General features: G+C 51.8%; 45 protein-coding genes and 1 tRNA gene. 20 read left to right on the top strand and 26 right to left on the bottom strand.

The genetic code is table 11. The features are described from left to right. The 6 genes from P0Y67_RS14105 to P0Y67_RS14080 form a co-directional block, all read left to right on the top strand. A partial coding sequence (locus P0Y67_RS14105; RefSeq protein WP_342392368.1) for a DUF4331 domain-containing protein occupies nucleotides 1-854 on the top strand: 854 nt, incomplete at its 5' end. An 11-nt stretch (nucleotides 855-865) separates the two neighbouring features. After that, nucleotides 866-1,372 (top strand): Ig-like domain-containing protein, encoded by a 507-nt coding sequence (locus P0Y67_RS14100; protein ID WP_342392367.1) that lies wholly within the window; start codon nucleotides 866-868, stop codon nucleotides 1,370-1,372. Nucleotides 1,373-1,459: 87 nt separating this feature from the next. Further along, nucleotides 1,460-2,512 carry a tetratricopeptide repeat protein gene (locus P0Y67_RS14095; RefSeq protein WP_342392366.1) on the top strand — a complete coding sequence of 351 codons (1,053 nt, stop codon included), beginning with the start codon at nucleotides 1,460-1,462 and terminating at the stop codon, nucleotides 2,510-2,512. Nucleotides 2,513-2,533: 21 nt separating this feature from the next. Then, complete coding sequence (locus P0Y67_RS14090) at nucleotides 2,534-3,646, top strand: HupE/UreJ family protein (RefSeq protein WP_342392365.1); 1,113 nt, start codon at nucleotides 2,534-2,536, stop codon at nucleotides 3,644-3,646. A gap of 124 nt (nucleotides 3,647-3,770) precedes the next feature. Continuing rightward, on the top strand, nucleotides 3,771-4,304 hold the full coding sequence (locus P0Y67_RS14085; protein WP_342392364.1) for a sigma-70 family RNA polymerase sigma factor: 534 nt from the start codon (nucleotides 3,771-3,773) through the stop codon (nucleotides 4,302-4,304). After that, nucleotides 4,301-5,008, top strand: coding sequence for an anti-sigma factor (locus P0Y67_RS14080; RefSeq protein ID WP_342392363.1), 708 nt, complete (start codon nucleotides 4,301-4,303; stop codon nucleotides 5,006-5,008). Before P0Y67_RS14085 ends, P0Y67_RS14080 begins: the two co-directional genes overlap by 4 nt. A gap of 129 nt (nucleotides 5,009-5,137) precedes the next feature. Here P0Y67_RS14080 and P0Y67_RS14075 read toward each other — a convergent pair whose 3' ends face one another. Next, nucleotides 5,138-5,716, bottom strand: a complete 579-nt coding sequence (locus P0Y67_RS14075) for a TetR/AcrR family transcriptional regulator (protein ID WP_342392362.1) — start codon at nucleotides 5,714-5,716, stop codon at nucleotides 5,138-5,140. A gap of 137 nt (nucleotides 5,717-5,853) precedes the next feature. Here P0Y67_RS14075 and P0Y67_RS14070 point away from each other — a divergent pair, with 137 nt between their 5' ends. Further along, nucleotides 5,854-7,050, top strand: a complete 1,197-nt coding sequence (locus P0Y67_RS14070; protein ID WP_342392361.1) for an MFS transporter — start codon at nucleotides 5,854-5,856, stop codon at nucleotides 7,048-7,050. A gap of 65 nt (nucleotides 7,051-7,115) precedes the next feature. Here P0Y67_RS14070 and P0Y67_RS14065 read toward each other — a convergent pair whose 3' ends face one another. The 5 genes from P0Y67_RS14065 to P0Y67_RS14045 form a co-directional block, all read right to left on the bottom strand. Next, on the bottom strand, nucleotides 7,116-7,838 hold the full coding sequence (locus P0Y67_RS14065) for a glutamine amidotransferase-related protein (protein ID WP_342392360.1): 723 nt from the start codon (nucleotides 7,836-7,838) through the stop codon (nucleotides 7,116-7,118). A gap of 31 nt (nucleotides 7,839-7,869) precedes the next feature. Beyond that, entirely contained in the window at nucleotides 7,870-9,240 is a 1,371-nt protein-coding gene (locus tag P0Y67_RS14060; protein ID WP_342392359.1) for a glutamine synthetase family protein, read from the bottom strand. Nucleotides 9,241-9,418: 178 nt separating this feature from the next. Continuing rightward, nucleotides 9,419-9,853: a DUF2214 family protein gene (locus P0Y67_RS14055; RefSeq protein WP_342392358.1), complete on the bottom strand. Its 435-nt coding sequence runs from the start codon at nucleotides 9,851-9,853 to the stop codon at nucleotides 9,419-9,421. A gap of 44 nt (nucleotides 9,854-9,897) precedes the next feature. Then, nucleotides 9,898-10,833 carry an alpha/beta hydrolase gene (locus tag P0Y67_RS14050; RefSeq protein WP_342392357.1) on the bottom strand — a complete coding sequence of 312 codons (936 nt, stop codon included), beginning with the start codon at nucleotides 10,831-10,833 and terminating at the stop codon, nucleotides 9,898-9,900. Between the two features lie 46 nt (nucleotides 10,834-10,879). Next, the gene (locus P0Y67_RS14045) at nucleotides 10,880-11,980 is read right to left on the bottom strand and encodes a GGDEF domain-containing protein (protein WP_342392356.1); all 1,101 of its coding nucleotides are present in this window, start codon (nucleotides 11,978-11,980) and stop codon (nucleotides 10,880-10,882) included. Between the two features lie 418 nt (nucleotides 11,981-12,398). On the opposite strand from P0Y67_RS14045, the gene P0Y67_RS14040 reads away from it, so the two are divergent. Then, entirely contained in the window at nucleotides 12,399-13,082 is a 684-nt protein-coding gene (locus P0Y67_RS14040) for an RT0821/Lpp0805 family surface protein (RefSeq protein ID WP_342392355.1), read from the top strand. A 55-nt stretch (nucleotides 13,083-13,137) separates the two neighbouring features. Here P0Y67_RS14040 and P0Y67_RS14035 read toward each other — a convergent pair whose 3' ends face one another. The 4 genes from P0Y67_RS14035 to P0Y67_RS14020 form a co-directional block, all read right to left on the bottom strand. Beyond that, complete coding sequence (locus P0Y67_RS14035) at nucleotides 13,138-13,599, bottom strand: DUF1772 domain-containing protein (RefSeq protein WP_342392354.1); 462 nt, start codon at nucleotides 13,597-13,599, stop codon at nucleotides 13,138-13,140. Between the two features lie 8 nt (nucleotides 13,600-13,607). Beyond that, nucleotides 13,608-15,947, bottom strand: coding sequence for a membrane-bound PQQ-dependent dehydrogenase, glucose/quinate/shikimate family (locus P0Y67_RS14030; protein ID WP_342392353.1), 2,340 nt, complete (start codon nucleotides 15,945-15,947; stop codon nucleotides 13,608-13,610). Nucleotides 15,948-16,129: 182 nt separating this feature from the next. Beyond that, on the bottom strand, nucleotides 16,130-16,711 hold the full coding sequence (locus P0Y67_RS14025; RefSeq protein ID WP_342392352.1) for a GNAT family N-acetyltransferase: 582 nt from the start codon (nucleotides 16,709-16,711) through the stop codon (nucleotides 16,130-16,132). Between the two features lie 43 nt (nucleotides 16,712-16,754). Continuing rightward, on the bottom strand, nucleotides 16,755-17,273 hold the full coding sequence (locus P0Y67_RS14020; protein WP_342392351.1) for a GNAT family N-acetyltransferase: 519 nt from the start codon (nucleotides 17,271-17,273) through the stop codon (nucleotides 16,755-16,757). Nucleotides 17,274-17,651: 378 nt separating this feature from the next. Between P0Y67_RS14020 and P0Y67_RS14015 the strand changes: the two genes are divergently transcribed. Both P0Y67_RS14015 and P0Y67_RS14010 read left to right on the top strand, forming a co-directional pair. Then, nucleotides 17,652-19,088, top strand: coding sequence for a diguanylate cyclase domain-containing protein (locus tag P0Y67_RS14015; protein ID WP_342392350.1), 1,437 nt, complete (start codon nucleotides 17,652-17,654; stop codon nucleotides 19,086-19,088). Nucleotides 19,089-19,323: 235 nt separating this feature from the next. Beyond that, nucleotides 19,324-20,913 carry an EAL domain-containing protein gene (locus P0Y67_RS14010; RefSeq protein WP_342392349.1) on the top strand — a complete coding sequence of 530 codons (1,590 nt, stop codon included), beginning with the start codon at nucleotides 19,324-19,326 and terminating at the stop codon, nucleotides 20,911-20,913. A 51-nt stretch (nucleotides 20,914-20,964) separates the two neighbouring features. On the opposite strand, the gene P0Y67_RS14005 is transcribed toward P0Y67_RS14010, so the two are convergent. The 4 genes from P0Y67_RS14005 to slyA form a co-directional block, all read right to left on the bottom strand. Further along, nucleotides 20,965-22,581 carry a methyl-accepting chemotaxis protein gene (locus P0Y67_RS14005; protein ID WP_342392348.1) on the bottom strand — a complete coding sequence of 539 codons (1,617 nt, stop codon included), beginning with the start codon at nucleotides 22,579-22,581 and terminating at the stop codon, nucleotides 20,965-20,967. 260 nt (nucleotides 22,582-22,841) lie between these two features. Then, nucleotides 22,842-23,882, bottom strand: a complete 1,041-nt coding sequence (locus P0Y67_RS14000; RefSeq protein ID WP_027252474.1) for a DUF2955 domain-containing protein — start codon at nucleotides 23,880-23,882, stop codon at nucleotides 22,842-22,844. 12 nt (nucleotides 23,883-23,894) lie between these two features. Then, entirely contained in the window at nucleotides 23,895-24,953 is a 1,059-nt protein-coding gene (locus P0Y67_RS13995) for an HlyD family secretion protein (RefSeq protein ID WP_161442920.1), read from the bottom strand. Between the two features lie 6 nt (nucleotides 24,954-24,959). Further along, a complete protein-coding gene (slyA, locus tag P0Y67_RS13990; RefSeq protein ID WP_342392347.1) occupies nucleotides 24,960-25,442 on the bottom strand; it encodes a transcriptional regulator SlyA in 483 nt (160 codons plus the stop codon). A 362-nt stretch (nucleotides 25,443-25,804) separates the two neighbouring features. On the opposite strand from slyA, the gene P0Y67_RS13985 reads away from it, so the two are divergent. Next, the gene (locus P0Y67_RS13985) at nucleotides 25,805-27,160 is read left to right on the top strand and encodes an MBL fold metallo-hydrolase (RefSeq protein WP_342392346.1); all 1,356 of its coding nucleotides are present in this window, start codon (nucleotides 25,805-25,807) and stop codon (nucleotides 27,158-27,160) included. Nucleotides 27,161-27,279: 119 nt separating this feature from the next. Here the strand turns inward: P0Y67_RS13985 and P0Y67_RS13980 are convergent, their stop codons facing one another. From P0Y67_RS13980 to hutH, 3 genes are all read right to left on the bottom strand, one after another. Further along, nucleotides 27,280-28,677: a hypothetical protein gene (locus tag P0Y67_RS13980; RefSeq protein WP_342392345.1), complete on the bottom strand. Its 1,398-nt coding sequence runs from the start codon at nucleotides 28,675-28,677 to the stop codon at nucleotides 27,280-27,282. 737 nt (nucleotides 28,678-29,414) lie between these two features. Further along, nucleotides 29,415-31,427 carry a urocanate hydratase gene (locus P0Y67_RS13975; protein WP_342392344.1) on the bottom strand — a complete coding sequence of 671 codons (2,013 nt, stop codon included), beginning with the start codon at nucleotides 31,425-31,427 and terminating at the stop codon, nucleotides 29,415-29,417. A 15-nt stretch (nucleotides 31,428-31,442) separates the two neighbouring features. Then, complete coding sequence (hutH, locus tag P0Y67_RS13970) at nucleotides 31,443-32,933, bottom strand: histidine ammonia-lyase (RefSeq protein ID WP_342392343.1); 1,491 nt, start codon at nucleotides 32,931-32,933, stop codon at nucleotides 31,443-31,445. A gap of 154 nt (nucleotides 32,934-33,087) precedes the next feature. On the opposite strand from hutH, the gene P0Y67_RS13965 reads away from it, so the two are divergent. Beyond that, a complete protein-coding gene (locus P0Y67_RS13965; protein ID WP_342392342.1) occupies nucleotides 33,088-34,035 on the top strand; it encodes a LysR family transcriptional regulator in 948 nt (315 codons plus the stop codon). 124 nt (nucleotides 34,036-34,159) lie between these two features. Here the strand turns inward: P0Y67_RS13965 and P0Y67_RS13960 are convergent. Further along, nucleotides 34,160-34,250, bottom strand: a tRNA-Ser gene (locus P0Y67_RS13960). Nucleotides 34,251-34,368: 118 nt separating this feature from the next. Then, complete coding sequence (locus tag P0Y67_RS13955; protein ID WP_342392371.1) at nucleotides 34,369-35,247, bottom strand: DMT family transporter; 879 nt, start codon at nucleotides 35,245-35,247, stop codon at nucleotides 34,369-34,371. A 127-nt stretch (nucleotides 35,248-35,374) separates the two neighbouring features. Here P0Y67_RS13955 and P0Y67_RS13950 point away from each other — a divergent pair, with 127 nt between their 5' ends. Together P0Y67_RS13950 and P0Y67_RS13945 are read left to right on the top strand one after the other, a co-directional pair. Then, nucleotides 35,375-36,838 carry an aminotransferase-like domain-containing protein gene (locus P0Y67_RS13950; RefSeq protein WP_342392341.1) on the top strand — a complete coding sequence of 488 codons (1,464 nt, stop codon included), beginning with the start codon at nucleotides 35,375-35,377 and terminating at the stop codon, nucleotides 36,836-36,838. Between the two features lie 47 nt (nucleotides 36,839-36,885). Further along, the gene (locus P0Y67_RS13945; protein ID WP_342392340.1) at nucleotides 36,886-38,016 is read left to right on the top strand and encodes a PQQ-dependent sugar dehydrogenase; all 1,131 of its coding nucleotides are present in this window, start codon (nucleotides 36,886-36,888) and stop codon (nucleotides 38,014-38,016) included. Between the two features lie 57 nt (nucleotides 38,017-38,073). Here P0Y67_RS13945 and htpX read toward each other — a convergent pair whose 3' ends face one another. Then, nucleotides 38,074-38,952: a protease HtpX gene (htpX, locus tag P0Y67_RS13940; RefSeq protein ID WP_342392339.1), complete on the bottom strand. Its 879-nt coding sequence runs from the start codon at nucleotides 38,950-38,952 to the stop codon at nucleotides 38,074-38,076. A gap of 277 nt (nucleotides 38,953-39,229) precedes the next feature. On the opposite strand from htpX, the gene P0Y67_RS13935 reads away from it, so the two are divergent. After that, nucleotides 39,230-39,385, top strand: coding sequence for a hypothetical protein (locus P0Y67_RS13935; RefSeq protein ID WP_046219260.1), 156 nt, complete (start codon nucleotides 39,230-39,232; stop codon nucleotides 39,383-39,385). A gap of 147 nt (nucleotides 39,386-39,532) precedes the next feature. Then, nucleotides 39,533-40,195 carry a hypothetical protein gene (locus tag P0Y67_RS13930; protein WP_342392338.1) on the top strand — a complete coding sequence of 221 codons (663 nt, stop codon included), beginning with the start codon at nucleotides 39,533-39,535 and terminating at the stop codon, nucleotides 40,193-40,195. A gap of 68 nt (nucleotides 40,196-40,263) precedes the next feature. On the opposite strand, the gene bioD is transcribed toward P0Y67_RS13930, so the two are convergent. From bioD to bioB, 4 genes are read right to left on the bottom strand one after another with little or no spacing between them, the layout of a single operon-like run. After that, nucleotides 40,264-40,941, bottom strand: a complete 678-nt coding sequence (bioD, locus tag P0Y67_RS13925) for a dethiobiotin synthase (protein ID WP_342392337.1) — start codon at nucleotides 40,939-40,941, stop codon at nucleotides 40,264-40,266. Then, a complete protein-coding gene (gene bioC, locus P0Y67_RS13920; RefSeq protein ID WP_342392336.1) occupies nucleotides 40,934-41,761 on the bottom strand; it encodes a malonyl-ACP O-methyltransferase BioC in 828 nt (275 codons plus the stop codon). Before bioC ends, bioD begins: the two co-directional genes overlap by 8 nt. Then, nucleotides 41,730-42,929: an 8-amino-7-oxononanoate synthase gene (gene bioF / locus P0Y67_RS13915; protein ID WP_342392335.1), complete on the bottom strand. Its 1,200-nt coding sequence runs from the start codon at nucleotides 42,927-42,929 to the stop codon at nucleotides 41,730-41,732. Before bioF ends, bioC begins: the two co-directional genes overlap by 32 nt. Then, nucleotides 42,916-43,968: a biotin synthase BioB gene (gene bioB / locus P0Y67_RS13910; RefSeq protein ID WP_342392334.1), complete on the bottom strand. Its 1,053-nt coding sequence runs from the start codon at nucleotides 43,966-43,968 to the stop codon at nucleotides 42,916-42,918. Before bioB ends, bioF begins: the two co-directional genes overlap by 14 nt. 191 nt (nucleotides 43,969-44,159) lie before the next feature. Between bioB and bioA the strand changes: the two genes are divergently transcribed. Then, nucleotides 44,160-45,419: an adenosylmethionine--8-amino-7-oxononanoate transaminase gene (gene bioA / locus P0Y67_RS13905; protein ID WP_342392370.1), complete on the top strand. Its 1,260-nt coding sequence runs from the start codon at nucleotides 44,160-44,162 to the stop codon at nucleotides 45,417-45,419. A 127-nt stretch (nucleotides 45,420-45,546) separates the two neighbouring features. Further along, nucleotides 45,547-46,116 (top strand): LON peptidase substrate-binding domain-containing protein, encoded by a 570-nt coding sequence (locus P0Y67_RS13900; protein ID WP_342392369.1) that lies wholly within the window; start codon nucleotides 45,547-45,549, stop codon nucleotides 46,114-46,116. A gap of 9 nt (nucleotides 46,117-46,125) precedes the next feature. On the opposite strand, the gene P0Y67_RS13895 is transcribed toward P0Y67_RS13900, so the two are convergent. Beyond that, nucleotides 46,126-46,491 carry a thiol-disulfide oxidoreductase DCC family protein gene (locus P0Y67_RS13895; protein WP_342392333.1) on the bottom strand — a complete coding sequence of 122 codons (366 nt, stop codon included), beginning with the start codon at nucleotides 46,489-46,491 and terminating at the stop codon, nucleotides 46,126-46,128. 120 nt (nucleotides 46,492-46,611) lie between these two features. Then, a complete protein-coding gene (mlc, locus tag P0Y67_RS13890) occupies nucleotides 46,612-47,829 on the bottom strand; it encodes a sugar metabolism global transcriptional regulator Mlc (protein WP_342392332.1) in 1,218 nt (405 codons plus the stop codon). Nucleotides 47,830-48,109: 280 nt separating this feature from the next. Here mlc and queE point away from each other — a divergent pair, with 280 nt between their 5' ends. Together queE and P0Y67_RS13880 are read left to right on the top strand one after the other, a co-directional pair. Continuing rightward, on the top strand, nucleotides 48,110-48,778 hold the full coding sequence (gene queE, locus P0Y67_RS13885; RefSeq protein ID WP_342392331.1) for a 7-carboxy-7-deazaguanine synthase QueE: 669 nt from the start codon (nucleotides 48,110-48,112) through the stop codon (nucleotides 48,776-48,778). A 207-nt stretch (nucleotides 48,779-48,985) separates the two neighbouring features. Next, nucleotides 48,986-51,522 (top strand): hydrogenase expression protein HypA (locus P0Y67_RS13880; RefSeq protein ID WP_342392330.1); only part of this gene is annotated, 2,537 nt, incomplete at its 3' end.

The raw sequence follows: 51,522 nt of genomic DNA, 5'->3' as shown, positions 1-51,522 counted from the left end.
GTCGAGTTGACGGCGGCTTTCCTGGCGGGATCACCCAGTCAGCCGACAATGACGATCTGAGGCTCAAAAATGTCACCGAACTGGCGATTGAAGTCCCCAAAGCCTGCATTACCGGAGATGGCAACGGCACCATAGGCACCTGGACCACCGCCAGTTTGCCACAGGCCAGAATTCTGAACCCAAATGCCACCTTCACCCGGCCGGAAGTCAACGGCGGCGCGCTGACACAGGTATCAAGACTGGGCAACCCGCTGGTCAATGAGCTGGTTATCGGTCTGAAAGACAAAGATACCTTCTCTGCCGCCAAACCGGCCGATGACGCGCAGTTTGCCACTTATGTGACACACCCGAGCCTGCCGGAACTGCTGAACATTCTGTTTAAAGACGCCGTCAACTCGACTCTGGGCGCCAACTTAGCCACACTGGCCCCCACCCACTTTCCCCGTACCGATCTGGTCACAGCATTCCTGACCGGCTTTCCCGGGGTAAACCAGCTAAAAACCGTCACACCTTCAGAAATGTTACGCCTCAACACGGCCATTCCTGCCAAACCTGTGGCCCAGCAATCGTCTTTCGGTGTTGCGGGTGACGATCTGGCGGGTTTTCCTAACGGCCGCAGACCCGGAGATGACGTGGTAGATATTGCACTGCGTGTTGTCATGGGCCGTTTGTGTTACCCCATCCCGGTTAACGGAACGGATACAGATCTTGGCCTGTGCCAACCCGCAGATGCCAATGTCGGTAACGTCCCCTTTACTGATGGCGCACCGGTCAATGCCACCATGATGGATGACAGTTTCCCCTATCTGGCACCGCCTCTCTCCGGTTCTGGTACTGACATGGTTTCTGAGTAAGGAGCAGCACTATGACTAGGTCCATTCACATTTCTTTGCTGCTGTCCGCGCTGATACTGGCGGGCTGTAACGGCAGTTCAGATTCCGGCCAGAATTCGTCCGGAGGAACAAATGCGGCACCGGTGGCAATGACGCTGAGCCTGACAACACAAACCGATACCCCGGTCACCGGCTCGCTGAAGGCCACAGACAAAGAGGGTGACGCCCTTAGCTTTGCGCTCGGCAATGCACCGGCCCTGGGTTCAGTCGTCATCACACCCGATGGCACCGTCACCTACACCCCGGCCAGCGGGGTCACAGGTAATGACCAGTTTAGCTACACGGTCAGCGACGGAAACAACGAGCCTGTCAGTGCCCAGGTCTCCGTCACTATTGAGGTTCTTCAGGTCAGTTTTGCCTCGTTCAGCCGAGAGGTCTTCAACGCCCCGGCAAACAGTACGCCGAAAAGCCTGCGCGGACGGGCTGTCAACAATGACGTCAGCAGTGCCAGTTTTTATGACGACCTGCTGATGGAATAACGCGTACCTGCTGTGGCCTGCTTCAGAGGCCACATTTGTGCTGTGTTCGATCGGCCAGGGATGGCCACTTTTTAAGGAAATTGTCCCATGAATACACACTCTTTCCCCGCACTGGTGATCAGCATTGCCGTATTTTGCAGTGTCTCGGTGCTTGCAAAACCTTACCTGCCTGACAATCAGGATGCCGCTTTGCTGGTGGTGCCGGAGCTGGCCGTCAAGTCAGCGACGCTGGAAGACATTCGCACATTAATTGACGAGGCGCTGCGTCCGTCCGGCACTATTGATGGTTTCAGCCTGGCCGATGCCCTGATACAACCGCACCTGACGGCGGCCTCCGCTCCGGAAGCGCTCTACCTCTGGGCCAGAATTCAGCAGCACCAGCATGATTTCAGAGGGGCAGAGCGGACGTTAAGGCGTTTACTGGAACAGCAGCCCGATGATGCCAGTGCAATATTGCTGCTGGCCAGCGTGCAGACCATCCAGGGTAAATTCGGCCAAGCCAGACAATCGTGCCTGCAGCTTATTAGCCGCTCTTCGATGCTCGTAGCGGCTGCCTGCGCACTGGACAACAGTTTCCAGCAAGCCAAAACCCGGGAGAAGCGCGTCCAGAGCTATAGTGAGCTTCAGTCAATCGCCACGCGTTATCCGCCGCAACAGCAGGAAGACTCTGTCTGGCTCATGCAGATCCTGGCCGGTATGGCACTGGCGCTTGACCGTCCGGAAGCAGCACTGGCGCATCTCAACCTGCCTGCCGACAGTCAGCGCCCCATCAGCTACCTGAGTTTATGGGCGGATGCCCAACTGGCTCTGGATAACCCTCAGACTGTACTCACCACCCTGGCAGACATTGCCTCCCGTTCAGGGGCAACTGATGACAACCTGCTGCTGAAACTGGCCCTCGCAGAACAGATGACAGGAACATTTCAGCACTGGCAGGTTCGCTGTCTGAACCGGATCACCCTGCGCGAGCAACGCCAGGATGCCAGCCATGCCGGATTACTGGCGAGCTATTACCTGCTACTCGGTGATCGCCCTGACAGGGCGCTGTTCTGGGCAAAAATCAACTGGCAGCAAAACCGGCTGTTATCAGACAGGCAATTGCTGTTACGCGCAGAACAGGCTTTTAATCAGCAGGCATAACGCTATCAAGGAAGGGCTACCATGCGAACTCTCGTTATCATTTTTGCACTGCTTGCGGCAGCATTCTCTGCACAAGCACACCAGCTAAGCACAGCGTATCTGACCCTGGAGCAAGATAACAACGCCACGCTCAGCGGAAACTGGCAACTGCAACTGTCTGATCTGTACCCTTTGATGGCCGATAAGGGGATCGTTCTGGACGCCAATCAGGACGGCAACCTGACCTGGCGTGAAATCACAAACCAGCAGGCTGCAATACAAGCACAGTTACTGAGCCAACTGACCTTCGAGCAGGGCGGACGTCCTTGCAATATAACAGTCGCTGGCAACATGATGCTGGAATCACACGCCAACCTGCCCTACCTGTGGCTGCCGCTAGCGGTTAATTGTCCGTCGGCTGCCGGACTGAGCATTTCCTATCAGGCGATGTTCGGCATCAATACCGGCCATAAGCTGATCGTGAATATTTCTCAGCCTGAGCACAGCATCAACAGAATACTCGATACCAGCAACCGCTCACTGGCGGTCAACATGCAAGCCTCTGCCATGGGCGAAACGGCCCGTGAATATCTGTATCAGGGAATAGTCCATATCCTGATCGGTACCGACCACATCCTGTTTCTGCTGGCCTTACTCCTGACCTGCGTGCTGTATCGCGATAAACAGCAGTGGAAAGGTATCGACAGCCCTAGGTCTATACTGCTCAGCACCACCTGGATTATCACGGCCTTTACCCTCGCGCACTCTATCACGCTGACAGCCACCGCCCTCAACTGGCTGCCGTCGAGTCGCTGGGTGGAGTTCATTATTGCTCTGTCTGTGCTTTTTGCCGCGCTGAACAATATCTTCCCGCTGATCACTAAACTGGGCTGGGTGACCTTCGGGTTTGGTTTACTGCACGGAATGGGATTCGCCTCTGTGCTGGGCGAGCTGGGGCTGCCATCAAGCCATACTTTGCTGGCGGTCGTGGCGTTCAATCTAGGGGTCGAACTCGGACAGTTATCGATACTGCTGCTTGCTTTACCTGTGTTGATGCTTGTCAGACATCAATGGCGCTATCAGCGCTGGTTTATGCCCTTAGGGTCAGCCTGTATCGCCCTGGTGGCATTGCAATGGTCCATCGAACGCTTTTGATTTTGTGGTGTATATACCAAACAGACATTGTCACACTGGCGAATGTCATGACGGCTGCTAACGTTGAAACAAGCTGATAAATCAGTTTCTTAACGTATTTCTTCATCACAGTACAAGGACAGACATGGATCAGGACGATCATCTTAAACTCATCAGCGCCACGGCACTGGGCGACAGGCAGGCCTTTGCCAGGCTGTATCAGCAAACCAGCGGAAAATTGCTGGCTGTGTGCCTGAAAATGCTGGGTAACCGGGCGCTGGCCGAAGAAGCGATACAGGATGCTTACGTGAAAATCTGGCATAACGCGGCCGATTATCAGCACCATAAAGGCAGTGTCCTGACCTGGATGATCAGCATCGCCAGATACCGGGCTCTCGACATACTGCGCTACCAAAAAGTCAGGAAAGAAGACGCTTTAACGGCTGAACCTGCGCCACTGGAAGAAAACGATGACAGGTTTGCCGATCTGGATGCCGGGCATAAATTAAGCCAGTGCATTGATGAGCTGCCCCAGGAGCACCAACAGGCGATTCATCTGGCTTACTTTAACGGGCTGAGTCATCAGGAAGTGGTGCACTATCTGGATAAGCCGCTGGGAACCATCAAGAGCTGGATTCGCCGCGGGTTACAACAACTACAAAGGTGTCTGACGCCATGAACTATAACAACCAGACATTGATCGATATGCTGGCCGCTGAGTACGTACTGGGCACATTGCGCGGTCCGGCCCGGCAACGCTTTCAGACCCTGATGATGCAATCAACCCGTATTCGGGAAGCAACCTGGCAGTGGGAACAACATCTCAACGAGATCAACCAGCAGATTGCCCCTGTCGAGCCCAATGATGCAGTCTGGCAAACGATCAGCCAGCGACTCGGTTTCGATGAAAAACCAGCCAAAGAAACCAGCCGCCATGTGATCAAAAGCGGACTGTCCCGTTTGTGGCCTGTGCTGACGGGTGTGGCCACAGCGGCTTCGCTCTTGCTTGCCGTTCTGCTCTGGCGGGAAAGCCAGATCCCCCTGGCACCCGGACCTGTCCAGCATGTGGCTGTTGTTAAAGGCGAAGATGCCTCGTCATACTGGCTGATAGAAGTGCACCCGCGCGATATCACTGTCCGGGCCGGATCGTCGTTCCAGGGACTTGCCGACAAAGATTACGAGCTGTGGGCGGTGGCCGCCAATGAGCCGAACCCGGTTTCTCTTGGCCTGTTGCCGAAACAAGGCGAACTGGTGCTGGCGAAAAACACCCGCTTTGATCAGCTGGACATCCAGATGCTGGCGGTCAGTGAAGAACCTCTGGGCGGCTCGCCGTCAGGGCTGCCAACCAGGGTGCTTTATACCGCCGAATTGGACCGGCTCTAGATTAACGACATAAGTGACAGCGTCACTCAGTGATCTGCTGCGCAATATCTGTTGCAAGGTTTGCAGACCCTAAGCCATGTATCCCGCTTTTGAGCCGATGAAAAGCGGGATCAGGCAACAGACACTCCTTTAGCGCCTCAAGCCGTCTAGCATGAGGTCCAGCGATTGTGCCGCTTCATGCAATGCCATCACACTGTCTTCACTGCCTGCGATATAACGCGCTGTGTCCAGCAATGCCCCGTTGATCAGCCTGGCAAGCATAACCGGTGAGGTGTCGGGGATGGTGTTGTCCTCGATTAATTGCGACAGTAACCCGGCGATCGCTTCAATGCAGCTCATGCGGACAGCCTGGATCTGATCGCTATCAAGCACCGATGACGCGTCCCTGATCATAATCCGTTGAATATCCGGCTCAGTCGCCATCTTCAGGTAGGCATGACAGCGCCCTGAAAAAGCGCTCCAGCTGTCCGGAGCGCTGGCTGAGATCGCCTGCAGTCTGCTATCCATCTCCTGATCCAGCTGCTGGTACACGGCAAGAAACAGGCCTTTCTTACTGCCGAAGTGATGATACAACGCACCACGGGTTAACCCCGCTCGGCCAGTCAGCTCATCCATTACAGTGTCGGCAAAGCCAACGGTACCGAATAGCGCACGGGCATGCTGCAGCAAGGCAAGCCTTGTCTGTTCCATCGTGATTGCTCTGTTCATGCCAGTCATTGTCCCTAAAATATGAAAACAAGTTCATTTATAGTTGACATACACCGCGTATGTCAATTAGTTTCTTATGCATCCCATTCGTCATAAGCACGCATGGGCATATTCTTAATGACTGACTGGAGATATTCATGGCGAACCCATACAAGGAACTGTTTCACGCCCCGGGGACATTGGCTTTTTCCCTGACGGGACTGATTGCCCGCCTGCCCATTTCAATGGCGGGCATCGGGATAATCACTATGATTTCCCAGATCCATGGTTCTTATTGGCTGGCTGGTGCGGTTGCCGCTACCTTCACACTCTCAACGGCCTTGATTGCTCCTCAGATTTCCCGCCTGACAGACCGCTATGGTCAGGGCCGCATCTTGCCCTTTGCGACGGCAATCAGTGTGCTGGGTATGCTGCTGCTTTTAGCCTGTGTTCATCTGGCTGCACCTGACTGGACACTGTTTCTGTTTGCGGCGTTGGGCGGGTTTATGCCCAGCATGCCCGCCATGGTCAGAGCGCGCTGGACACACATCTACAAAGGCCAGCCTGCCCTGCACACGGCTTACTCACTGGAGTCTGTGCTGGATGAAGTCTGTTTCATCGTTGGCCCTCCTATCGCCGTCGGTCTCAGCGTGGCTGTGTCGCCCATCGCCGGGCCGTTCGCGGCAGCGCTAATGCTGGCGGTTGGCATAGCATTATTCAGTTTGCAGAAAAGAACCGAACCCCCGGTATCAGAGCAAACTGAACATCAGCAGGGATCTGCACTTGAGCCTCTCACCATGAAAATGCTGCTGCTGACTCTGATCGCTTTGGGCACCATAGTCGGTACGGTGGATGTGCTCAGTGTCGCGTTTGCCAAACAACAAGGCGTGCCTGTGGCGGCCAGTTTTGTCCTGTCGGCCTATGCCGCGGGCTCCTGTATTTCTGGTCTGGTGTTTGGCGCACTGCGTCTGAACCTCGCTCTGCCAAAACAGTTGTTACTGGCTTCCATCGCCACTGCGACAGCCACACTCCCGCTGCTGGTGGTGTACGATGTGCTGACGCTATCCGTCTCCGTTTTCGTCGCGGGCATTTTCTTCGCACCTACCATGATTGTGACTATGGGCCTTGTGGAAAAGATTGTGCCTGAGTCAAAGCTGACAGAAGGGTTTACCTGGATGATCACAGGGCTGGGGATAGGCATTGCCGCCGGTGCAGCATTAACTGGCTGGGTGATTGATGAAATGGGGATTCGCGCCGGGTTCGCCGTCACTATTGTGGCGGGCGGCGGGGTGCTGCTGGCAAGCGTGTATTGCTACCGTTTACTGCAACAACGTATGGCACTGCAAACGGCCTGATCTGCGACATATTCAGCGATATACAGCAGGTTCATGCTCTGAGCCTGCTGTTTTTTCCTCTGACTTTATGTCCGGCGTTTGGCCAGGGCAGTATCAAGAAAACTGACAATCCAGGACACCACCAGTTTGTCATCCACCGGTTGCGATAACGAGTCGATGCCTTTTTCATAGGCTTCTGCGGCGTAAAGCTGCTGCCGGGCTGTCATCAGATCTTTCACATAAGCTTTCGTGAACTCAGGATGTCCCTGTATGCCCAGAAAGCAGGTCTTTATCTGGATCATGGCAAATGGACAAAAATCACTGCCTGCCAGCACTCGGGCCTCGGGAGGCAACAGACTGATCTGGTCCTGATGGCTGACCACAAGAGAGACTGTTGGCCCGGCGCCTTTCATCCAGCCGGCTTTTTTCTTCACCGCATGGCTGTTGACACCGATGCCCCTGCCTCTGCCGGATGTCACCACTTCGCCACCCAGCGCCTTTGCCATCAGTTGATGACCAAAACAGATACCCACAAAAGGCTTGTTCTCTTCATACAGCCTTTCAATGAACGCCATTAAATGTCCGATCCAGACAAAGCCGTCATTGGCGCCGAATTGACTGCCAGAGGTCATATAAGCATCGCACTCATCAACATCTTTGGGGTATTCACCGTCAATCACACGGTAGAAAACCAGGGTGATTTGTTTTGAATAATCATGAAACAGAGTGGAAAACATGTCCCGATAGTTACCGTGAGCGGCCTGAAGCTCAGGCGCCACATCGTCACACAAGAGCACGCCTAATCGCATTGTTGTCTCTCCCTGTCAGTACCGTCGCGAATTAAATGATTTCGAAATACCGGGCAAGTTCCCAGTCTGTGACCTGCTTTCTGAATTCGCGCTCTTCCCACTCGCGTGTCGCGGCAAAATGCTCAACAAACGCCTCTCCCAGCAGGGAACGGGCCGCGTCGGAGGCCCTGAAACGCTGCGCGGCTTCCCACAAAGTGGCTGGCAGCGCCAGTGCGGCAGGTTGTGGCTGATCATAGGCATTGCCTGCCACCGCTTCCAATGGCTGCCATTGATTCATGATGCCGTACAGGCCTGACGCTACAGCCGCCGCCAGTGCCAGGTAGGGGTTGGCATCTGCTGCGCCCAGCCGGTATTCGATACGCTGGGATGTCTCATTCCCCGGTATCACCCGCAGCGCCGTAGTGCGGTTTTCAATGCCCCATGTCGCGTGCGTCGGCGCCCAGAAACCGGGCACCATACGGGTATAACTGTTGATCGTTGGGGCAATCATGCACAAAAACTCGGGCATCAAACGTTGCTGGCCCGCCAGAAACTGCCGTTGGATTGTGCTCATGCCATGTGTTTGGCTGGCATCAAAGAAAGCGGATTGACCGTTTTTATGCTGGAGGGAAACATGAATGTGACCGCTTTGGCCGGGATAGTACATTGACCATTTCGCCATGAAGGTCGCCAGCAAATCCCGACGCTGCGCCAGCACTTTCATGTAGGTTTTAAACAGCGTGGCTTTGTCTGCTGCCGCTTCTGCCTGATCAACGGCAATCGCCGCTTCAATCACACCCGGTCCGGTTTCGGAATGAATACCCTCAATGGGGAAATCCATAATCTGGCCCATCGCCAGAATGTCGTGATACAGCTCGCTGTAGACCGAGTTGCGGATCATGGAATAGCCAAACCAGTCCGGTGTGACAGTTTGCAGATTGCGGAAGCCTTTTTCCCGCGCCGAATGCGGTGTTTCGCGAAATAAAAAGAATTCATATTCCAGCGCGGCCTGAACCTCAAATCCCAGTGCCTCCGCTTTTGCCAGCACTCGTCGTAACACCCCGCGTGGGCACACAGCTTCAGCCGTACCGGTAAATTCAGCAATAAAGAGCAGCATGCCCTCTTCGTCCAGCACATCACGACAAGTATGCGGCAAGATACGCACGGGGGCATCCGGATACCCGGTATGCCAGCCCGTATACCGGGTATTGTCATAGAGCTGATCGTTCGCATCCCAGCCCAGCACCACGTCGCAAAAAGAAAACCCCTTCTCCAGCGATGCAAAAAACTTGGTTTTGGACATATATTTGCCGCGCATGATGCCGTCATTATCAAACAAACCGACCTTGACATGGGTCAGGCCACGCTCTTCGACAATTGCTTTTGCATCGGCCACGGATTTCACTGCTCGCGCTTCCATCATCAGTCTCACCCCCTTTGCTCAACCCGCAGAGCAGCGCCGTACAACAGCTACGGTTCGGCTCTTACATTAAGCTTAGATGCGATTTTGCAACATACTGAGTTTCAGGCAGTTTTGAGAGGGAAATCTGAATCAATCCCGGCGCCTCGCGCGCTGTCGTCAGGCAGTATCCCGCAAGGCATCAGCCAAGCCCGGCACCTCGTGCCATCAGTACCGCCAGCAAGGGAATCACAAGCAGCAGTAATAACTCCAGGCGGATAAGAATAACAATGACAGGCGGCACCGGAATGGTTTCGCGGGTTGTGCGTCTGTGCCGGTAAAAGAAAACGGTCGGAAACACCGACAAGGCGGCCACTATCAGAAACAAGGTCACTTTGGCATGAAAGACCGGATTCGCAGTATAAAAATCGGCAGGTTTGCCCACCAGAAACCACAGTGCCAGCCCGGCCAAAAGCACAACCACCGCTGAAATGCCATAGACAGCATCCAGCCTTGCCAGACGATGCATTTCCTCGGCTGTCAGACGGCGTTTGATCAGCATATGCTCGACCACCAGCACGGAGAAGAGTGCAAAAATGCCGATAAAGTGGAAATAGCGAATCACGATTTCGAACATACTGGGTCCTTATTGTGGCAAAGTGCGAAAAGTAAGCTATGCATTTATGTTATTAAAAAGTCAGCGATTTTCTGATAGGTAGCGCCACACTGGCTCGGCACTAACGATTCAAGATTAAGGTACGCGTGGATCATGTCATCAAGATGAAAATGTTCGGTATCGATTCCCAGCGCAGACAGTTGCTGTACATAAGCCACGCCTTCATCCCGTAACGGGCAGAATTCAGCCGTGATCATCAGCGTTCGGGGCAGTTGCGCGCTCTTAGCCATAAACAAAGGCGAAGCGGCCTGCCTGTCCTCGCCATGCTGAAAATACTGATCAAAATACCACTGCATTTTATCCTGCTGGAGAAACAGCCCTTTGCCGTTTGTGGTGACCGAAGGCTGGCTCATGGTGTAATCCAGGCTGGGATAAATAAGCACCTGATTGTCTATGCTAACGTCGGGATGACCCTGATAGTCAGCACTCAGCGTGGCCGCCATCGCGCCGCCCCCGGAATCGCCAACCAGTGTCAGAGCCGGTAAATACGCGAACTGATGCTGCTCAAGCAAAGGCCAGATTTGCTCAATAACAATGCTGGCATCCGATAATCCGTTGGGATAGGGCCACTCAGGCGCCAAACGGTAATCAACCGACACCACAATGTGTTGCGTGGTTTTGGATAGCTTCCGGCAGATAGGATCGTACACAGCCACACTGCCTGCCATGTGGCCGCCGCCGTGCAGAAAAACAATGACAGGCAACGGCCTGTCAGGTGCGGGATGATAAATACGGACAGGAACAGCCTGTGTGTGCTCAGCGACGCAGGTGTCGAGCACTCTGGCTATGTGGGGCGAGTCAGTCACACAAGTCGCCGTCAGGCTCGACAGGCCGTCCCGTATGGCATCAACAGTGGCAACGTAGCCAGATTGCATCAGTTGCGCCAGCCCCTGATGGTAGGCATCCAGCCAGATTTTCAATCCATTATCCAGTTTAACCATGACTTAGCTGACTGACTCCTTGCCGTTCAGATTGAAGAGCGGTTCATTAACTTAAGGTATCCAGATACACAGGTGCCGGACCGCAAAACACATATTTCGCTCTGCCAGTTGCTTTGGCCTGACAAAGCGCCCGATCCGCTCTGGCTATCATGGCATCAATCATCTGTGCAGGTTTGACAAACTGCGACAGCGCGTTTTCATCAACCTGCCGGGTTTTCAGATGACAGATACCTACACTGGCCGTCAGTTTTTCATCAACCAGCGCAAGATTATCCAACCCGCTCATTAGGCGATCACACACCACTTCAATACCCGCTCTGTCGGTATCGACCAGCCAAATAACAAATTCCTCACCGTCATACCTGGCCACAAGATCGTAGCTTCTCAGATTAGCAGTGATCACTTTTGCAAATTCAATCAATACCTTGTCACCCAGCAAATGGCCGTAGGTATCGTTTAACCCTTTAAAAGAATCAATATCAATCAAGATCAACGCAGCTTCCTGCTGGTGCTTGCTGCGGCGAAAATAGTTAACAGAGCGCGACAATTTTTCAATGAAGGCACGCCGGTTCATCAGCTTGGTCAGCGGATCGGTCGAGGCCATTTCTTTGAGTTTTACATTCAGTTCCCGTAATTGGTTTTCCTGCATTCGCCTTACCAGCTCGACTTCTATCCAGCTCGCCATCAGCTGCAGCGCATCAATATCCATTGCTTTGAATGCGCGGGGATAAGGGGCCGGGCTGGAAAAATTCAGCGTTCCCCAGGTCACTCCGCCCACATGGATAGGAATAGCAACATAGGATTCAAGCCCAAAGTGCCGGTAGGCTGGATGACTTCCCAATATATCGCTGTTACCGACATGCTCAACGGCAACGACGCCGTTCGATTCGCAAGTAACAGCGCAGTACGTCATACCAAATTCAAACTCATTGCCTGGCATAAGCGGCATGTATTCCGGGCAGATACAATGACGTATGGTGTAAGTATCACCTTCCACCTGCGCCAGAATGCCGATGTCCAGATTGAATCGCTCCAGTCCCAGCTGAATAAGCGCATTAATCTGGAAATCAAAGCCTTTATCGTACGACTGGGTAATTTCATGTAAGCGGCGAATCACATTTTCGCTTTCAGAATATTCAGTGTGCATACATTCCCTTGCTCTGTTCGCGGCATCAGACCCAGTGGCTATGGCTGATAACTAATAGCGGATAACAAATGACTAATAACTGATGGCGAAACCGCACTCAGTCAGACCAACATACCTTCGGTATAAAACAGACGGCCTGCGTAAAGACAGATAAGCAACTAATTACTCATAAAACATTAAGACACAAATGTTGAGCATTTTCTATCAGCCGCACCAGGGTTCATTGTCACTGATATCGTCAAGAATAGCCTTTGCTGACCATTCTGCCTGAAGATGTATCGATTTTTAGACCCAGGGCATGGAATCCACAAGCCTATGAATACGCTGCCTATACTGAGGGAATAAGGGAGTATAGACACAACAGGCAGGAGGCATTTGGTTACTCAATATACAGCCCTTAGATACGGAGTATTCGACAATGCATCAAACAGTCTCTTTTATGTTGTCAGGCTCATCCCTACTGCTGTCCTCTCTGATTTTAGTGACGTCCGGCGCTCACGCCGCCGATACTTCATTTTCAGCCGGCAAGAAACTGGCGCTGCTCAGCGGTCAGCAACCCATCTACTCACCACAGGTAAACATCGAAAAGCGCACAGGGCGTATCACCAGAGAAGAATTAAAAAATGGCGTGATGGACAGCCGTCACTATGTCGACATTGACGACTACCTGGCCAGACAGAGCAAGAGCAATGCTGCAGTCCCCCCGGATCGTCATTATGTGGTTAACAGCATTCGGGTCACCCGACCTTACGGCAGCTGGTATGCTGGCTACGGACAATATCGAACGAATCAGGAAGCCATCAACTGGCTGGGATTCACCGCCATTCACTTCGAGCTGCTAAACCAGCTCAATGAACACCAGCAACGGCGTCATGAACAAGCGCAGATAACGGCCACCACATCGCCGGTGGGCCGCACTGTACAATGGCAGGATGGCACCGCTTCTGGCTCGGTAAAAGCAATGCGGGAAGGCACAACCACCAGCGGCCGCTATTGCAGGGAGTTTCAGCAAATGGTCACAGTGAACGAGACAACAGAAACCGCTGTCGGCACCGCCTGCAAACTGCCGGACGGCACATGGGAAGTGGTCTCTACCGGCTAGCTAACTGCCATTTTTGATGCGGCACCGGTCGGAGCTGGATAAACAGCCGACGCCGCTACTCCAGCATCAGAGCCGCATAATAGACCAGACAGGCCAGAATACTCATGGCAGATCTGATCGCATGCAACCTCCCCCAGTGCTCTAGCAGCATGTAGGTTGAGCTGGACTGTTTTTTAAGCGCCGGCGACTGAAGCTGTTTATTCAGCGGCATGATCATCAGGTACGTAAAAGGGATCACCGCAGCGATCAGCGCTCCGCCCAGTAACCACAACATTGAACTGCCCAGAGCCGCCGTCGTCACCGCAGACAATGCCGAGCATAAAGCAAGACTGAGCTGCATTCTGGCGGCCCGGCGATAGCTGCGAGTAAATTCAGTCGCCGCCAGTTCCGCACCGCATTCCAGTCTGGCGGGATGCTCGACAAGACTGATATAGCAAGCCGCACCGCAAAACAGACTGGCACTGAATGCCGCCAGAGCACCGAAAAGTTCCGCGCCAGTCACCACCAAAGACATCATGGCTTGCGCTATTTTTTCAGCTTAAAGGCAACAATATAGTCCCCAAGCGTTGTGCCGATTGAACCATGTCCTCCGGCCACAATCACCACCATCTGCTCGCCCTGGCTATTGAGGTAAGTCATAGGTGTGGCTTGCCCACCGGCAGGCAGGCGGGCTTTCCATATTTCTTCACCGTCGCTGAGATCATAAGCACGCAGATAGTTATCAACTGCGGCCGCCATAAAGACAACGCCGCCTTTGGTAATGATCGGCCCGCCTATGCCGGGGACGCCCATTTCGATGGGCAGCGGCAAGGGGGTCAAATCGCGAATTGTCCCGTTTCTGTGCTTGTAGACAACGTTGCCCTGGCTCAGATCAGCACCGGCCACATAGCCCCAGGGCGGTTGCTGACAAGGCACGCCCAGCGGTGACAGGAAAGGTTTGAGGCTCACGGCGTAATCGGCGCCTTGGTTGGCATTCACGCCATGTTCACCCACGTTAACCTCACCCAGTGACGCACTGCTGTCTTTCTTGATCAAGGTGGAAGTAAAAGCCAGATAAAGCGGCATACCGAACATCACCTGCCGCTCCGGATCCACGGCTATCCCACCCCAGTTAAAGACACCGAAATTACCGGGAAAGACAATAGTGCCCTGCTCAGATGGCGGGGTATAGCGGCCTTCATAACGCAGCTGGCGAAACTGAATACGGCAGTAGAGCTGATCAATCAGCGTTGCGCCCCACATGTCTTTCTCTTCCAGCGGCGGCGGATTAAAGTTCAGCGCCGACTCAGGCTGGGTCGGAGAGGCAAAATCGCCATCAATCGTTCCCTGAGGCGCTGCCACTTCGGTGATCGGATGGATTGGCTCGCCGGTCTGCCGGTTCAGTACATAGACATCGCCCTGTTTCGTCGGAACAACCAGGCCGGGCACCAGACCGCTGTCGGTCTGAATATCTAACAGGCTGGGTTGGGCGGGGGTATCCATATCCCACAGATCATGATGCACAAACTGCTGTACCCAGGCGGGCTGGCCATTATCCAGGCGCAATGCCACGACCGAAGAGGCGTACTTCTCTTCCTCTGGGGTGCGGTACATACCCAGCTGATCCGGGGTGCGGTTGCCCATGGGGATATAAATCAAGCCCAGCGCTTCGTCTGCACTGGCGACAGACCAACTGTTTGGTGAGCTGGTGGCATAGAGTTTGTCTTTGGCAATCGGCTGAGTATCGGTTGGATTGGCCGAATCCCAGTTCCACTTCAAGGCCCCGGTTTTGACATCGTAGGCACGGATAACACCGGATGGCGAGTTGATGTCATAGTTATCATTGACTGAACCGGCCACGACCACGACCCCTTTCGCCACCACAGGCGGAGAGGTGGAGTAATAATAGCCGGATTTGGGGAAGGGCATATTGTGCAGTAAGTCCAGCACTCCGTCTTCAGCGAAGTTTTTACAGCGTGCGCCGGTGGCCGGATCCAGCGCTATCAGCCTGGCATTTGAGGTCGGTAAAAAGATCTGCGCATCGCAGTCAATACTGGCTAATGTTTCCGCCGCACCGGAACCGGGCTGCGACATCATGGCCGGTTCACCCGCCTGAGGCGCGAGATAAGACACCCCGCGGCAAGTCTGGTGCTGGCGCTGATTGTCCTCACCGACTTTCGCGTTATACACCCAACGCTGCTGGCCGCTGTCGGCATCCAGTGCCACCAGCCAGTTATGGGGAGTACATAAATACAAGGTATTGCCGATTTTCAGCGGCGTGGCCTCATAAGTAAACTCGCCGATATCCCCTTTTCTTTTCACATCACCGGTTTGGTACTGCCAGGCTTGCTCTAACTTACCTACATTCTGCGGGGTAATAGTCTCCAGCGGCGAGTAACGCTGTCCCAGATTGCTGCGGCCGTAGCTGTACCAATCCCCTTCAGGCACCTGTCCCAGTTTTGGTGTCTGAACAATCGTGGACGTGTTGAGCTGGCCTTCCAGCGTGTGGGGATCGTTAAACATGCTGCCCAGCGTCACCAGTGCGACTAACCACCAGTACGCGGTCAGACGACTGATTCTGGTACGCCCCATCAGACGGAAAGAAAACAGCAGCGGTATACCTAATACCAGCAGTAATCCCATCCTGCTGGCCAATGGCCACCAGTCATAACCGGACTCCCACAGTGACCAGATCAGCGATGCCAGCAAAAACAAACCGTACAGGATCTGCGCATTGCCCCGTTTGGTTCTGACTTTCGCAGCAACCAACAAAAACACTACGCCCGCAATGGCAAAGTACCAGCTGCCGCCCAGGGAGATCAGCCACAGGCCGCCCCCAAAAAGCACCAGCCCGATGAGGAGATACAGAAATGCGATGAATCCCATGCGCCTCTTCCTTCTTAGTGTTATTCGGCAAATTCGGACGGTGAGCAAACGGGTTACTGACACGCTGACCGTACCTAAAAAAGCGTAGACTATGTGGAAAAGAAGTACTGAAATTCAATCAGATGTGACTAAGAAAATAGCGTTCAATGTTGTCATGCAAAAGCGGTAGCATTCACAGACCATCACTCTTTATTCAACAGCAACCACTCTTGCCGGGTGATTCGGTACAGGCAATGCTCCGCCAGTGAGTGATCACGCGGCAATTTGGGATGCATAAAATTTTGCTGGCAATCAGACATGCCCAGCTTCTGCATCACACGCCGGGAAGGCTGGTTGGCTAACGTGGTAAACGCATAAACAGCAGGTGCCTGCAGCTCGTCAAACGCATAACGCAAGGCACCTTGTGCCGCTTCTGGTGCAAACCCTTTTCCCCAGTGATCAGCAGCCAGTCGCCAGCCAATCTCAATAAACGGGGTGTTAGGGATATCAAGGTCCTGATAATGCAAACCGGTAAGGCCAATAAACTGGCCGGTGTCCTTTCTTTCTACTGCCCAAAAGCCCCAGCCATTATCCTTAATCAATGATGTGGCTTTGTGTGCAAGCTGAACGCTTTCATCTTCACTCAGGGTTGCAGGAAAATACCGCATCACGTGCGGGTCTGCACACATGGCGGCAAACGGCGCGTGGTCTTCCTCTTGCCATTGCCTGATGATGAGCCTTTCTGTCTGAAGCTGACAAACATCTCTCTTTAGTATTTCAATCATTGGTTATCTGCCTGTGTTTTGTGTGGCGATCACAGCCATGTGATCACTTCGGTGAATTCGCGTTCAGCAATTTAGCCATATAAATTTCATCAACATACTTGCCATCCACCCGCATGGCGTCTCGCTTGATCCCTTCTTCGTCAAACCCGGCAGCCTTGTAAAGATGACGTGCGGGGGCATTATGTGCCATCACCGTCAGCTCCATACGGTGAAAATCATGATGACATGCCCACGTTTCTAAAGACGCCATCAGTTGCCGGCCGACACCCTTACCCTGAGCACTTTTTTGAATGCCAATGGCGCAGTAAAGCGAATGCCTGATGCGGTTCATTTTACCGCCCACCCCGACGATAAAGCCGATCACTTCGCCAGCCTCGTTTTCGGCAACGAACATGGTTTGTTGATTGGAATCCACGAATTCCGACAACTGCTTTCTTTGCTGCTCTGCCGTCAGCTGTCGCTCTCCGGGTTCAAACAGCATGAAAGCTGTCTCTGTATCCAGTAAATGGAACAGTGCCACTAATCCTTCGGCATCATGCAACGTAGCCTTTCTGATGATCATGCTTACCCCAGTTATCTATCTTTCGACGGCCTACTTCAACTGTCTTCATTCCGCCGTTTTGCATGCGCCCGCTATCTTACTACCGCACCAGATAAACATAAATGCACAGAAACTGATCGCACTTAAAATATTCATTATTGAAATACACCATTTCAAAACATGGCAATTTCACAGAAGGAGATGATCTATATGGATTTATTTATCAATTGATAAAATAAGAAAATATAACTTTGTGCAGAAGATTAAATTTTTGTCATTTCGACCTGCTTAATTTTTTTCCTGAATTAGACTTGTGGGAGCTTGGTCAAAAATCAAACAAATCGTTACATTCATTTTCTCTAAAACAGTGGTATGGATTGCAGTTCTAAGGGAGGAGCAATGAGAAATCAGTTTCTCAAGCTTTTTGTATTGTTGGCTGGATTTGCACCGGTAATCGCGAGCGCTTCCCATCAGGATCCATTGAAACAACCCTTAGCAGATCGCGAACTATGGGCTGCTGAGCTGACTTCACAGAACGTGTCCTATTGCTTCAATCCGGCCTGGCGTCCATATGATTACCATGAGCACGAGCAGCACAAAGGCATTTTTGCTGATTATCTGCACCTTATTGAGCGTTATCTGGGCGTCACTTTCCATCCCTATTTAACGAGCAGTTGGAGTGAGTCCTTAACCGCCCTGCAACTCGGCCACTGTGATTTTATTCCGGCTATCAGCCAGACCCCGGAGCGGGAAAAGTACCTGTCGTTTACCTCACCTTACTATCAGATTCACAACGTGCTGGTCGCCAAGGCGGATAAACCCATGCTGACCTCGTTGGCTGAACTGACCGGACAATCCATTGCCGGGCCAAAGCACACCGCTGTGATGGTCAGATTACAAGAGACCCACCCGGAGATTCAGCAAGTCTATGCCGCCACGCCTTTGCAGGCCATGCAACTGTTAGATACCGGGGAAGTGTACGCCTTTGTCGCCCCGTTAGATTCGCTGATAGATGAACTGAAAGAGGATGTCTTTCGCAAAAAGATCATTGCCAAGCTCGACTTTTCCCTGCCTATTGCTGTCGGGGTCAGGCTGGATAAGCCCGAGTTGCTCGCATTAATGAACATGGCAGTGCAATCTATTACCCCGGAAGAACATAGTGAGATTTCCCGAAAATGGACACAATTCACTATTACAGAGCCTCATCATTTCACAGATATTTATCGCTGGTCTGCCGTTTCAGTGGTGATTATTCTGGTGCTTGGCTACTGGATAACCCGGTTACGCGGCGAGCTAAAACAACGCAGCCAGACTGAAGCAAGGCTGAGACACATGGCCAATCATGATGCGCTGACCAATCTGCCCACCCTTCGCTACGCTCAGGAAAAAATCGACAGTGCCATCCTGCGTTGCCAGCGCAACAATACCAACATGGCATTAATGTTTGTCGATCTGGACGGGTTTAAAGATGTGAATGACACCTTCGGCCATGATGCCGGAGACAAACTGCTGAAAGCCGTGTCTATCAGGCTGGTGAACTCGCTGAGAGATACCGATACTGTGGCCAGAATCGGTGGCGATGAATTCATACTGATACTGGAAAATATCGCGACGACAGATACAGCCACAATGCTGGCAGACAAAATACTCGCCATGTTCAGCCGTCCTTTCATGCTGGCAGAAAACCCGCTCCATCTCGGCGTCAGCATAGGCGTGTCAATGTATCCGTCACACGGCACGACCCGAGAATCGCTGCTGAAACATGCTGATCAGGCCATGTACTGTGCGAAGAAAAACGGCAAAAATCAGTGTCAGTTTGCATTGGCGCAACAGTAGATAACCGCTGAAAAAGTCTGACCGTCCTTCGCTGTATCCGAAAGGATCAACAGTGGAAGCACCGCATTCGTTGATGTATATCAACTAACCGATACAGTTAAAATGTGATCAATATTTAAAAGATAATCAGAATGCTGTAACATTCGCGCTGCCGTATTAATGAAAGCCATAATAAGTGCAAAAAGCATAACAATCACAGAGTAACCATGTTTACTTCTTCTTTATAAGTATTCAAATGCCTTTAACCTGTAAAAACTGGTTCCTTATTCGTTTTGCCACTCGGTATAGACATTTTCTGCTGGCAGTTTTACTGGGGCTCAGCGTCTTAGCCTTCGGCTTGGGCGGCATCTACCTGCATGGCAGGGGTAATCTGGAAAACCTTGTCGAAGAAAAAGCCACCATTGCGAGTGCACTTTTCCAGAACACCATTGATGAGGCCCATACTGCCATTAATAAGGCCATTCCATTGCTCGGCGCCGCCTGTACCCCTGCAACCGCCGAAGAGTTAAAGCGCATTTCCGTGCTCAGCCCTAACATTCGCACCATTAATTTAGTCAAGGATGATTACATTTACTGCTCATCCCTGTTCAACAGGACATTAAATAAGAATGCTGACACCCACATTTCAGTCAACAATCGACTGTTTCTGGCCACGCATAATTATTTCAACCCAAATGAAAAAATTCTTTTTCTCAGGTCAAACGTCGGCGATAGGTATGCAATCGCAAGTATCGATGTCCATTACATAACAAAAACACTCAAGACTATCGGACAGAAAATTCCGTTAACAATAACGTTAAATAACCAGCAGAAAGTGACCTACAACACTTTTTACTCTGCGACAAAAGACGGCACATTAATCGCCCTGAATTCCCGGGATGATGAGTTCACCATTTCATCTCGGATAAGCCAGCAAATGTATCTGGATTACATGCTGTCGCATTTGTACATTTCAATGTATCTGTGCGTCATTATTGCCATTGTCATCGGCATCAATGGCTATCGCCAGTTCAAACGCCCGCGCTCACTGCAAGAGGAGTTACGGCGGGCGGTAGAAGAGAATGAGTTTCTGCCTTACCTGCAACCTATAGTGAACCATCAAGGCAGGATTTGCGGCGCGGAAATATTAATGCGTTGGCACCACCCGAATCAGGGTTTCATCATGCCAGACTTATTTATCCCTCTGGCAGAAGACACCGGCCTGATTAATATCATGACGACTCAGGTGCTGAGCAGCGTGAAATCTTATTTACTTCAGAATCATCAATATCTGCCCGACGGCTTTCACCTGGCCATTAATATCAGCCCAAGCCAGTGTAATGATCTGCTTTTCTATAAAGACTGCCTGAGTTTCATGTCCGCCTTTCCGGAAGGAAAGGTAAAACTGGTCGCTGAACTGACAGAACGAGAGTTTATTAAAGACACAGGAAATGCCGCCATCCTGTTTGAGAAGCTGCATAATCTGGGGGTGCAGATTGCGCTGGATGATTTCGGCACCGGTCATTCATCGCTGGCCTATATCAACCAGTTCAACATCGACATCATCAAAATTGATAAGAGCTTTACCCGCCTGATTGGTTCGGTAGACATGCCGAGCCATATCGTAGATAACGTGGTTGATCTGGCCAAAAGACTGAACATAGATGTGGTTGCAGAAGGGGTGGAAAACGCGACACAGGAAGCCTACCTCAAGCAGCACAACATTCAGTTCTTCCAGGGCTATCTTTACGATAAACCCCTTCCGCCGGCGGTTTTCATAGAGAAGATGCAGCAGCAAAGCGACATCCAGGCACGCTTACAAGCTGATCCTTCACTGAATGGCTAACGAATCAAGCAGGGAGCAAACTCCCTGCTGTTTATTAGCATCCGGTCAACGCTACACCTTGAAATAGGCCAGGTGCTGGTTAAGTAATTCAGACACTTGCGCCATTGCCTGACTTTCCTGAGCAAGATTCATGGACGATTCTTTCATCACGTTAGCAGACAGATGAATGCTGCTGACATTTTCATTCATCTCATTGGCGACTATGCCTTGTTGTTCTGCCGCAGCCGCTATCAGCACCACTCTGTCGGTGGTCTGATTCAGATCAGACACCATATTTTCGAAGGTGCTCCGGGTTTCCAGCGCAACATCAACACAGCTTGCCGCCTGAAAATGACTCGATTGCATGGTTTTACTTGATTGCTCAGCAATACTGGTCAGTCTGTCGATACTGGCCTTAACCTCTGAGGTAGACTGCTGAGTGCGGCTGGCAAGATTCCTGACTTCATCGGCAACCACTGCAAATCCGCGTCCCATCTCACCGGCTCTGGCCGCTTCAATGGCGGCATTCAATGCCAGTAGATTGGTCTGCTCCGAAACATCCTGAATCACGTTCACCACAGCATGTATATCTTTTACCCCTTGTAACAGCTCATTGACGAAGCTGTCTGCATGGGTGATGTTTTCGGCCACCGACTGGATATTATCGCTGGTGGCTTTCATACTGACACTGCTTTGCTGAGCCTGTTCAGCAACGTGAACTGTGGCCTCAGAAGTACTTTCTGCATTCTGGGCGACATCGTTAATGGTGGCCGACATTTCATTCATCGCCGCCGACAGTTGCTCAAGCTGTACGTGCTGAGATTCGACGCTGGTTGCCGTTTCCTCACTGGCACTGGCAATCCGGCCTGCCATTTCACGCGATTGCTCCGCTGACTGACTGGCCACTTTGAGTGCCGCCTGCAGTTTATCCAGCATGCGGTCGACTTCGCGCCCCATTTCACCAATTTCATCCTGACGCTTTTTATTCAGCCTGACTTTCAGATCGCCGTCTGCGATAACATGAATTTTTTCGACCAGCGCAGTGAGCGGTGTGACAATATCGTGTGCCAGCAGATACCCGATCAATGCCAGAATGATCACCGCGACGGCCGCAAAAACCGATGCCTTCGCCAGATTGCTGTAGAAAACATCGTCGATATCCGACACCAGTACGCCCGAGCCGACTATCCAGTCCCACTCAGGAAAATACATTACATAGGATATTTTTTCGTGCAGCCGGCCATCCGGCGCCCGCCAGGTATAATCCAGAAATCCCTGGCCTGTTGCAGAGGCGATATTCGCCATTTCACGCCAGTGATACCTGCCAGAGCCATCGCGGATCGTAGAGGCATCAGCCCCGTTCAATTCCGGCTTTAACGGGTGAATAATGACTTGTTGCCTTGGGTTGGTAATCCAGAAATAGTTATCACCATCATACCTGAGCTGTTCAATGGCCTTCAGTGCCATACTTTTCGCCCGCTCTGCGCCTAAATCCGGTGTCTGAGCGGCAAAAAACGCAATGATACCTTGTGCGGTTTCAACCTGCGCACGCAGCTTATCCTCACGCTCACTGAATGAAGCGCTGCGCTGCTGCGCCAGATTATAAATACAGACAGATACAATAATCCCGGCGGCTATTACCACCAGTAGCTGCAGCTTTATTTTTATTGATATATTTCCAAGTTTCACGTGATGTCCCTGCCAAAATAAGCAACAAAGCACGTATTTTGCAGCAGGGAATCCGGGGAAGAGTTATCTGAAATCAAAGAAAGTTGAAACTCTATGCCTGGCAGGCATTAAACGTAATGATATGTGACACACATCATATACAAATCACTCAATCTCCTGTCACTGGCTAAGCAGAAGTCTGTCGAAGAACGTAAAGAAGACGACAGACACAATGACCTCTGTGCCTGCCGGTATCGACCTCAAGGCTGCGCAAGCCCCGGCTACTGAGCCGGGCTGAAACGGGTCGCCTCAAAGCTGTTCAGTAGACGGTGGATCAGGTATGTCACCAGTAAGGTGGCAACTATCGCGAAGAAGATACTGCTGACACGGTAAAGTGCACTGAACACCAGATCATTCCCCGGGGTCAGGTATTGCCCGTACAAAATGCCCAGGGTGGTCAGTCCGCCAAAGCCGGCGCCTGAGCCGCTGGATTCCTTGACATGCATATAGCTGAACAACATAGCGCCTATCCACAGCAATGGAATGATCAATACCAGCATCCCGGACCAGTCATACAATAACAACTGCCCTGCCATACCAAAGGCGACCCCCATGATAGTGCCCATCGCCCGTTTACGGGCATAACCCAAAGCACCGTTCCAGTGCATCGGAAAAAGCAGTAACAAGGTGGTTGCCTGCGCTGACATCGAATCATTGAGATCAAAGATCTGAAAAACCAGAAATGACAGTGTGGCAATACTGGCGCCCATCAGTGCTTCATGGCGCATCCGGTGAGAACCTTTAGGTTCACTGGGACGCGCAGGTGGCTGACGAGGTTCGGCGTCGGGGATCAAAAACGTCATCAGATAAGCAATCACCACCGACAGCACATTGGCCAGCAGGTTGCTGAAGATCAGATCATTCAAATCTGAACTCGGGTAACTGGCAAAGTGCAGCATAATGCTCAGGCTGAGCACGCTGTTCGCCCCGAACAGGAAGAGTGTCCCTTTGGACATACAGGCAAATTTGTACAGAAAAAGCACGAAAGCAATCATGGTCATCATGCCTGGATGTCCGCCAAAGAATCCGCCTAAGATCCCCACTTCCAGTCCGCACACTATCGCCGCAGCCAGCAACTGACGCGCGGCGTGCGCACTCATCACAGGCACCATACCCAGCAACAACATAGGAGTGACAGTAAAAAAGACCCCGTAGTTCCAACCGAAGATTTTACTGATCGTGAAGCCGAGTGTGGCACCGGTTGCGATTCGCAGGCACTGGCGGAAATCGTTTTCCGACATCGGATGATCCCATAACTTCATGGCACCTCCCGCTTAATAAATGTAATGAAGAGTGCTCAGGAATTTAATCTGAGCGTGAGCCATCCAGGCGAACAGGCCGCTGTCCGGAACCAGCTGTACCGTGGCACGAGCACCGGCGGGTAACTGTTGCGGCGATTCCCCTTCAATGTTCAGATGAAGGCGCATTCGCTGGGCATCCCGCACCCATCGGTTAGACTCTGTCGGCGTGGCAAGACGGCCATTCGCATCAAACTGGCCGGCACTGACACCCGCATCCAAACTGCTGATGCGTGCGCTAAAGACCTGACCGGGCTGACTGTCGAAAGCAACCAGCGCCTGACTGTCGTTACTGAAATGTCGCAGGCTCTTTTCCCGGAAGTCGGCAATGATATCGACATCCGTTGATACCAGCGCCACCAGCGGATTACCGGCTGCCGCGTAAGCGCCTTGCTCCAGCTGGAGGTTGGTAATGACGCCATCACGCTTGGCTTCTACACGGGTATAAGACAGATTCAGTTCTGCCTGCTGCAGCTGATTTTTCGCCACACGAATGCTCAGATTTTTATCGCTGATTTCGCCCCGGCTGACTTCCAGCTCTTTTAAGCGCGCTTTCGAGGCAGACAAATTCGCTTTGGCTGCGATAGCAGCACTCTGGGCATCATCGCGCAGCTGTTGTGAGGTCCCGTTGCGATGAAACAGTGTGCTCAGTCGCTGCGCTTCGCGCGTTTTCTGTTGCAAAATGGCTTCATTCGCCGCGACTTCTGCCTTTGCGGCCAGAATAGAGGCATCCAGCTGGCTGTTATTCTGGATCACTTTTTCCAGATTCAGACGCGCTTGTTCGACAGCCAGCTTATAAGGGGCCGGATCGATAACAAACAGCACATCGCCCTGATGGACAGCCTGATTATTATGCACATGTATTTCGGTGATCGGGCCGCTCACTCTGGGAGCGACTTTGGTAACAACCCGGGTCGCCATCGCTTGTGGGGTCAAAGGCATGGCCAAGTCGGCCATCAAAAAATAAGCAAATACCAACACAAATGCGAAACAGGCGTATTTAATCCAGCGGGCAAATTTTTGATCAGGTGTCATAGAGGTTTATTTCTCCTTGGGATCGTTATTGTGTTCTTTATTCAGAGAATCCAGCGCATTGTGGGCAATCTGCTCCAGAATTAAGCCCAGCTTCTGTAATTCCTGATCGTTAATATGGGACAGCAGTTGTTTACGCACCTGCATGATGCGCGCTTCCATTTGGGTGAGCAGTTGCCGCCCTTCTTCCGTCAGGCTGACAATCCGGGCACGCTTATCGCTGTCGCAGCAACGCCGTGTGATCAGCGATTGCTCTTCAAGCTGCTTCAAGGTGCGCATCAACGAGGCCAGTTCGATTTCCAGCGCTTCAGCCAATGTTTTCTGACTAACGTTATCGCCCAGCCGCTGCAGTTTCCACAACGCTGTCCAGCGCGGATGAGTGAGGCCCAAAGGGGCCAGTTCACGGTCTGCCACCATCTTCCATAAACGGGAAACACGGCTGAGCTGCTCAGCTAACGGCAGATCGCGAAGAATGTTGATATCTTGAATCATGGTGCTTCACCAAATTACTTAGCCTGCTAAGCAATATAATATAGTTAGCAGGCTAAGTAAATAGTCTGTGAGTTCAATCACACATTTTCTGTACGAGCATTTAGACGCAGCGTAAATAGCCGACGCGAAGGCGGGATAATCTCACCAAGCAGCAAGCTAACCATCAGCAATGGTCTGGCTTCAGCCTCAAACTGCCTTGAATAAGGCGCCCGGAGTACCTAATCTAACCAATAACAGTGGCCGTTTGACGAAGAGCAACACCATCGCACAAAGCCCAATCCCATCCACATGCTTCCTTGCCAATAAAGCCATAGTCGAATGTTTTCAATCGCTCAACCAGATGAAAACGAGGGAAAGATCTGATGAAAATTACTTTTCTTGGTGGTACTGAAACGGTGACGGGATCCAAGTTTCTGTTGGAGGCAGGGCGGACCAGTGTGCTGATCGATTGTGGTCTGTTCCAGGGCTATAAGTGGTTGCGGGAGCGCAATTGGCAGACATTGCCAATGGACATAGAAAAGCTCGACGCGGTTCTGTTAACCCATGCTCATCTCGACCACTCTGGCTATCTTCCTGTGCTGTACAAACACGACTTCCGCGGACCGGTATTTACGCATCACGCGACCAAAGATCTGTGCCGGATTCTGCTGGCAGACAGCGGCCATATCCACGAGGAGGACGCCAGATATTACAGCAACCACAAATTGGGAAAACATGAACATCCTGAACCGCTCTACGACAGACAAACCGCTGAAGACTGTATGGCGCTCTTTCAGTCGGTGGATTTTGACGAACCGGTCGACGTCGGGGATATCCGTTTTTATCTGCAACCGGCGGGACATATTCTCGGCGCTGCCAGCATTATTGTCGAAGCAGAAGGAAAGCGCGTGGGTTTCTCCGGCGATGTCGGGCGTTATCACGATGTGCTGATGATGCCTCCCCGCCCGCTGCCTGCGCTTGACCTGCTCTTGATGGAGTCCACTTACGGTAATCGCCTGCATGATCCAAAAGACCCTTTTGAAGAACTGGCTGAGGTCGTGAACCAGACGGCGATGCAGGGAGGCGTATTACTGATTCCTGCATTCGCTGTGGGACGGGCGCAGGCTTTGCAACATATGCTGGCCACTTTGATGCAAAAAGAAAAAATCCCCCGAATTCCCGTCTATCTTGATAGCCCGATGGCCATCAAAGTATCGGATATTTTTTGCCAGTACAGTAAACAGCACCGGCTCAGTCCCGACGAATGTCATCGAATGTGCAATGACATCATCTATATCCGTACCGTGGATGAGTCGAAGGCAATAGAAAAGCAAGCCTTCCCTCACATCATTATTGCCGGTAGCGGGATGGCAACCGGGGGGCGTATTCTGCACCACTTTAAACGTCTGCTCAGCAGTCCCAAAACTACTGTCCTATTTACCGGTTATCAGGTGGGTGGTACCCGGGGCGCAAAAATGCTGGCAGGCGTTGAGACGGTGAAAATTCACGGCGAATGGATACCGCTGCATGCCTCGGTGAAAATGATTTCCAGCCTGTCCGGTCACGCGGATTACCTAGAGCTTACCCAATGGTTACAGCAGTCGGCACTGGCGGAAAAAACACCCATTCAGCTTATTCACGGCGATCCTGAAGCCCTCGAAGGGCTGCGCGTGCATTTACAGGAACAGACAAAATTTACCGTCGATGTGGCGGGTTACTGGAGCATTTTTCGCCTGTAGCTGCCGGGTGAATTCGATGGATGAGAAAGCGAAGGCCATAACAAACAAAGGATTTGTCTGAAAACAAAAACGCCAGAATGCGTCAGAGCGCAGACTGGCGTTGTGTGGTGAACTAGCGATTACAGCAAGCGGTTGAATTCAACATCATATCTTTCATTTAGACTATCCGTAATATCGAGCGTCAACGTCTTCCCATCTTCTGATACGGTCACAGAATGAATCATGGATGGAACTCCATTGTCATGCAGAAGAGATGGACCTGAACCGTCAAAAATCAGGTCTAGATTGAGTACACCATTTTCAAAAGTGTACTCGCCAAATTCGGAACCAATATCTCCTTTCTCGCCAGACTCTACCTCACCATCAACGAGCTGAACCAAGACAAACTTATTATCGTTACGGAAGTTAAAAATAACATGACCGCCATTGTCTTCCTTCAACTCCCAACTGCCGACAATGCCATTGCCAGGCGTCGCTAAGCGGGGGAAGGTTTCATTATTGGTCGCATCATCACCTTCTTCAGGATCTGGGTCCGTCCAGGTCAGTGCGAGCGACGCGTCAGTCACCACGAAATTGGTAATGACATCGCCGCTGTCCAGGCCGCCATCAAATGCATCGCCCGTTTCACCCACCCCACTAAAGTTTTCCCAGTAGAGTTTCTTCCCTTTGAAATCAGTGCCTGACAGCTTGACAGTACCATACTGGAAGCCCTGCCAAACACCGTCACCTTCCTCCTCATATTCAGCCACCAGATAATAGCCATTCGGGAAAATGTTCACCAAACCTGTATACCCTTCGCCACCATCATCTAAATTAAACATCCCTTTCAGATCAGCAGTCGCTGAACTCAGGCTTTCTTCAAAGTGGGCTTTTGCTTCAGCCTCATCTGGCAGGTCGCTGGCAGATTTACCTGCCTGAGACAGAAGCGCTGTGACATTGGATTCATTAGCAAAATCAGCGGGCGCAACATTGAAGTTAATTTGAGATGCGGTGTTTTTCACTGTTTCGTCAATGGCAATACCATTCGAAGGGTCACCGTCTGTATCCAGGGTCATCAGCAGGCGGACAATGTTCACCACAGCGTTATCATTGATATCCTCTGTGCCTGCCAGATCCAATGGTGTAATCACATTCCCGGCATCCACAGAGGTAAAGCTGTGACCACCCATTTTAAAGATCACTTTTTCACCCGGCTTATAGCTGAATTCGCCATTTGCATTGGTGGTACCGCTTTGTGTGGCGGTGACATAGTCCATACCTTGTACCGCAGCGTCAATCAAGCGACCGGTTGATACATCACCGGATTGCGTTTGATCGCCACCGGAAGAATTGTTGTTGGCTGTATCGTTACTAGAGCTGCCACCGCCACAAGCACTGATCGCGAAACCCAGTGCTGCCACAATCGACAAATTTAATAGTTTTCTTTTCATTATTGCTGTCCCTCTGCATATGTGTTTTTTTGCTTTTATAGTATTTTGATTTCCCGAATCCAAATACAGGCATGAAAACTGAGACACTCAACGATTCGCTATTATTAATATATTAAACATTCATTTCAAAAGCATTAATCACCACAAACTCAATTATTAATGAAAGATTTAACCAACCATGTCAGCAGCAAAGAAAATTAATATACATATCAATAGTGAAACGAAACATTTCACTATTGATATGTTAAAAATAAATCTGGTAATTCTGATGACAAAAAATGTAAAAGAACGCTAATTAAGGATTGTTATCAACACAATGAAATTGACAAACCCCTGACATAAAACAGAAAAATTGAACTACTCACCAATACTTGCTATTAATTGATATTATTGTGATTAGTATCACACAAATCAATGATGCCAAATTGAGATAAACAAGCATCAGTGGAATACCAAATACAAAATAACTGGCCATATTTATTCACAAAACAAATACAAGTATGAATTTATATTGCCCTAACATAAGAATCTAAATTTACCCATCGGTTACGCACATTCGTAAATACACATTTCATTTCGCGAAATCCGTGCTCGAAAACAGGTTACCGGTTAACAAAAATGCTTTCGATTAAATAGAAGTGAAAAATTATCGCTGTAAAAGCAAAACTTCGAATGAATAGTTAAATTTAAGGCCTGATATATGTCGGAAGACGGAGCCAGAACAAGGTAGGGAGGGATGATTAAATCTCGTAACACGACTCTGAACCCAAAAGAAAAAGCCTCGTCATAACGAGGCTTTCAGAAAACAATGATTGGCAGGTTACTCAGAATGTCAGATTGTTGATAATGTCATCGTCAACCTGGTTTGCTAACGTCACTTTTAGCTTAGGTGTTCTTGCCATTTCGCGTTGGATGGCGAAGTTCGCTTCTTTGTTACGCGCCCAGCTGCGACGTGCAATGCCGTTGTTAACATCGAACAGCAACATAGACTTCAGCCTGCGCTCGGCACTTTCACTGCCGTCAAGCAACATGCCGAAACCGCCATTGATCACTTCCCCCCAGCCGACACCGCCACCGTTATGGATAGAGACCCAGGTTGCGCCGCGGAAGCCATCGCCGATCACGTTGTGAATGGCCATATCAGCTGTAAAGCGGCTGCCATCATAGATGTTCGACGTTTCACGGAATGGTGAATCCGTACCGCTGACGTCGTGGTGGTCGCGGCCCAGTACGACAGGACCGATTTCACCGCGATGGATCGCATCGTTAAACGCTTTGGCAATTTCCATACGACCTTGTGAATCAGCGTACAGAATGCGCGCTTGTGAACCGACCACCAGCTTGTTTTGCTTGGCATCTTTGATCCAAGTGATGTTGTCTTGCATCTGCTGCTGAATTTCTTCTGGCGACTCGGCCATAATCTTGCTCAGCACCTCAGCGGCAATCGCATCGGTTCTGTCCAGATCTTCCGGCTTACCTGAAGTACAGACCCAACGGAACGGGCCAAAACCATAGTCAAAACACATAGGACCCAGAATGTCCTGTACGTATGACGGGTATTTAAAGTCGATGCCGTTTTCAGCCATCACATCGCCACCCGCACGCGACGCTTCAAGCAGGAAAGCATTGCCGTAGTCAAAGAAGTAAGTGCCGCGGGCTGTGTGTTTGTTGACCGCATCCGCATGACGCTTCAGTGTGTCTTGTACTTTTACCTTGAACAGCTCTGGCTCTTCACGGATAAGACGGTTCGATTCGTCATAGCTGATGTCAACCGGGTAGTAACCGCCTGACCAAGGGTTGTGCAGGGAGGTTTGATCCGATCCCAGGTGGATAAAAATGTCCTTCTCGTAGAAGGTTTCCCACACATCCACCACGTTGCCGATAAAGGCAATCGAAACCACTTCGTCGTTGGCTTGCGCTTCACGCACACGCGCAACGAGTGCATCCATATTATCGACCAGCTCATCCACCCAGCCTTGTTCGTGACGTTTAATCGCCGCTTTCGGATTCACTTCAGCACATACCGTAATACAGTCAGCGATATTACCGGCTTTGGGTTGTGCACCGCTCATGCCGCCAAGACCCGCAGTCAGGAAGATCTTCCCTTTCGGGCTTTGACCTTTTTCAAGCACTTTGCGGAAGGCGTTCATCACAGTAATGGTGGTGCCGTGTACTATGCCCTGCGGGCCGATATACATGAACGAACCCGCAGTCATCTGGCCGTATTGCGTCACGCCTAATGCGTTGAACTTTTCCCAGTCATCCGGCTTAGAGTAGTTCGGGATCATCATACCGTTGGTCACCACAACGCGCGGCGCCTCTTCCGACGACGGGAACAGACCCATAGGATGACCAGAGTACAAATGGAGCGTCTGGTCGCTTTCCATCTCACTTAGGTATTTCATGGTCAGCAGGTATTGGGCCCAGTTCTGGAATACCGCACCGTTACCACCGTAAGTGATGAGCTCTTCAGGGTGCTGCGCCACAGCCGGATCCAGGTTGTTGTCGATCATCAGCATGATGGCGGCTGCCTGCTCGCATTTCGCCGGATAGTCTGAAATAGAGCGCGATTTCAGATCGTAGTTCGGCTTGAAGCGGTACATGTAAATGCGGCCAAAATCTTTCAGTTCCTGAGCAAACTCAGCAGCCAGTTCCTGATGCCATTCATTCGGGAAGTAACGCAAGGCATTGCGAATGGCTAATTGCTTTTCTTCCGGCGTCAGGATGTCTTTGCGTTTGGGCGCACGGTTAACACCGGCCGGATACGGTTTAGCCTCCGGCAGTACGCTAGGGATCCCTTGTCGAATTTGTTCTTGAAAATTGAATACAGTATCCATCCTTACAGGCTCCCTTCAGTTCACTTTAAACGCTTGTGTTTTCACCAATGCGATCATGGCGTCGATGTCTGGCTTCAGCAGGCGGTCTTCTTCCAGCTTGGCCACTTTCTCACGAATAATTCGGTAGTTTTCTTCAATCACATCTGAACAGCGGTTCGGACGTCTGAATTCAATCGCTTGTGCCGCATACATCAGTTCGATAGCGATGATCTTTTCCAGGTTACCTAAAATCTGATTCAGCTTTCTGCCCGAGATACTGCCCATAGACACGTGATCTTCCTGACCCATAGAGGTCGGCACGCTGTCAGCAGACGGTGGAAAACAGAGTGATTTATTTTCAGTCACCAGAGCAGCGGTCACGTATTGCGGGATCATCATGCCCGAGTTCAGGCCACCGGATGCCGTCAACAGACGCGGCAAACCGTGCAAGCCTTCAAGCAGCAGGTAGCAGCGACGGTCTGCAATATTACCCAGTTCCGCAGCAGCAATAGAGGCATAATCCAGCACCATGGCCAGCGGTTGCCCATGGAAACTACCGCCGGAAATGGCTTCTTCGGAGCTGATAACAATCGGGTTATCAGTCACTGAGTTCATTTCAATTTCAGCCAGTTCTTTCAGGTGATTGTAGGCATTGCGCGAAGCACCATGCACCTGCGGAATACAGCGCAGGGAATAAGGGTCTTGCACGCGAACACAATCAGCATGCGAGGCCATGTTTTGGGAGTCTTTGAAGAAACGTCTCATGCGGGCGGCGACTTCAATGTTGCCGGCAAAGGCACGCGTCAGGTGCAGCTCTTCTCTGAATGGTGAACCACTGCCCTGCATCCCTTCAATACTCATCGCACCGGCAAGATCTGCCAAATCAAGCAGATAACGCATTTTCGTGAGTGCGGTAATGGCATGAGACAGAATAAACTGTGTGCCGTTGATCAGCGCCAGACCTTCTTTTGCATGCAGCTCAAGCGGCGCTAAGCCGTTTTCACGCAGCGCTTGTGCGGCTGGCACTGTGTTGTCGCCCTGCCAGAATTCACCTTCGCCAATGAGGGGTAAAAACAGGTGAGAAAGCGGTGCCAGGTCACCCGATGCGCCAACAGAGCCTTGCTCCGGCACAACAGGGATCAGATCGTGTTCGAGAAACGCCAGCATACGCTGAACAACTTCCAGGCGGATACCTGAGTAGCCCTGACTTAAGGCATGTATCTTGGTGATCAACATCAGTTTTGAGATGGATTTCGCAATCGGCTCACCCACACCGACCGCATGGGTGATCAGGAGGTTTTTTTGTAACAGATGCGTTTCTTCCGGTGAAATTTGGGTATCACACAGCGGGCCGAATCCGGTATTAATGCCGTACACCGCCTTGTCGGAAGCGGCAATGATGTCCACATTACGACGGCTTGCATTGATTTTGTCGAGCGCTTCTTCACAGAGTTCCGCTTTGATACTGCCATCCGCTATGCCGTTTACAATATCCAGATTGAGTTGATCAACACCATATCTAAACATCTTGTTTGTTCTCCTGACTGACTGACTGATATCTCTGTATCAGATTGCTTCTATAAGACAATGCTAGCTTGCTCTGTAAGTTTTATAAAAGCATAATGTTCGTAGTTCATTCCGGTTTTATCGAACAAAAAACACAAGCTGACAGAGAGCCCCTATGCAGATTCAAGATGTTGATTTACGTATGCTGAGAATATTCGTTGCTATCGTTGAGTGCGGCGGTCTGTCGGCGGCAGAATCGCGCTTAAACATAGGTCGTTCCACCATCAGTTCTCACTTATCCGATCTGGAAGTGCGCCTTGGGATTACGCTTTGCAAACGCGGCCGGAGCGGCTTTGAGGTCACAGAGGCCGGGCGCGTAACCTATCAAGCCTCACTGGAGCTACTCCAGCAATGCGAAGCCTTTGCCGCCACAGTGGCGAGCTCTAAAAACGAACTGTCCGGCCGGGTCACGATTGCCATGATCGATACCTTAGTCAACGATCCACGCTGTCGTGTGGCCCAGGTGATTGCCGGATTAAAAAGCAGAAGTAATAACTTACAGTTCGACATCAATGTATGCGAAGCGCGCGAAGTTGAAACATCCGTTGTGAATGGGCGCTCGCTGGTGGGAATCGGCGTTAGTCGTCACCCGCTAAGGGGGCTCGACTATTTCCCCCTGCATAATGAAACGAACTATCTGTATTGCGGCAAAGGCCATCCGCTGTTCGATTGCCACCCATCGGAAATCGACACACTGTTACAACAAGCAGAAGTGATCACCAGTAACTATATGCGGGATAAGGAAACCCGCAACGACGCACTGAATTATCAGAATACGGCCATCGCCTATCACGATGAGGGGATTGCTCATTTGATTTTATCCGGTGCGTTTATCGGCTACCTGCCCGAGCACTACGCCAGCAACTGGGTCAGCAAGGGACTGATTCAACCTATCTTGCCCGAAAAATACACCTACCAAATCCCGGTCATGCTGATCACGTTAAAAAATAACTCAGCGTCGCCACTGGCCAAGGCACTGATTAAAGAGATTAAACGTTGCCATAGCCTTGCCCCGTCATCCAGTGCCAGTGTTGCCAAGGTTCAGGCGAAAAAAAACCGCTGATAGTTCAGCGGTTTCTTCGAATGTGGTGGAGCCAGGACAAGGTATAGTGGGATTTTCAAATCCCGGACAACGCACTCTGAAGCTCAATGAAAAAAGCCCCGTCTTATGACGGGGCTTTCGAATGTGGCGGAGAGATAGGGATTTGAACCCTAGATACGCTATTAACGTATGCCGGTTTTCAAGACCGGTGCTTTCAACCACTCAGCCATCTCTCCGTAAGTGGTGCGCATGATACCCAGCCGATCCCATGTTGTAAATACCCCAAAGAATCAAATGCACACTTGATCGCCAATCTGACACATTCCTTTTCGCTTTGGCTGATTTTTCAGCCCGTTAGCTTTCCTGTTGGATAGAGGTCAACGCTTTTTCCTGTGCTTGCGCTGTCTTGGGTTTTCGCATCACCAGATAAACCGCCATTGCCGCCAGCATAAAACCGACCGCACTCATCGCATCAAAGGTTTCATGAAATGCCAGCCAGGCTTGCAGCGCTGTAACCGGCGGCACCAGATAAAATGTTGAAGCGACTTTTGAGGCTTCACCGTGCCGCACCATATACAGCAGCAGCCAGACTGCGGTCACCGACACTCCGAGCACCAGCCAGGCCAGAGTCAGGGTGAATGTCAGATTCCATTCCACCTGCATGGTTTCCATCGTCATCATCACAGGTGCGAACAGGAGCGCCGCCATCAGGTATTGGTAAACCGAGCCGCCTACCAGATCAACCTGCTGGCAGAATCGCTTTTGGTACAGGGTGCCAAGTGTAATGCCGAGCAGAGCGGTCGCAGCACACAAATAGGCGGCGACTTGATGATCTTCCTGCTGCCAGCTCATATTGCCTTGCAGCACCAGGGTGATGCCCATCAGCCCCACGACCAATCCCAGCCACTGGGACAGTGCCAGACGCTCCTGCCCCATTGCGACTAACAAAAGTGCCGTAAGTACCGGCTGTAATCCAACCAGTAAGGCGCACAAGCCCGCCGGCATGCCCAGATATATGCCGTAATAGGTGCCGCCCAGATAAAAACCATGAATCAGCACACCCGCGACCATGCTGTGCAGCCGCGCGCGACCGGTTGGAAGCTGCCCGTTCAGTACGTACAGCAACACCATAAAAATCAGAATATTGAGTGCCATACGTATAAAGAGAAAGGTTGCAGGTTCCGCATATGGCAAACCAAAACGGGCGCCAATGAACCCCGTGCTCCACAGCATCACAAATATGAAAGGAATAAACCGAGCCACTGAGACGTCCTTCTGGTGATTAACATGATTTTCCACTACTGTAGATGGGTACAAAAAAAGTAAAAAGTGACAGTTTTGTGATTTTGATAGGGTACAGATGCCACAAGTACAACACGAAGAGCAAACCAGCGAAGCCAAATACCGCCAGGTGATCCGGGAGCTCACGCTGCGAATCGATCGCGGTGTGTATCAGGCTGGCGATAAGCTCCCTTCAATCCGGCAGTTGAGTGAACAGCTGACGGTGAGCAAAAACACGGTGATACGCGCGTATCAGGAACTGGAAGCGGCTCAGACAATTGAAGCGCATCCCCGGTCCGGCTATCGGGTCACGATGGCCGTTCAACCGGCACCGCTGACCATGCAGGCCCCCGGCTATGTCGATTTACTGACATTAAGCCGAACCATATTGCAACAGTCCCCGTCATCGTCTTTGCTGCCAACCGGCAGCGCGCACCCGAACACGCAATTTCCCGCCATTACCTCGCTGTATGCTGAAATTGGCCGCCATAGCCGTTACCAGACACATCTGCCAAGCCATTATTTACTCCCGCCAGGTGATGAGCAATTACGAAAGCAACTGGTGACTGTGAACCAGTGGTTGGACATTTCGACCTCGCCCGATGACATTTTGATCACCCACGGCGCGCAGCAAGGGATCAGCATGGCATTGCAGGTGCTGACCCAACCCGGTGATACCGTCATCGTTGATTCCCCCTGCTATTTCGGCAATCTGCTGTTGCTGGAATCACTTGGTCTGAAAGTGGTGGAGATACCCTCTCACCCGCAAACCGGGATGGATTTAACGCACCTGTCACTGGCCCTGGCACAGTGGCCCGTCGCGGCGATTCTGATCAACCCGAGCTTCAATAACCCAACCGGCTCTGTGATGCCACGGGGTGAGCGCGAACGCTTTCTCAGCATCACCGCGGGTATCCCTGTCATTGAAGATGATGTGTTCGGTGATCTGGGTTACGGCAAACGCCCGCCCGCGCTTTACAGTCTGGATACTGATAACAGGGTAATTTATTGCAATTCGTTATCTAAAACGCTGGATTCACGTTTGCGTATTGGCTGGATGCTGGCCGGACAGTATCAGCCGCTGATTGAAAAACGCCTGCTGGCAGACAACATGGGCAGCCTGAATCTGATGCAGTCAGCGGTGGCTGAGTTTTTAAAGACCGGCAAGTACCGCACTCACCTCAATAAAGTCAGACGCTATTACCAGCGTAATCAACGCGCATTCAGTCAGCGTCTTTGTGCTGCGCTCGACAGCTATCCCTGGATGGCTGGCCAGTATCATTTACACCTGCCCGATGGCAGCTTTCTGTGCTGGCTGACGCTGCCCGAGCAGGCCGACAGCTATCAGCTTTATCAGCAGGCACTGGCGGCCGGGATCAGCCTGTTACCCGGCAATATGTTTTGCACTCAGGATCAGTACCGCCATTGTCTCCGGCTCAGCTATGCTGCATTCGAAGATAATTCGCACTGGAACACAGGCGTGAAAAAGCTGGCGCAACTGATTGCCGAACATATCAGACCACTGATTGATAACACAGAGTGAGCATCGACTAGGCTTACTGAAAAGATCATTTTATTAAGGAAGATACCATGAGATTCCGACACCTTGCCTTCATCGGTGCATTGTTAAGCACATTGTCTTTCTCAGTGACATCCGCGCCCGGCATTGTCAGTACCGGCTCCAGTGAAGGCATGGCTTATCAGCTTGAAAAAGTGGCTGACGGCCTGTCAGTGCCGTGGGGAATGACCTTTGTTGACCCAACAACACTGCTCATTACGCTGCGTCAGGGAAAGGCGGTCCTGGTCGATACCCGCTCAGGACAGCAAAGAACCCTGAGTGGCCTGCCCGATATTTATACCCGGGGCCAGGGAGGTTTACTGGATGTCATCGTATCCCCCGATCCCTCGGCAAGCGGCTGGATCTATTTTACCTACAGCAAACCGGTCAACAACGGCAGTGCCACCACACTGGCAAGAGCCAAATTATCAGGCCAGACGCTCACCAACTGGCAGGATTTGCTGGTTTCCCGTTCGCACAGTGAGGCCAGCAAACACTATGGCAGCCGGATAGCGTTTGATATGAAAGGACATGTGTTTTTCTCTGTCGGTGACAGAGGCAATCGCCCGAACGGGCAGGATCTGAGCAATCATGCCGCCTCAATATTACGGTTAAACCTGGATGGCTCAGTGCCTAAAGACAACCCCTTTTATGGTCAGTCTGGCGCATCGGCAGAGATCTGGAGCTATGGTCACCGCAACCCGCAAGGCATCGTATTTGATACAAAGACGGACAGGTTATGGGAGATTGAACATGGCCCGCGCGGTGGGGATGAAATCAACCTGATCCTGCCGGGGCGCAATTACGGCTGGCCAGTTACCTCACACGGTAAAGAGTACTGGGGGCCGCTGGATGTCGGTGAATCCAAAGAAAAAGCCGGTATTGAGTCGCCGAAAAAAGTGTATGTCCCCTCCATTGCCCCCGGCAGCCTGATGATGTATCAGGGCAGCGCTTTTCCGGCCTGGCAGGGTAATCTGTTTGCCGGCGCACTGGTGTTACAGCACCTCAATCGTGTCGCCCTTAATGCGCAGGGAAATCCTGTAAAAGAAGAAAGGCTGTTTGAAGACTTGAATGAAAGAGTTCGCTCACTGGCGCAAAGTGCGGACGGGATGATCTATTTCGCTACTGACAACGGCAACCTGTACCGTATTGTCCCCAAATGAAACCGCCCCCGCTTCATATGAGGCGGGGGCGGTTATACATCACACGTGACTGCGTGATTACAGGTGCTCACCACGACGCAACGCATCAATACGTTTTTCCAGCGGCGGGTGTGTCATGAAGAGTTCAGACAAGGTTTTCTTGCCGTTGATGCCAAACGCCATCATTGAACCTTCAAGGTGAGATTCCTGACTGACTTTCAGGCGCTCCAGCGCAGCAATCATCTTCTCTTTACCAACCAGATGTGCAGAGCCTGCATCGGCTTTGAATTCACGGTGACGGCTGTACCACATGGTAATAATACTGGCCAGGAAACCGAACAGTAATTCCATAATGGTAGAAACAATGAAGTAGGTCATAAAACTGCCGCCCTCGCCTTCTTCGTTGTTGTTGCTGACACCGCTGACAGCACCCGCAATAATACGGGAGACAAAAATCACAAAGGTGTTCACCACCCCCTGCAGCAAGGTCATGGTTACCATATCGCCATTGGCAATATGGCTGACTTCATGTGCCAGCACGGCCTCAGCTTCATCGCGGGTCATGCTGTGTAACAACCCGGTAGACACAGCCACCAAAGAGTCATCACGCTTGGCACCTGTTGCGAACGCATTGATATCCGGTGAATCATACACAGCCACAGTCGGCATACCAATACCGGACTGCTTCGCCTGACGTGCAACGGTTTCCATCAGCCAGTGTTCTGTTTCATTACGCGGATGTTCAATCACCATGCCGCCCACAGACCTGAGCGCCATGGACTTAGACATGAAGAGGGAAATCAAAGAACCGCCAAAACCAAACAGCACCGCCATCACCAGCAGGCCGTTCAAGCTGCCTGGCTGTAAATCAGTCACGGCATAAATAATATTGAGCACAATGCTGAATACCAGCATTACGGCAAGGTTGGTTGCCAGGAACAAGCCAATTCGCTTCATACCTTTCTTTCTCCAACAAAGGTCTGGGTGTCAAATGCTTCTGCGCCTTCCTAATGGCTGGCGCATCAATAAGATGGTACTTATAGTATGGTCGTTCAATCTAAAAACAAGCGGAAGCAGGAAATTGTTACTTTTGGTAAGGGATATCCGCTTCTGAGACAGAAATCATGGTTTGCCCGATCAGCAGGGTCTTAGACTTTGGTCGTATTGTATAAGATGTCGCCATTCTCTATTGTCGTGGCGTATTCGCATTAACAGTATCTAACAAGGAGGCAAGATGGCTGACCAAGAAAACTACCAAGTCGCAATTGATATCCTGCGTTGCCATCTTGGCATGACGGCTGAAGAAGCCTGCGCAGAGCTGGGGATTGACCCGGCAGCGTCTAAGACAGCCGAGGCCATGGATCCTGCCGCTGTACTGGGTGATAATTAACCCCAGCAACTATAAAGTCATTTCGTCAAAACCTCCGCTCGGAGGTTTTGTCATTTCTGCGTCATAGTCACCGCACGTCAGTTCTCATTCAGTTTCATTGTGTGATACTTGTCCCAAAAATCATTATGAACACTGTGCAGGTAGATTATGAACAAGCCCTACTCAACTGCTATGGACAGCGCCACTTCGCGCGAAGGCGTGCTTCCTCTGCTCACTCCCGTTGCTATGTTTATGGCTGTTGCAGTTATCGCTGCAATTGCAGCATTCATCATTAAAATCGAAATGCTGCAACTGAGTGGCAACCTCGGCGAAAACTCTCTCGTTGAATATACTCAGGAACTTTATCTGTTTTTAACCAGCGCACTCTTTTTTGGCCTGGCTAAGAAACAGCCGGCCCAGAAAGGCTTTGCTGTACTGGTTTCCGCGTTTTTTATGGTGCTGCTGATCCGGGAACTGGACGGGTTGCTGGACCTTATCTGGCACGGCTTCTGGAAATTCCCGGCTGCCGTGGTCGCGGTGTTAGGGATGGCTTATGCCCGTAAACATCTGCTGGCAACACAACAACCGCTCAGCCGATACAGCAAACACGCCAGTTTCGGTTTGATGCTGGGCGGTCTGGCTACCCTGCTGGTGTTCTCACGCCTGTTTGGCATGGGAGAGATCTGGCAAACCGCGATGCAGGATAACTATATGCGAGAAGTAAAAAACCTGGCTGAAGAAGGGGTCGAACTGCTGGGTTACAGTTTAATCCTGGCTGCGGCAATCTGGTATTGTTTGCCGGGCTTAATCAACAAAAAACAACGCTATTAACACGATTCAGATGCAACAACGCCGCCATACAGGCGGCGTTGTTATCTATAAAGAAAGGAAGAAGGGGATTAACCCAACAGCGCCATATTCAGATAGGCCGTTAAGTCCCGCTTGGCAATACCAGGCAAATAGGGAATTTCACCTAACTTGGGTGCGGGCAAGTAAGATTCAAGATACTTCAGGTTATCCTCATAACAATGGGTATCCGGATCAACCAGGTTTGCCACCCAACCGGCCAACGTCAGGCCATCATTTTGAATTGCTTCAGCGGTCAGCATCGCATGGTTCAGGCAACCCAGTTTCACGCCCACCACTAATATGACAGCCATTTCTTCCTGCTTGACCCAGTCAGACAGTTTCATTGTGTCGGAAAGAGGAACCCGCCACCCGCCGGCACCTTCCACAAACACCACATCATTCTTGCTCTTAAGCTGAGATAAGCCTTCAGACAGCCTGACAGGATCTATGCTAATGCCTGCCTGCTTGGCAGCAATGTGCGGCGCGATGGGCGGCTCAAACGTATAAGGATTGACTTCTTCATACTGCAATTCCGGCTGGGAAGCGGCTTGCAGAAACAGTGCATCAGAATTGCGCATACCATAAGCGGTCAGCGTACTGCCTGACGCAATCGGTTTAAACCCTGCCGTTCTTTGCCCGGCACGGACACTGGATTCAATTAAAGTACGGGTAACTACCGTTTTTCCTGCATCTGTATCCGTTCCAGTAACAAAAAATGCGTTAGACATTGGTGAACACTCCAAAACAAACTTGATACGTTGCGGGTAATTGACCCGTACTGTCGCGAAAACGCGCATAGGCATTTTCGATCCGGTTCAGCGTCGTCCGGCCGAACATCCCTTGCCGACGCTGCTCCGACAAATGCGTCGCACCTATTCCCTTAAGATCCTTCATTAAGCCCAGCGCACTCTCATAATGCATAATCACTGGCTTGACTGACAATTCTGCCGCATTCAGCCCGGCATCGGCCACGGCCTGTGAAAGCCGGGTGACAGAGTCAAACTGATTGACATGCCGCTGCGTATCAACCGATTGCCAGGCGCGCTCAAGCTCAAACAATGTGCCCTCTGCCAGGGTGGTGATTCCAATCACCCCGCCCGGTTTGACTACTCGCTGCAACTCCCGCAGCGGAACGGCCAGATCCGAGCACCATTGAAGAGCAAGACTGGAAAAGGCCGCATCAAAGTGGTTATCCGGAAATGGCAGCGATTCGGCATCAGCAACACAAAACACGCCTGTGCCATCACAGCGAGCTTTGGCCTGCGCCAGCATGGGTTCTGACAGATCAATGGCTGTGGTCTGGTAACCCATGGCCTGCAGCTGGCGGGTGAAATACCCGGTTCCGCATCCGGTATCCAGCCAGTGGCTGCCTTGTGGCAGGCAGGGTAATGTATCCAGCAATTGGTGCCCTACCTGCCGCTGGAAAGCCGCCGATTGATCATAATGTTTGGCGGCTTTACCAAAACTGGCGGCAATCGCCTGCTTGTCTGAACCAGACACGCTCTGATTCTGTGGTCTAACAGCCACTGTCGGACTGATTTCCTGCATCCTGTACCTCTTCAAAAGACGCATTCAACGATGTTGCCAACGCTTTGACTTGTTGCTCTGTATGGCTGGCAGACAGGGTAATACGTAATCTGGCCTGATTGACCGGCACGGTCGGCGGGCGGATAGCCGACACCCAAATGCCTTTTTCAGCCAGAGCCGCAGACAGGTTGATTGCCAGTTCACTGCTGCCCAGCAATACCGGTTTGATCGGCGTTTCTGTCGCAACCAGACCCACGTCCGGCAGGAGTTCGTCAGCCAGAATATGTCCTAATGCCGCCAGTTTCTCCCTGCGCCAGTCTCCACTCTGGACCAGATCGCAGGCGGTACACAGGGCATGAGCCTGTGCCGGCGGCATCGCCGTCGAGTAGATATAATGCCGCGCAAACTGAATCAGATATTCTGCGACCTCTTCGCTGCACAACACCGCCGCGCCCTGCATGCCGAAGGCTTTGCCAAAAGTGACAATGCAGATCTCAGGTTTAATGCCTGCCTGCGCCGCACTGCCGCGGCCGCCTTCCCCCAGCACCCCGCAACCATGAGCATCGTCAACCATCAGCCAGCTGTCCGTCTCCCGGCACAGGGCTGAAATCGCCGCCAGCGGCGCCTGATCCCCATCCATGCTGAACACGCCTTCCGTCACCACCAGCGTAGCGACACAATCGTCTGATCCGGCGCTCAGCAATGCACCCAAGGCATTGAGATCGTTGTGCGCAAAGCGGCGCATTGTCGCCGGTGATAAGAGGCCCGCTTCCATCAGCGAGGCATGATTCAGCTTGTCCTGGATCAGCCGGTCTGATTTGCCGAGTAAGGCAAACAGCACCGCCTGATTGGCACTGAATCCGGTACTGAAAAGCAAGGCTCTGTCGTACCCCAGCCAATCCGCCAGCCGGTGCTCCAGCTCTGCATGCGGTGCATGATGCCCGGTCACCAAAGGTGAACCGCCACTGCCTGCGCCATAAACAGATAACCCCTGCTGCCAGGCCGCAATTAATTCCGGGCACTGAGCCAGTCCCAGATAATCGTTGCTGGAAAAGTTAATATGCACTTGCGGTTTTCCGGCAAACTGCACGCAGGATGGCTGCCTGTTGAGTGGCTTTCTCTGACGATAGAGTCCCTGCGTCTGTCGCTGACTCAGGGACTGTGATATCCGGGAATTAAACAGAGGCATCGTAGAACAAGTCATCCGCTGCCGGGCGGGCAGCCACACGCTGTGCTACCTGACCAAGCAGTTCATGTTCCTGAACCTCATCCGGCTTAGCGGCTTTTTCCTGGCGGTTAATACCCAGCTTGTTAAACAGCTGCATGTCTTTGTCTTCTTCCGGATTCGGCGTGGTCAGCAGCTTGCATCCGTAGAAAACAGAGTTGGCGCCTGCCATAAAGCACAGTGTCTGAGTCTCTTCACTCATACCCTCACGGCCAGCTGATAAACGAACTGCAGAAGCCGGCATCATAATGCGGGCGACCGCGATAATGCGGACAAAGTCCAGCGGATCGACATCATCCACGCTATCGAGCGGCGTCCCTTTAACTTTCACCAGCATATTGATAGGTACGCTTTCCGGGTGCACCGGCAGATTCGCCAGCTCAACCAGCAGGCCAGCCCTGTCCCGGGCACTTTCGCCCATCCCGATAATGCCGCCGGAGCAAATTTTCATGCCGGCATCACGCACATGTGACAGCGTATCCAGACGATCCTGATAAGTACGGGTGGTAATGATATTGCCGTAATATTCAGGCGAGGTATCCAGATTGTGGTTATAGTAATCCAGCCCGGCATCGGCCAGCGTGTTGGCCTGATCGCCGGTTATCATGCCCAGCGTCATACAGGTTTCCAGCCCCATAGACTTCACACCGCGTACCATTTCCAGCAGGTACGGCATGTCACGCTCTTTGGGGTTTTTCCAGGCCGCGCCCATACAGAAGCGTGTCGCACCCGAGCTTTTGGCTTTCTCTGCCGCATCCAGCACCCGCTCAACTTCCATCAGGCGTTCGCGGTCAACGTCGGTACGGTAGTGGGCGCTCTGCGGGCAGTACTTACAGTCTTCCGGGCAGGCGCCGGTTTTGATCGACAGCAAGGTACTGACCTGAACCTTATTCGGTTCATGGTACTGACGGTGAATTTGCTGCGCTTCAAACACTAAATCCATGAAGGGTTTTTCAAACAGCGCCTGAACTTCTGCAACGCTCCAATTGTGTCTCACTTCCACGTGTAAACCTCGTTAATTGTTCTTATGCCCCGCAGCTTGAATGCGATAACCGCAACAATTCCACGGGTTTGAATAGTTGCAAGTCTACTTTCAGCAAGTACACTGTCAACCACAAAGAAAATACAGGGTTTACATCTGTGCAAAATATAACCAACAAAAAGCGCTCCTCCAACCACTTCACGGCTTCACAGGTGGATTTGGACTACGATCGTCAGCATGTCTGGCACCCGTACACCTCCACCATCAACCCGCTTCCCTGCTACCCGGTGACTCATGCTGATGGCGTGACCCTGTATCTGGAAGATGGCCGGGAACTGGTTGACGGTATGTCTTCCTGGTGGTCGGCGATTCACGGTTACAATCACCCGGTACTGAATCAGGCCGCACACGATCAGCTGGGCAGGATGTCGCACGTCATGTTCGGCGGCCTGACCCACCAGCCTGCGGTTGAATTGTGCCGCAAACTGATTGCCATGACGCCTGAGCCTCTGCAGCAGGTCTTCCTGGCAGATTCCGGTTCAGTGTCGGTGGAAGTGGCTTTGAAGATGGCGCTTCAGTACTGGCACGCCAAAGGTGAATCGCGGGCGAAATTCCTGACGCTGCGACATGGTTATCACGGTGATACCTTTGCCGCTATGTCGGTCACTGATCCCGACAACTCAATGCACAGCCTGTATAAAGGATTTCTGCCAGAGCATCTTTTTGCGGATTCGCCCACGCTCGGCTTTCATGACGAGTGGGATGAGAGTGACATTGCCGACTTCGCCGCCAAACTCGATGATCATCATCAGGACATTGCCGCCGTCATCCTGGAACCTATCGTTCAGGGCGCCGGGGGAATGCGTATCTATCACCCTGCTTTTCTTCGTCGTGTGCGCGAATTGTGCGATGTCTATGGCGTGCTGCTGATCGTCGATGAGATTGCGACCGGGTTCGGCCGGACAGGCAAACTCTTCGCCTGTGAACATGCCGGCATCAGCCCGGATATCATGTGTGTCGGAAAAGCCTTGACCGGCGGCTATATGACCTTAGCGGCGACCCTGACCACCAGGCACCTGGCTGATACCGTGTGCAGTGGTGCCGCAGGTTGCTTTATGCACGGCCCGACCTTCATGGGTAACCCACTGGCCTGTGCGGTGGCCAATGCCAGCCTGTCTTTGCTTGAAACGGGACAATGGCAGCAGCAGGTCAGCCAGATCGAAGCACTGCTGGCTGAATTACTGCCTGCGGTGGCTCAGTCTGACAAAGTAAAAGCCGTCCGCTGGCTCGGCGCAATTGGTGTGGTGGAATTGTATGAACCTGTGGACATGGTCACGATACAGCAAAGTTTTGTAGACAATGGTGTCTGGATTCGTCCATTCGGCCGACTTATCTACATCATGCCGCCATTTATCATTCGTAATCAGGAGCTTAATAAACTTGTTTCCGCCATTTTACAATCATTGAACTAATATCGAAAAACAGACAGATCCTCATGTTTGACCAGATATACTCTATGTAAGAGTCATGGTAAGGCCGTACAGTATCCCTGAACAATCTGCGGCCTATGACAAACATACTGTCAGAAGGTTAAGTATGATGCAGTTACCCCTTTTCCCGCTCAGGCTCTACGTCTTGCCGGGAGGTGTCAGTAAGCTGAGAATTTTTGAGCCCCGCTATACCCGATTAGTGACACTGGCGATGTCCTCAGGCAATGGTTTTGGCTTGTGCATGAAAGATGGTGATTCGCTGTGTCACTTCGGCACCCGGGTCGAAATCGAAGATTTTGAACAATTACCTGACGGATTACTGGGCATCACTATACGGGGCGTAGAAAAATTCGTGATCAACAATCACTGGCAGGAAAAAGACGGCCTGAGATTTGGTGAGGTCAGTGCGATAAAAAACTGGACGCCCAGCTCTACCCGTTTCATCGACAAGCCCATAGCCAATAGTCTGGAAGCCTTGTTCGATGAATACCCCGACTATGCCGCGAATTATCCGGACCCCGATTTTACTGACATGGCCTGGGTCTGCCAGCGATGGCTTGAAATTCTGCCTTTAGAAACCAACCAAAAACAATGGTTTATGAGCAGGAACGATCATCGTGCAGCGCTGTCTTTCCTGCACAATGTGATTGATGAAGAACTCAGACACGACGATTTATAACCCAGCCCTTCAGCCTCGGCCCTCACGGGCTAACCGCTGATCAACCATGCGGCGATAGGCGGCAGATAACACCTGCCTGATGCCGGGCAGCCCCATCAACCAGGCCACAGGCCGCATCCACCAGATTTGTCTGAGCAGCAGTATATAGGCATCCATTTCCTTGTGAACCGCCCCGTCGCTGTCCTGAACGTGCAGCTCTCTCAGCGCTTCAGAGGGCACAATGCCCATCGCGGCCAACGCTTCATCCTGACCGGTAATGTCGTACCATTCCACCAGATGCGGATGCTTTCCCAACCAGGATTCATACCATTTCCGATCGCGGACACAGGTCGGGCAGGCGCCGTCATAAAACACAGTGATTTTGTTCGTTTTCATGAAGGTTCTCCTAGTTGCCGGGCGCTTACTTTCAGTCTGGCTGAATCGTAGTTAACACACATAAAAAACGCAGCGAACGGGTAGTTTGCTGCGTTTTACCAAAGTTGCATCTGAAAGCGGCTAGCCTTCCTCAATCAGTTTCACCAGCAGGTGACCGTCATACATGGCCTGCTTCACCAGCGCGGCGGCAGGCATGGTCGCCTGGGTATAAAAACTGGTTTCTTCAATACGCAGATCCTGATTGTATACAGGCAAAGACTGGCTCTTCACACACTCAAGAATGGCAGGATACAACACCGATTTAGCCTGATTAAACTCCCCGCCGATCAGCACCTTCTCAGGGTTGAACAGATTGACCATAATGGCAATCGCCCGGCCTAAGTGAAAGCCCAGCTCAGTGATCACCTGATAAGCCAGCGGATCGCCCTGTACCGCAGCCTCGCAGATGGTCTCGATCGTCAGTTCTTTGCCGTACAAAGAAGAGGCTTCACCCAGGGCCAGACGGGATTTCACCTGCTGCCTGACGGCCTGCAAACTGGCTACCGTTTCCAAACACCCTTTATTACCGCAATAACAGGGCAGACCATCAGGTTGGATCTGAATATGGCCCAGCTCGCCGATGTTGCCGATCCGGCCCTGCAGCACTTTGTTATCCAGAATGATACCGGCTCCCACCCCATGATGAATGGAGATCAGGATAGAATTCGCCACATCTTTGGCATTGCCGAACAATTGCTCGGCCAGTGCCCAGGAACGGGTATCGTTGCCGATAAACACCGGCAGACCCGTTGCTTCATGAATGGCCGGGCCTAACGGCAAATCTTTCACATCGTAGTGCGGCATTTGCAGCACCATGCCTTTGTCGGAGTTCACTAAGCCCGGTAAAGAAACCGCAATCGCAGTAATCCGATCCAGTTGCTTGGCGTGACGGGCAAAAAAAGATTCAATTTCACCGAGCAGCTTTTGCAACACGTCATTTTGCGCCAGCTCTTCGATATCCTGACGCTCCTCGAACAGGATATCGCCACCCTGCTCATGCAGCGCGATAGTCAGGTACCCCCGGCCAAGACGAATGCCTAAAAATTGCCAGCCATCATTATCGGGCACTAAGCCAATGGCCGGACGGCCACGATTGCCTGATTCCTGAATTTCAGCTTCTTTGATCAGATGCCCGTCAAACAGCTCTCGGGTGATTTTGGTAATACTGGCTGGCGCTAACTGGCTCTTTTTCGACAGCTCGATGCGGGAAATAGGCCCATACTGATCGATAAGTTTGTAGACGCTTCCGGCATTGTTTCTTTTGATATGATCGATATGACCGGGTTGAGCGACATACATGCTCTGGATCCTCAAAGGTTAACGAATACGCAAGAAGTTGAATTTTTTTACTTTGCGAAGTAATTGTGAAGCCCCTTGTGCCAAGGACGTGAACCCAGTCACGACCCGCCTGTCCCTTTTGGCCTTCGCGTTACCGGGCCAGGCAAACAAGCGCATGATTGAAAGATATGTGGCTCTAGAGACAATGGCGCAGGGTTCTGACATAATACGCGCCCTTTGAGGTTCAGGGTACAAAAACCCCCTTTTCGCGTTAACTTGATTGATTGTTTTGAGGTCAGCCGTGTACAAAATCAATGAAATATTTGAAACCATCCAGGGTGAAGGTGTTTTCACAGGCGTGCCGGCTATCTTTGTCCGTCTGCAAGTCTGCCCTGTCGGCTGTGCCTGGTGTGACACAAAACAAACCTGGAGCGCCGAGCCTCAGGATGAAGTTAACGTCAGCGCTATGCTTGCCAAACAGGGCGACTCGCCAAGCTGGACGTCTCTGGATGCCGACGGCATTGTCAACCTGCTGATTGAGCAGGGATACACCGCACGTCATGTCGTGATTACCGGTGGCGAACCTTGTTTGTATGACTTACGTCCGCTGACTGAACAGCTGGAAGCCAACGGCTTTGGTTGCCAGATTGAAACCAGTGGCACTTACGAGGTGCTGGCCACAGACAATACCTGGGTGACTGTCTCGCCGAAAATTAACATGAAAGGCAAGCTGCCGGTTCTGCCCGGCGCACTGTCACGCGCCAATGAAATCAAGCACCCTGTCGGAACACAGAAAGATATCGACCAGTTAGATGCGCTGTTAGCCGGTGTGCCGCTGCAGGACAAGGTTACCATCGCCCTGCAGCCCATCAGCCAGAAAGCCAGAGCCACCGAGCTTTGTATTGAAACCTGCATTGCCCGTAACTGGCGTCTGTCTATCCAGACACACAAATACCTGTCGATTGCCTGATTAAGCTGACTCTTCAGCCCCACCCTGTTTTCGGTCGTCTCAATTCTTAGATGCTGTCTCAACAGATGAGACGACCGGTCGGGTTTTACATTTCCCTGCCCGCCGCTTACCTATACTCAGCCCAAACACCGAAACCAATCCAGCCGCCTATGATCGGCCATGAGATTGGTACAACACGTGCTGCATTGAGTATTCAGGGGAAATGTTATGCGCACCTATCTGAGACTTGGTCTGAGCCTGTTTCTGGCTGGCCTGCTTTCTGCGTGCGGTGGCGGCGGAGATGATGCAGGCATTCAACCTGCTGAGCTGCCACCCGTCAAAACCAAATTTACCGTCACTGTCGACTTGCCTGCCGGGTTAATGACAGCACAGCAAAGCGTGAGCTGGGGTCCTGTCAGTCAGGCTTACGCGGCCACACCGGATCTGTATCAGGACAACTTTGCTGTACTGTTTATCAATCAGCAGGGCAAAGTGATGGGCCAGGGTGACATCACCAGTTTTGCGCTGACAGACGGCAACTACAGTATTGAAGCTCAGGTGCCACTGCTGCTGCATGGCGTGCTGGTGCTGGATCTCAATGACGTGCCGCAATTTGCCATCGGCGATGACTTGCCGACCAATCTCTTCATGACACCGTTAACGGACACCGAGATCGCCCTGTCCCTGAAAACCACCCTCGCCTACCGTGCGTTGATAAAACGCGTCGCCACAGATGGCCACTGGGGCATATTCAGTGAAACTGTCAGTGATCCCAGTAATATCGATGTCCGGGATGCCGGCGATTTTGTCAATGAGCTGGCTGATGAGCTGAGTGTCACCCTGATCCCCAAACTGGGCCTCAACGGTGTCAGCCTGAGTAATCTGATGTCGCTCAGCATAGTCAACGACATCCTTGAAGGCATCATGACCCGCAAATACACCGAGCTGACGGCACAAAAAGACGAGATAGCCACCATCTTCAATTCGGGTTTCTGGCGACTGGCCAGCCACAGCTCAAACACCGGCAGCACCCTTGAAGCTGACATGATGGACTACAGCAGCCCGGATACAGCTACGAATGAAACCCGCCAGATCGACTGGCGCTGGACCAAAAATGGCGACAGCGATATTTCACTGACAAAAGATTTCACCTACCTCAGCGAACAAGGGCTGGTTCAGTTCGACAGCAAAGAAGACGCGATTAAAGGCCAGATCCTGACCGCCAGCGGCTGGAAAGATCTGTACGAATATTTCAAGGTGCTGATTTCGTCCAGCAGCACCGCCAGCATGACAGATGCCGGGCTCGAAGAAGCCGATGGCCGCAACATTACCATGCGGGTCAACAGCTATTCGCTGGCCGGCCTGAAAATGCATGACTTTCTGACCACCAAAGAAAACCATTTCATGACCCGCTACGTGCCCGCCGACACCACCTTTGGCGAGGCCGCCAAAGGCTACTATTTCACCTGGAATCCGGTGGCCACCCGTATGCTGCTGTGCAACACACAGGTCGGTGGCGACGAATGTACTGTGGCGCCCAGAGACAATCCGACCGTCCCATACACCTCCCTTGAGGATATGGTGTCGGTAGAAGGCGCTGGCAGTATTGAGCAGGTTAACGGGTATCATCTGACCGATAACGTGGTGGTGGAGTTAGTGCTTAACGGCACCCATCAGGCCAACTATTGGGTCAATGTCGGCGGTGATGACTGGATGGTGGTTGAAACCGGTATCTGGGGCGCAGTGTCGGCCCTGGGTAAAGAGATGTTCCAGTTCGCCGTGCCCGATGTCATCAAACAACTGGCCAACCATTACCCCTTTGACACACCCTACTTATTTTTAGTCGTCGAGCAAGGGGCGGTTCATCAGGGCGAGGCGATTCTGAAAGACACCGACTACCACTTTGCCGGCTTTAATGACGCCGCCAAAAACGAGATCTATGCGGTGACTTCCCGTGACAATCTGCCTGCTTTTGGTGACTGCAACTTTGGCAATACCTCCCCGGCCACTGAAGATCAGTTCCTCAATTCAGTGACAGAATGTGGCGGCGATGAGCGTTTCGTGACAGACAGCGTCAACAACCTGGTTGATCAGCATCTGGTGCAAATCTCCACAGACCCGAGCTCGCTGGGCGAGCTGGAAACCCTGATTCTGAAAAGCGACAACACCTGGGAGTATTATCTTAATACCGTCTTGCAACCGGGCAGCAGCAATCGCAGCTGGCTGTTGAATGACAAGGGTTTTCTGCGCCTGACTGAAAACAGCAATGACACTTTCAGCGATTACCAGCTCTGGGCACTCACCCACAAGAAATATCAGGATCGTCCGATTCTGGCGGTTAAATATTTCAGCCAGACCGACATAGGCGGGGCCAATAACAGCGTGATTGATAACCTGATGACCAAGCAATACGTCCCTGACACTCTGGTTGCCTGCACGGCCAATGATTCCGGCTGGAACAGCGGCAGCCAAATGCCGGCAACAGCGCAAACCAAAGCGGCCTTCACCAGCCAGGCAGCCAGTTGTACCGTCAGCTGGGAAGGCAGAACACCGCGTTTCACCCAGAGCATGCTGGCAGGTAAAGCCCTGACGTTCAGCGATGCCTCGCGTCATCTGGTCTTAAATGCGCAGGCTGACAGCCAGAGCGGCTTTAATACCGGTAGTTACAGAGACAGTGACGGCTGTGGTTTTGACATCCCGATCCGCTGGAAACTGGAAGCGGACGGCACTCTGTATTACGAAAATGCTGGACAGGTCAAAGTCGT

It is taken from the genome of Photobacterium sp. SP02 (assembly GCF_038519165.1).
Lineage (GTDB): Bacteria > Pseudomonadota > Gammaproteobacteria > Enterobacterales > Vibrionaceae > Photobacterium > Photobacterium halotolerans.
This window is presented reverse-complemented; position numbering and strand designations above follow the sequence as displayed.

What these genes read in the sequence shown, in the direction of transcription:
- bioC (WP_342392336.1), bottom strand. Translation starts at nt 41,761, where the DNA reads ATGCAGGAAATCAGTCCGACAGTGGCTGTTAGACCACAGAATCAGAGC.
- P0Y67_RS13985 (WP_342392346.1), top strand. Translation starts at nt 25,805, where the DNA reads ATGAAAATTACTTTTCTTGGTGGTACTGAAACGGTGACGGGATCCAAG.
- P0Y67_RS13955 (WP_342392371.1), bottom strand. Translation starts at nt 35,247, where the DNA reads ATGCTGTGGAGCACGGGGTTCATTGGCGCCCGTTTTGGTTTGCCATAT.
- P0Y67_RS13965 (WP_342392342.1), top strand. Translation starts at nt 33,088, where the DNA reads ATGCAGATTCAAGATGTTGATTTACGTATGCTGAGAATATTCGTTGCT.
- P0Y67_RS14035 (WP_342392354.1), bottom strand. Translation starts at nt 13,599, where the DNA reads ATGATGTCTTTGGTGGTGACTGGCGCGGAACTTTTCGGTGCTCTGGCG.
- P0Y67_RS14055 (WP_342392358.1), bottom strand. Translation starts at nt 9,853, where the DNA reads ATGTTCGAAATCGTGATTCGCTATTTCCACTTTATCGGCATTTTTGCA.
- P0Y67_RS14025 (WP_342392352.1), bottom strand. Translation starts at nt 16,711, where the DNA reads ATGATTGAAATACTAAAGAGAGATGTTTGTCAGCTTCAGACAGAAAGG.
- P0Y67_RS13895 (WP_342392333.1), bottom strand. Translation starts at nt 46,491, where the DNA reads ATGAAAACGAACAAAATCACTGTGTTTTATGACGGCGCCTGCCCGACC.
- P0Y67_RS13950 (WP_342392341.1), top strand. Translation starts at nt 35,375, where the DNA reads ATGCCACAAGTACAACACGAAGAGCAAACCAGCGAAGCCAAATACCGC.
- P0Y67_RS13945 (WP_342392340.1), top strand. Translation starts at nt 36,886, where the DNA reads ATGAGATTCCGACACCTTGCCTTCATCGGTGCATTGTTAAGCACATTG.
- hutH (WP_342392343.1), bottom strand. Translation starts at nt 32,933, where the DNA reads ATGTTTAGATATGGTGTTGATCAACTCAATCTGGATATTGTAAACGGC.
- P0Y67_RS14020 (WP_342392351.1), bottom strand. Translation starts at nt 17,273, where the DNA reads ATGATCATCAGAAAGGCTACGTTGCATGATGCCGAAGGATTAGTGGCA.
- P0Y67_RS14060 (WP_342392359.1), bottom strand. Translation starts at nt 9,240, where the DNA reads ATGATGGAAGCGCGAGCAGTGAAATCCGTGGCCGATGCAAAAGCAATT.
- P0Y67_RS13975 (WP_342392344.1), bottom strand. Translation starts at nt 31,427, where the DNA reads ATGGATACTGTATTCAATTTTCAAGAACAAATTCGACAAGGGATCCCT.
- P0Y67_RS14095 (WP_342392366.1), top strand. Translation starts at nt 1,460, where the DNA reads ATGAATACACACTCTTTCCCCGCACTGGTGATCAGCATTGCCGTATTT.
- P0Y67_RS14070 (WP_342392361.1), top strand. Translation starts at nt 5,854, where the DNA reads ATGGCGAACCCATACAAGGAACTGTTTCACGCCCCGGGGACATTGGCT.
- P0Y67_RS14065 (WP_342392360.1), bottom strand. Translation starts at nt 7,838, where the DNA reads ATGCGATTAGGCGTGCTCTTGTGTGACGATGTGGCGCCTGAGCTTCAG.
- bioD (WP_342392337.1), bottom strand. Translation starts at nt 40,941, where the DNA reads ATGTCTAACGCATTTTTTGTTACTGGAACGGATACAGATGCAGGAAAA.
- P0Y67_RS14010 (WP_342392349.1), top strand. Translation starts at nt 19,324, where the DNA reads ATGCCTTTAACCTGTAAAAACTGGTTCCTTATTCGTTTTGCCACTCGG.
- slyA (WP_342392347.1), bottom strand. Translation starts at nt 25,442, where the DNA reads ATGATTCAAGATATCAACATTCTTCGCGATCTGCCGTTAGCTGAGCAG.
- htpX (WP_342392339.1), bottom strand. Translation starts at nt 38,952, where the DNA reads ATGAAGCGAATTGGCTTGTTCCTGGCAACCAACCTTGCCGTAATGCTG.
- P0Y67_RS14045 (WP_342392356.1), bottom strand. Translation starts at nt 11,980, where the DNA reads ATGCACACTGAATATTCTGAAAGCGAAAATGTGATTCGCCGCTTACAT.
- P0Y67_RS13995 (WP_161442920.1), bottom strand. Translation starts at nt 24,953, where the DNA reads ATGACACCTGATCAAAAATTTGCCCGCTGGATTAAATACGCCTGTTTC.
- P0Y67_RS14075 (WP_342392362.1), bottom strand. Translation starts at nt 5,716, where the DNA reads ATGAACAGAGCAATCACGATGGAACAGACAAGGCTTGCCTTGCTGCAG.
- P0Y67_RS13900 (WP_342392369.1), top strand. Translation starts at nt 45,547, where the DNA reads ATGCAGTTACCCCTTTTCCCGCTCAGGCTCTACGTCTTGCCGGGAGGT.
- bioF (WP_342392335.1), bottom strand. Translation starts at nt 42,929, where the DNA reads ATGCCTCTGTTTAATTCCCGGATATCACAGTCCCTGAGTCAGCGACAG.
- P0Y67_RS13935 (WP_046219260.1), top strand. Translation starts at nt 39,230, where the DNA reads ATGGCTGACCAAGAAAACTACCAAGTCGCAATTGATATCCTGCGTTGC.
- P0Y67_RS13930 (WP_342392338.1), top strand. Translation starts at nt 39,533, where the DNA reads ATGAACAAGCCCTACTCAACTGCTATGGACAGCGCCACTTCGCGCGAA.
- P0Y67_RS14030 (WP_342392353.1), bottom strand. Translation starts at nt 15,947, where the DNA reads ATGGGATTCATCGCATTTCTGTATCTCCTCATCGGGCTGGTGCTTTTT.
- P0Y67_RS14040 (WP_342392355.1), top strand. Translation starts at nt 12,399, where the DNA reads ATGCATCAAACAGTCTCTTTTATGTTGTCAGGCTCATCCCTACTGCTG.
- mlc (WP_342392332.1), bottom strand. Translation starts at nt 47,829, where the DNA reads ATGTATGTCGCTCAACCCGGTCATATCGATCATATCAAAAGAAACAAT.
- P0Y67_RS14080 (WP_342392363.1), top strand. Translation starts at nt 4,301, where the DNA reads ATGAACTATAACAACCAGACATTGATCGATATGCTGGCCGCTGAGTAC.
- P0Y67_RS14050 (WP_342392357.1), bottom strand. Translation starts at nt 10,833, where the DNA reads ATGGTTAAACTGGATAATGGATTGAAAATCTGGCTGGATGCCTACCAT.
- P0Y67_RS14090 (WP_342392365.1), top strand. Translation starts at nt 2,534, where the DNA reads ATGCGAACTCTCGTTATCATTTTTGCACTGCTTGCGGCAGCATTCTCT.
- P0Y67_RS14100 (WP_342392367.1), top strand. Translation starts at nt 866, where the DNA reads ATGACTAGGTCCATTCACATTTCTTTGCTGCTGTCCGCGCTGATACTG.
- P0Y67_RS14015 (WP_342392350.1), top strand. Translation starts at nt 17,652, where the DNA reads ATGAGAAATCAGTTTCTCAAGCTTTTTGTATTGTTGGCTGGATTTGCA.
- P0Y67_RS14085 (WP_342392364.1), top strand. Translation starts at nt 3,771, where the DNA reads ATGGATCAGGACGATCATCTTAAACTCATCAGCGCCACGGCACTGGGC.
- P0Y67_RS14000 (WP_027252474.1), bottom strand. Translation starts at nt 23,882, where the DNA reads ATGAAGTTATGGGATCATCCGATGTCGGAAAACGATTTCCGCCAGTGC.